We start from the raw sequence: 57,671 nt of genomic DNA on the forward strand, positions 1-57,671 counted from the left end.
GTGAGCAAGCTACCGACACCCGCAATCGCGCGACGCGCTTTCCTCATTGGCGCCAGCGCAATGACTCTCGCCGGATGCGTTTCCACGAGGCAAACACCGCAAGTCGCGCAGCCGGTCTCGATGCCTCCTCCGCCGCCGACGCCCCCGATGTACTACGCACTGCCGAACGAGCGCTTCCCGATCCCGGAAGTCGACGTTTCCAAGGTCGATCCGAAATGGTGGCGGACGGAAGTCGACTATCCAACCGATGAACGAGCCGGAATCGTCATCGTCGATACGCCAAACCGTTACCTCTACCACGTTCAGCCTCACGGCCGCGCAACCCGATACGGTGTGGGTGTCGGCAGGGACGGTTTTTCGTGGGCTGGTCGAGGGCGTCATATCGCATACAAGCGGGAATGGCCGCGCTGGACACCTCCCGATGAAATGGTTGCGCGCCAACCCGAGTTAGAGCCCTACTCAATCGCCAATGGCGGCATGGACCCGGGGCTGAAAAATCCACTTGGAGCACGCGCCCTCTACATTCATGAAGGAAACCGGGACACGATCTATCGCATCCACGGAAACCCGGAATTCTGGACCATCGGCCAGGCCGTTTCATCAGGATGCATCCGGATGATCAATCAGGATGTCATCCACCTCGCCGACAACGTTCGCGACGGGAGCCCGCTGGTTGTGATAGCAGATCCGGCTATGGGGCATCTTTTGGTGGGATAGCTTCGTCGCGCGGCGAGAAGATCACTCCCTGCGTTGGCGCATCCTGCTGGCACTCCATCTTCTTGAAGATGAGTTGGCTGCGCCCCGCACCATGTATGTGCAACGGGTCACGCGGCGTTCGCCATCACCGCTTGCAGCCCTCCGCAATCGCGATTCTGAAGTCGTAGGTGCCAACCACTCCGCCCGAGCGCCAGTTCGACGATCGCGAGACCGAGACCGCTGCCGACCGGTACTTTGTTGCGGCCGCGAAAGAAGCGTTCGGTGACGCGGGCCAACTCCTCCTCGGGGATACCGGGACCATCATCCTCGATGATCATCTGGCCCTCTTCGGCGGGGCCGGCCACACGACACCTGACGACGCCTCCGGGCGGCGAATGGTTCACAGCGTTCTCCATCAGATTCCGGGCAGCAAGAGCGAACAGATCCGGCTCGATGTCCAGCTCGATGCGGTCAAGATCAGGGGAAACCTCGACCGCAACGCCCCTGGTCGGATCTGCTAATTCGTCCGCGAGCGCTCTCAGTATACTCCCGGGCCATACCTTCCCACTACGCTCGCCCTGGTCGAGCGCCTCAACCGCCGACATATCCAGCAATTGCCGAACGAGCCGGCCGGTGCGGTCTACGCCAACCATGATCTGACGCAATGCCTGCTCGCGGATCGTGCCATCGCCGCTTGCAAGCGCGACCTGCGCCTGCGTCTTGAGGCCGGCCAACGGCGTGCGCAGTTCGTGGGCGGCAAAGGCGGTGAAGTTGCGCTCGCGTTCCCGAAGCCCGGCCACGCGTGCAAACAATCCGTTGAGCGACTGCAAGACCGGCGCAATCTCCTTCGCGGTCTGCACGTCCTCGATCGGGCTGAGGTCGGAGGCGGGTCGTGCTTCCAGGTCGCCTGCGATCTTCCTTAGCGGCTCAAGGCCGCGCCTGACGCTGAGCCAGATCAGGACAGCAAGAACCGGCAACATCAGCAGGACCGGCAGGAGAAGACCGCGGATGACGTCGTTCACCAACCCGTTACGGATACTCAGATTGTCGCCGACCAGAACGCGAACACCGCGCTCGGTATTGGTGATTGCATAAACCCGCCACCGCTCACCATTTATCACGGTTTCGGAGATCCCGTCGGTGTGCTCCGACATTGCTTGATCGGGCGCCGCATCCGATCGCCCGATCAATGTCCCCTGCAGCGACCAGATCTGGCACGAAAGCTGGCGGTCATAGGCGCTGTGGCCGCGCACCGGCAGATCGGACGTGATCGTTTGCGTCGGATCGATGGCGATCTCCTGGCTGACGATCAATGAGGAAACCATCCGGCCGGCTTCCATCAGCCGCGCGTCGAGAACCCGTTCCACCTCCGCGCGCGTGGAAAGGAAAATCCAGACGACCGCCGACAGCCAGACGAGACCGGTGGTCAGGGCGAGGATCAGGAACAGCCGTTTGGAGATCGACGGCATCACGGTTCGTCTCCGAGGCGATAGCCGATCCCACGGACGGTCTGGATCATGCCCGGTCCCAGCTTGCCGCGAAGATGATGGATGTGGACCTCGACAGCATTGCTCTCGACCTCCTCCTGCCAGCCGTAAAGCTTCTCCTCGATCTGGCTCCGCGACAGGATCCGGCCGGGATGGATCATGAGGGCATGCAAAATCGAGTATTCGCGCCGCGACAGGCGGATGGGTTCGCCTTGGTGTTCGACATTCTGGTTTGCAGGATCGAGCCGCAGGCCGCGCCATTCGATAAGCGCCTGCGGCCGGCCAGCGGCACGGCGGACGAGCGCGCGCAGCCGCGCCGCGACCTCGTCGAGGTCGAACGGCTTGCCGAGATAGTCGTCGGCCCCCGCATCCAGTCCGTGAATCCGGTCGGCGACCTGATCACGCGCAGTCAGGAGGAGGACGGGCGTGGCGTCCTGCCGTTCCCGCAGGGATTTCAGCACGTCGAGGCCGGAACCGTCGGGAAGCATCAGGTCAAGCACCAGCGCATCGAACTCATGGTTCGTGAGAGCTGCGCCGGCTTCTTCGCAGGTTTTGACCGCATCGGCGGTGAAGCCGCCAATCGAAAGGCCCACCGTCAATCCGTCTCTGAGGACGGCATCATCTTCGACTATCAGCACGCGCATGGTTATCACCCGAGGTTCCAGGTCGCATTTCTATACGAGGCTTAAGGCAGCCTTAAGGATCGAACTTGAGCGCGCTCGATATCGTTCGGGGATTGGGCGCCTGTGATGTACCTCATCTTACCTGAGCCAAGAGTCGGACGTCTTCGAGACTTGGAATCGCGCCGGCAAAAACGCCGTTCTCGCCCTGATCCTTATGGGCATCTCCAGCCCAGCGCCGAAACAAAACGCTGGCATGGCGGCAGTGTACCCGTCATTCCGGCCCTCCTGTCCATCGGGCTGTTGCTGGTCGCGGTGAAGGAACTCGCCCGGCCTGAAACGATACGCGGGTCCACTTGTCTGCCCGAGCCAGTTGGGCAATGCGCATTGGAGACGGACTCGAATCAGTTCGGCTCGCCGAGGCATCGTCCGGCTGGTGTTCAGGCGATCATCCCGTCCTGCCTGCTCAGGCGTCATTCGTGTTGACCAGGTGTTGGCCAAGCCCAAAAAGGGAAGGGCCACCCGAAGATGGCCCTTACTCAATCCTTTGATTTCCTTTAGAAATCTGAAGAGAGCGAAGGGATTCGAACCCTTGACTCCAACCTTGGCAAGGTTGCTATGCGGCGGCCCGAAACAGCAAGTTATGATGGGTGCGCCCTCCCGCAACCATCTTTACCGGCGTCGATCGCAAGTTATGATCGACGCCGGTCCCCGCAACCATCTTTACTTGCTCGGGGCGCAAGTGAAGATTAGATCCTGCCCCCGCAACCAAATTCCCACGAAAATACATAAATCTCTCGATCATATCCGATGTTCGTATCTTTGCGAGCTGGCTCCTTCTTCTCGCAGAAGACCGTTCGACCTAATATCGATGCACGGAAGCGAGTTCTATACGCACGCACCGCAGCGCGCTCATAACCCCAAGGGTGGGCAGCAAAAAGAAACGATCCAGCGTAACAATCCCCCGACAACGCAACCAGGCACCAGCCAAAAACCAAATCAAAACCCGCCGCAACGCGGGCTTCGTTGCTCCTGGGCGCGTGGTGTCTTGAACAGCTCAGATTTTCTGCTGCTTCTCGAACTCGGCGAGTGACATGACAGAACAGGTAAAAGTTGCTCTGATCACGGGTGAAAGTTGTGGCATTTGTTACTGGCCAGAGCCTCAATGCCGATGGTGGCATCGTTCTGAGCTAGATGCCTGGCGTAATTCTCAATCCACCGGAGTAACATGGTGTACCCCGGTGGATGTGTTGGCGCGGGTTAGGCTGATGAGTGTGGCTTCAAGATATTCCGGATACCGAGCGGTTCAAATCAAGGTTGCCTGACGTCCAGCGGAAAGCGGTATCGGGAAATTCCAGATCGAAATGTGCCCGTTTTAGAAGCGCATTCGTGATGACAGCGCTTCTCCAGGCCATCAGGCTCAATTGTGGTTCTGCGATGCCATGGCAAAGCCTGCCTGCGTTGAGTACAAAGATCCGGCGGTCGACTGGCCCATTCCAGTCGAGAGCAAAATCTGCACCGACACGCAAAGACCTGCCTTCGACAATTGACAGCCGATCCTGGATTGCAGAGAGGCATTCAGGTAGTGAAAATTTGTAGCCTGTGGCAAAGATCAGATGATCGGCGCTGAGCATCTCGATCGTGCCATCGAAACCGTTGCGCATCACGATCGACAGGCTCGCGCCATCCTGCTTAAGGTCAAGAACTTCGCGGTATGGAAGCAATGTGGCCTGCAGGGTATCGTGGTCCAGATGGCGCTGTTCATAAAGGCGTCGATATATGGCTCTGATCGTCGAAGCGGAAATGCCATCGCTTGCGAGCTTTTGATGCTCAACGATCGCGTGCCGTCGCGGTTCGGCAAGCTGATGGAACTCGGCCACGTATTGCGGGGTGAAATGCTCGTCGGTGAATGGTGAGTCGTCGAGTGGCTGGAAGTTCGGCCGTCTGCTGATCCAGCTGATCTCGTTATCGGAATCTCTGCGTTCCAGCAGATGCTGGAATATCTCCGCACCGCTTTGCCCTCCGCCGATAACCACAATCCTCTTGCCTTTCAGCGTGTCCAGTTTCTGTACGGCTTCGCTTGAATGGAATGCACGATCGCCAATCACCGATCTGGCCCATTCAGGTACATAAGGTTTCAACCCCACACCGAGGGACAAATTGCGGGCCGTTCGGACCTCATTATCGAAGGCCAGCTGGAAATGATTGCCGCTAAAAGTGATCTCGCGGATATTCTGACCAAAGTTCAGGCTCGGAATATTCCCCGCAGCCCAAGACAGATACCGCGCAAATTCCTTGCGGGGGATGGCGTCGTAGTCAGCGTTGAGAAACTCATAGAACCGTTTATGGGCGACCAGATAGGCTGCAAATGTCCACGGGCTCGTCGGATTAGTGGCTGTAACCAGATCCTTCATGAAGGAGGTCTGGAGTTCGGCACCGGGCAGCATCATGCCCGGGTGCCAGTCGAATTTGGGTTTGCTATCAAAAAATTGGATATTTACGCCGTTGATTGAATCCAGCTGCGCCGCCAGGCTGAGATTGAATGGACCAACGCCAATTCCGCACAGATCAAGAATGGAATGTGTCATACTGAAACTCCTTCATTGATATTGGTTTGCGTCTTCCGGGAGGAGAGGGACGCCATTTCCGCGAGGTAAAGAGGATTGTTCAGTTCGGTGCCAAGAGCGGGAACAGGTCGTTCATTGGCGTCGCCATAGCCGATCGCCAGACGAACACGATTAATGGCTATGCGCGGTATTTTCGGAAGAAATAGATCAAAAATTGTATATCGTTCGGTCAGTCCCGGGTGGCGTTGCTGATAAAGCCTCAACCGAGCCGAGAGGTGCATGTAGAACGATAATTCGGGATAGCTATCATGAGCGACCAGTGCTTCGGAAAGAAACCGCAGCACGCTCGCAAAATGTCCGGTCTGGAGATGTTGCTGCAGATGGGCCGCCGGTCGGCGCTTCAACGTCGACTTTACATCTGCGGGGAGTGTTGCCAGCTCCGGAAATTCTTGGTCAATCAGATCGGTGTCACCTTGGAAATCCTTGATCGCCACACCGGCAGGAATGTCGCCGTCCAGAAGAAGCGTGATATTCTGGCCATGCGCAATGAACCCAACCCCATAACAACACAAGAAATGGTAGAGCGGGACTGCGACTGCATCGAAGAGACGTTCGAGCCATTGATCATGGGACAGGCCGGATCGTTCGATCAGGGCGCTTATAATGGGACGCCCCGCATTATCAGACTGCGCCAATGCTCCCATCATCATGGGGCGCCAACCGTGCGGCAAGTGCTTTTCCGGACTCTCCCGCCAGATGGCCCCCAGCATCTCGCAAAACTGATAGGGTGCGCCTTTCAGTGCTGCGAAGTGCGGATGAGGGTAAAACGCACCGGCGACTTCCTGCAGAATCCGGACATTTTTCAGCGCCGGATCCCTCTTGGCTGTTTCCGCGAGCCAGTGAGACAGCTTTGGTCCGATCCGCATATATTTTCCGGGGACGCCGCGCCAGGCAGACGTATTCAGGATGGTAAGCGGCAGTTTGACATGAAGGGCTCGTCCGCGAACCTGATTGGCGAGTGTCCGTAGGGACTGTTGCGCAATATAGGCATCGCCGAAATAACCAAGCGGTACCAGTCGTCCGGCAGCGATCTCACTGGCATATAGGCTGACAATCATCGATTGCCATTGCCAGGGATGGACGGGCAGCAGCATATGCGTGTCGAGGCTGACACCCGCGTCACTCATCGCAGCAAGCAGATTGTCTCGTTCTCCTGTGCCGAGGCATTCGGCTAGCAACTCAGACTCTGCAAGGTCTTGTGCAAGTGCGAACTGGCAATGACTGCGTGCGGCGGCGAGCCAGAAAAGCTGGATCGGCGCGTCGAATTCCGGCGCATAGGCTTCGGTATCCTGCAATCCCCAGCCCAGCCGTCCCTTGTTTGCCGGTGCCTTGGGATGGCCGTCAAGAAGCGTCTGCAACTCCATATCGGACAGGCTTGCCAGCTTTTCAGAATTAAAGGTGGAACGGCGTGCCACGATACGGGCGTCCGCCATAAGCGTGTTGTAGAGCTCCTTTGCATATGTGCAGAACGTGGCAGGCGAAATCTCCAGAACATCACGCGCATCGGCCAGAAAGCCGACTACGTCATTTGCCGGGGCTTCTTCTGCCGATGTCGCCCGCACGAGGCTTTTCGGATTGATATGCAGCTGTCCCCAGATGCGACGGCGTGCTTCAAAACGATAGGAAACAGCATCGCCAAGCGTCAGCGTCCACATCGTTTCAGCCTTGTTCAAGGCGACAGGCGCAAAGCCTTCCTCATACGACAGTTCCGAGATGGCTTTGGCAATGGCTGTTCGGTTCACTATTCCCCATATCTCGTCATCAACCGCTTTGCGGCCCGGAAGCGGGCCAAGAAGAGCCCCGGAGACTGGTTGACGATTCATAACGGCACCTCCTTGAAAAAGCGGTCCCGTTCACAACACACCAGGGCGGCGCGCTTGTGAGGAAAATCAAATTCCTTCACCTTGTCATAGGCCACGTCTGCGCAATAGCTGAGCATCTTCTGGTGGGATGCCCGTGGCTCACCAACGATGCGTTGGGTTCGAGGCTCGTCAAGGAACAGATAGTGGGTAACCGAGCGGAAAAGTGCGAGCGTCTTGGGGCGGCCAAGGTGCCGGGGATTGCCGATCAGGCCATGCCAGCCGCGATCGAAATCCTCGCTCTCATAATGCGGACCGAGACGATCCTCACGCGCCCAGTAGAATTCGAAATAGCCAGTCGGCTCGTTATCAAAATTCGCGATAACACCAAAGATATGCGGGTCACGCTCCTGGTCCAGAAGATAGGTCTCGAGCGCCTCCGGGCTTTGTGCAAGCTCCCAGAAAAAGGAGACGCGTCCTTGGTTCATCCAGCCATAGAACAGGTCCATATCCGTACGGCGATCGATGGGACGGAAGGAAACGGTCTTGTTCAATTCCGGTATCCAGCGTTCGTAAAACACACCGGATGGACGAGGAGGACGAAGTAATGGCAGCCGGTCAGCGGGACCGAGTGCCGATCGGATGCTGGGATAAGGCATATGGGCAGCCTGTTTGCGCCACAGCAACGGCAACTGGCGTAACACACAGCGATCCACTACGGTCAAACCTTCGACTTCCCGCAGAGCCAAGGTGCTGACTGGAGCAAGTTCGCTGGCTGGTGGTAGTGTCAAAGCCGCAATGTCGGGAAAACGCAGAAACACCGCATCCAACAGGGCAGCAAGCAGCACGGTCGCATCGCTATGCAAAGGGTCGAGTCTGACATCTCGCAGCATGATTGTCTGCCGGTCGAAGATGAGGCTTGCTTCGGCGCGAAACGCTCCGGCTTCTCCGAACAGGAATATACGTTCACTCTTGTCCAGCCTTGCCGCAAGCCGCTCGGAATTCGTCGCGCAATAATGCCAGGATAATTCACCACCTATTTCCGCGTGTGGTGGAAGGCGTTGATAGTCACTACTCTTCGTTTGAACATTCATGGCTTCACCGTGTCGAAAGGGGGTTGGGAAACTGGATGTAAGAGGCGAGGGGATCGGTCACGTCGGTGTTTTCATTGACGTTTCCAGCTGAGATCATGAAATTTCCCTTGGCAACCAGCGTGGGGCTGTGAAGGAGATAATCCAGCGCGGTCTTGTCCCGCATAGGATGCTTGTGTAGCCGTTCCAGAAAGCGTTGCAGGGCCGCAAAAAGTTCATTTTCATCAATGAAACGCGCCGAGCCCAGCGCGGCGATAAGTGCGAAAACGCCGTTGATAAACAGATAATATCCAATCAGTTGAGCAGCTTCGTCACTGCCGAAGACATGGTCGGTAGCAGCACCTGCTTCAGGCAGATGTTCGCGCAGAAACGGCAAGAACGAGCGGACGTAACCTGTACCCTGGCAATCACGGAAATAGAGCGCATTCGGCCAACCGTCCTGGAGGCCAAGAACGAGATTCTGCTGATGAGCGCCAAAAAGCAGGCCGTAATCGCCTTGGGCAATCATGAAAGGCGCAATGGCAACATCCAGAAAGCGTTCGAACCAGCGCTTCGCTACATCGGTCTCTGGAGTTCCGTCCGACGCGGCGATCCGGTGTATGAGGTCTGCGACATGGCTGCCATTTCCATCCGGGTGACGTTCGCAAAGCGCTGCAAGAACGGCCGCGTGCGGTTGCTGCTCACCGCGAAACGGGTTTTCCCGGAAAACTGTAATCGTTTCATTGTTGATGGAGCCGTCCGGCAAACGCAGGGATATCCAGCCGGGTTCACCCATAATGTGAAAATCCGGAAAACGTTCTTTCAGGGCCTTGCCGATTGTTCCCGTTACGAGCCGATGGACGTTAATGCCCCGCAGGCATTCGCTTGGTTCTACGATGCGGCGCGAATTGGTAAGCCGGAGGCTGAGCGAAAATTTGAGCATCCAGTCGCTCTCGCGAGAATATATCGCGCGCAACGAGCTTGTCGCGCGCCAGTCAGGGCCGCTGCTGCCAAGATCGATCAACTTGCCCTGACGTTCCAGTTGCTGGATATCCGGGCGTAGCGACAGGCGAGATGCCTGCCATGGGTGCAACGGAATGAGCGGTCGCCCGGCCGCTTTTTCAATCAGTCGAGAATCCGACGCAATGGATACGATAGCTTCGGCAACGTCGAAGCCATCAGCCGCTCCCTGTGCCAGCAGTTCCGGTTCGACAGCCCACCACCGCAAAGCAAAGGCATTGCCATATTCCGGGCCGAACCGGCGGTTGTCTTCATCGGTGAATTCATCCCGGCTGCGTGGAAACGGATGTACCGCATGACCGAACCGCAACGCTTTTTCGGCCGTGATGAAATCAGGGTCTGCTTCAACAAAAGGTCGTTCATCGGCGGTTTCCCGGAGGAGGTCGGTAATTGAGCGCGTGCTGTCCAGCACTCTTTGCTGGAAGAGTAGTTTCGCATTGGGTGAAACGCTGCCGCCGATCTCATTTTCTTTGAGAAGCAGGAGCGCGAGTTCTGGCAAACTTATAGGTTCCAACCGGTCGCCATTGGATTTCCACATAGGCGCGCCGAAGCAATGATATCCGGCGAGCGACCAGAAAGTCACAGGCACCCTGACCTCAATATCTGATGCCGCAAGCTTCAGAAGTAAGTATTTTTTTGTTGTGCCTCCTGCAGGTGATGGGGGTCCATCCACTATTTCCCAATTTTTCCATTCTCGTTTCAGAGAATTTATGAATATACTTTCCGATACAGCGAAGTAATTTGTATTAATTACTCTGTTCATTTCGCTTCTCCGAAATAGTTATGATTTTTTGTTTACATACTATGCAGACATTGCTACCGATATCGAAAATTAAACATGCGGTGATTTCCATGGGTTTCGATGATACGGCGCTTAAAATGTCTTCTCGTCTTTCGGTTGCCGTTTCGACTATCGGTTTTAATCAGACAGCATTCATTGCGCTCGTCCCTCTCATCGCGACTGCGACGGGTCTGCAAACAGGTGAGATCGGTCTTACAGCGGGGCTTGGTGCCGTGGCCTTCGTTGCCAGCGCTCCCTTGTGTGGAATGCTCGGCGCTCGAATTGGAGCGCGTCGCGCTCTGTATTGGCTGGGGGGCGTACTTCTGCTGGCGCAACTCATCTTTCTGGCGCTGATGGTGGCGGGTCCACTGCCCTATGTGCCGGCTCTCGGTTTGCTCGTAGTATCGCGCCTCGTCTATGGGGCGGCATCCGCTGGAATTATGCCGATTGCTCAAGCCTGGATTTCCGGATTGTTGCCGCAAAAGGAGCGCACCGTTGCCTTGGCACGGCTCAGCGCCGGGCTCAGCATTGGCCGCATTCTGGGTTCGGCTGCGGCGGTGACCGCCAGTGTCATGCCGCTTCTGCCACTTATGCTGCTCGTTGCAAGTCCGCTCAGTCTCCTGCTGGCGCCTGCTGCAAACGACACTGTCGGCAAAGCTGGTCCGCGTTCCGATAGTCGGGCATATCTTTCTCCACTCGACGGACGCCTGCTGCCATTCCTCGGACTTGGATTTCTGGTCACGATGTCCTTCGGACATGTTCAGATGATCCTCGGACCGCTGCTGCAACTGCATCTTGCCGTCGGTCCGGCCGAGGCGACCGCTGCTGCGGGGATCACGCTGATCGTCGTGGCGCTTGCGATGATCGCGACGCAGATACTGGTCATTCCCCGGTTGCGGCTCGACAATAGAACCTGCGTTATCCTCGGTACAGTTCTGCTGGCTGCTGGTGTCCTGCTCGTGGCGGTACCCCTCGCATATGTGAATCTCTGCGGACTGGTGATGGCCGGGGTAGGAATGGCGATTGCCACGCCCAACTATCTTGGATGGCTCACCGGACGGATGAAACAGGGAGAACAGGGGGCTGCGGCTGGTTGGCTTGCAAGTGCTCACGTACTTGGCCAGGGAGCGGGCGCGATCTCCGGCGGCTATCTTTTCACAGTCTCTGCGCAGGCACCGCTTTTTGTCAGCGCGATCCTTGCTGGCATGGCAGCGCTTCTCGCCTTCTCGATGAAGGTCCGAAATACATGAAGAACAAGAGCGATGCTGGATCATGACGACCGCCTGCCAATGGCATCAACGTCTGCCCTCGGTAGTGTCTTGAGCATCCTAATCGTGGCGAGAACGGCCAGCCCCGAAAGCGCTGCTGCCAGAGCGAAGAGAGGGCCGTAGCCCAGACGATCTGCAAGGATGCCTGAAACCATAGAACCAGCCAGATAGACAACAATCTGTGCGCAGGCGAGGATCGTAAAATCAGTTCCAGGCTGATCAGGTGAGGTGACGCTCATGAAAAGGCTGTAGAGCGCAACGATCTCCATGTACCGGATGATCGTCTGAAATGCCGATGCCCCGTAAAGCGGCCAAATTCCGCCCAGTGCGCCGAAAGCATGCAGGGTGAACAGTAGAAAGCAGATTGTTCTCAAGCTCCCCAGAAGCCCAAGCACTGCGGCGACACCGTTGCGACGAAGAAGAACGGCGGCGATGGCAGAACCGGCAATGCCTGCGGTTGCGGCGGCGGCACCTGACAGATAGCCGATCACGTTGAGTGGAACGCCGGCATCCACCAGATAGGGTCCCTCCATGGCTTTCATCAGCCCTTCGCTTGCTCGATAGATCAGTGCAATCCACAGGATCTGCCGTGCTTCGGCGCGGCGTAGGAAATGCATGATCGAGGGACGTGAAAGAGCCCGCCCGTCGAGCAAAGGTGCGGGGTCGTTTTCCCGCATCGATAAGGCGGCGATCAAAGGAATGAGCGAAAGAAATGCAATCGTGCCAAGCATGATCGCCCAGCCTGCGTGGTGATAAAGAACCAGTCCCAGCGTTCCGCCGATCAGAACGCCGAAAGCGACCGCACCGCCCTGGATGGCGTTGCCGAGAGGTCTGTCTGCCTCGTCGAGATATTTTGCAGCATAGCCATCGGTCGCTATGTCCTGAGTGGCAAGCAAAAGAGAGGCAATGAAACCGACAATGAAAATTCCGATGACGTTATCTGGTCCCAGCGGGATGAGGCACAATATGGCTGCGATGATCCCGCTTTGCGTAAGCACAACCCAGCCAGCCCGGTGAGAACGTGCCCATGGCCTGAAACGGTCGACCAAAGGCGCCCATGCAAACTTCAGGACCATGGGCAGAAGCAGAATGGAAAACATGCCGATAGCGGTGCGTGACACATCCTGTTCCCGCAAGATGGGAGGCAGGGCGGCAGCAAACAGATAGGTCGGAATGCCCTGAGCCAGATAGAGCCCTGCAAGGACACAGAACAACCGTGTCCGTGATGAGGGGCGGGCGATGGAAGAGGGGGCAATCGTCATCATCGATTGCCCTTGTGAGAGTGTTGGCCTGCTAGGCAGGCCGTGGTGCTGAAAAGCATCTTCATCGCCCGGCTCTGCCCTAGAACGTCACTTTATAGGAAAGGAAAACGCTGCGCCCCAGCCCTGCGACAGGTGCGTTACGCGTGGCTGTTGCCGTGGGGTTGATATAATAGGTGTCGAAGACGTTGCGGACGGCGAGGCTTGCTTCGCTGCCGTTCTCGAAGGTTTTCGAGAACGCCATATTCACCAATGTAGCGTCGTCTATCTGCTGACCCTTGATACGGTCGCGACCCGAGAAATATTCAACTTCCCCCCGGACCTTGTACCCGCCTTCGAACGACACCGTGGTATAGGCAAGCCCCTTCCATGTGGTTGGAATACGGTTATTGGGAAGGTATTCGTCCGAACCGATGCTGCCATCCCGGTTGGCGTCATATTTGCCTTCCTGATAGGCAACCAGACCGCCGATGGTGAACATCGAATTGATGTCGTAGTCGGCTCGTGCCTCCACGCCCCAGATGCGTTCCTTCTGCTGGCTTACGCGGTTTGCCGCGATATCATAGTTCACACCATCCTTGGAGGTGGAAATATAGCTGCTCACAGTGCTGCGAAGATCGCCCCAATCGCCGCGCAGACCCACTTCATAAGTGTTGACCAGCTGAGGCTTTGGCGCGATGTCGGCATAGCTGATCGTGTAGTCAGGCGTGCCGCGGCAGCCATAGATGGCAGCTATCGAGCCGTAGGCATCACAGATTTCTGCAAGTGAATTGACACCCGCGCGGCGTGTAAATGCGCCAATATCCGTTAGGCTGTAGCCTTGCGAGAAATTACCGAAGGCCTGCACCTCTTCCGTAACGTCGTACACGGCTCCAGCGTTGAAGGTCCATGCGTTGTAGTCAAACGAACCACCAAGAACGCTGATCGCCGGATAGATATTCGCCAGTGACCGCGCAGGCCAGGCAACTGCTGTAGGCCGCGTGAAATCATTCACATCGAGGTAGAACTGATCGAAACGCGCGCCGCCCTGCAAACGGAACCGTTCCGTGACGGGAACTTCGGCCTGCGCAAAAGCTGCGATGGAATTCTGCGTCATCGGGGCGATAGCATCTTCGTCGTTCAGCAGTGTCTGCGCCACCTTGTCGTAAGCGTAGTCGACGCCCCAGGTCAGCTTGCTGCCATTGGTGATGAAATCCATCGGTGTCGTGATGGTCATGTTCACGCCTGTCCGGTCGAAGTCATATTTCGACTGGTTGAACCATGCGGTCGGCTGTCGGGGATTTCCCGAATAATAGACCTGAGTGTTCACAGCCGAAAGTTCGGTGAACGGGGACTGTTTGAAGATCTTGTTATAGAAAGCCTTCACTTCGAGATTGCCGAGCGCAAAATCCTGATCGGTATATTTTGCAGTCAGATACTTGGAATCCTCGCGAAGCGGTTCGCCGGTGTAGGCTGAACCGAATCTCGGTGAAACCGGGTTCGTCGTGTAGTTGGTGAACCATTCCGGCTTCTGCTTGGCGTAGGTCCAGTCAAAGCTGACTTCAAACCGGCGCGGACCGCTTTCATAGCCTACGATACCGAAGAAATTGCCGTTGACCGTCCTGTCGCCGCCACCTTGTCCAAGCATGGCGTCGGATGGCATTTCATTGCCATGTCCGTCATAGGTGCGGCGGGTCCAGTCGCCGGTTCCGGAGAAGTAATAGTCGAGTTTGTCTTTTCGACCCTCAATGGAGATGCTCGTTTCAGGCGCGGTCGATTTGCCAAGGTTTTCCGTGTAGCCGGAAAGGCCGGTGCGTACCGTGACGGTCGGCTTATCGCTGGTGCCCCGCTTGGTGATGAAATTGATCGTTCCGCCTGTCCCGCCGGCACCGTAGAGGCTTGAAGCTCCGTTCACGACCTCAATGCGTTCAACAGAATTGAGATCGATCATCGACAGGATGCGTGACAGGTCGCGCAGTGGTGTGTTGCGGGGCACGCCGTCCACCATGATCAGAACGCTGCGACCACGAAATGTTTCCGACGCGCCGGATATGGTCTGGTTGCTTGGTGCGAAACCGGGAACCAGGCGCGAAATCAAGTCGCTGGCATTCGGCGAGATTCGCATCGCTTCTTCGACTTGTTCCCGATCAATCACCTGAACGGATTGAGCAACGGCGGCAATTGAGCTCTCATTGCGTCCGGCGGTGATGATAATCTGGTCCAGTCGCGTAACCCCTGCGTCGTTGCCTGTAGTTTCCTGTGCAAACGCTGCCGTCGTAAATCCGCAGCCTGAGAGCAGCAGAACTATGAATTGCCTGTTCATGTTTTTCCCCGAGTGAGAATAGTCAATGGAATCCGATGGATGGCCAATCCTTGGCGTCGGTTTTCCATCAGTCCGTTACAGTCGCCCCTGGACGCAAAGGACATGGTGCCCGGTCATGAGGGTGATCCATGAAGGTCTCCTTTTGTCGTCCCGCCTTCATTCGACGGAGACAGGACTGGCCGTCTCCGCGAAAGTCGTTTAAACTAGATTATTATTGTCAACTTTATAGGGTGGCCTGTGCGTTCGGCTTGGTTTCTGGCGAAAATTGATAGGACCAGGACGAACTGACCGTTGGTCATTTACCCGTGTTGCAAGGATGCATCATGATTCCGTCTAAGCAGATCGAAACGATAGTTCCGCAGCACTTTCATATTGCCGATATCGGGAATGAAACCGACTGCAAACTCTGTGCTTCGGCGCTCACTGAGATTGTGGGAGATGTCTCGCTGGTCGTAGGCGCAACTGCACAGGGTGCTGTCCGGGGTATTTACTGCTCGGTAGATCCGCTCCGGATCATGACCTGCTATTTTCCGAGTTGCGAGATATTGATCCGGGGTAAAGGCGGATGCTCGGCCGATCAATTGCTTATGGTGCGAAGCATGGAAGGACCGCTTCGCATCCGACAATCCGGTGAGACATTGAACCTGTTGCCGGGTGACGTAGTTTTTCTGTCGCCGGACAAGGCGTATGAATGGTGGCTCCCTGAAGGCGGACGTGTCGATTGTGGACGTTTGCCTGTGAGCTATTTTCCTGTCTCAAAACAGGCCGTGAAAAACTTTTTGATGCGCCCAATACCGAAGGCCTATCCACCATTAAAGCTCCTTATTACGCATGGTGCCTATCTGCTCATGCGAGGCGCGCACGCGCCCGGCGAAGCCGAGATGATCGCGGCGCACTTCCGACAGGTGTTGCCAATGGTTCTGGAGTTTCTCCGGGACGATCACCGTAAACATCGCTCAGGTCGAAACCTTTCGCAGATCAAAGCTTTCATCGAGACTGGTCTGTCGGATGCAACCTTCGATCTTGGTACGGTTACCGCAAGGTTTGGCGTTACTGCCCGTCAGGTCCAAAAGCTTTTTCAGGCTGAGAATACGACGTTCTCCCGTTACGTGCTTGAGCGTCGACTGGATATGGCCCGACTGCGTGTTTCACGACAGAACAATCGCTCTATCAGTTCAATTGCCTATGAGGTCGGCTTTGGCGATCTTTCCTATTTCAATCGGGTGTTTCGCCAGCACTTCGGCATGACACCATCGGCGATGCGAGACCAATCGCATGCCATGGTGAGTCAGATTCAAGCTCTTGGTTCGTCCAGACTAAAGGTCACAGGAGCCACCCGTTGATAGCTGCTGTTTAACGGTCCGAACGCCTGCGCCGTTACACCTGTTCGAGCCTCGCCTATCAACAGAACGCTGGCCGACCGGATGGGTCTTTATCGATACATATCCATATTTTCCGGGGCCTGTGCGCCAAAATTACGGGCGTAATAATGGCCGCTGTAGACCGCAGCCGCGATGATAGATGGTGCGTAACAGTCGCCAATCGCCGTGACGGATATCACGCCCGCATCTTGCCAGTCATTTTTGCGGGCTTCCAAAGCAGCTTGCAGCGTGTTGTTGGGATGGCGGCTGGTCACTGGTACCAGTGTGCTGCATGGAATCTCGGTTTCCCTGCCGGAATAGACACATGCGACCGACAGACTGTCCGATGTTTGTCTTGCGAGCTTATGCAGCGGGATTATCCTGACACCCAGCTCAATCAATCTTGTTTGAATTTTTGATTGTTCAAGCGTGTGTTCCGTCCAGGGAGCCACGATCGGCGCTGGCGTAACCAATGTCGTATCAATACCGCGGCTCACGGCCAGCTCGGCCAGAACTGATCCGAGGTAGTAGCGATCATCATCAAATATCACCAGAGGTCCGCGGCACGCATCGAGTGATGTTTTGTCTTTCAGGATAGCGTCGACGCTCAGCGTGCGTCCTTCCAGTGTTTCCGGAGGTTGCCGATGCGAGCGACCGACTGCATCCGCGCGCCAGTGCGCTCCGGTGGCCAGCACCACATGCGGGATTCCGTAAGTCAGAATCTCGTCTGCATCGAGTTGGCTGTCGAGATACATCTCCACATTGGTCGCGCGCTGCAATTGCATCATGCGCCAATCGCGAACACGCGCCCAGCTTGCCAGCCCGGGGAGGGCAGATTCCTCCGTGACGCGCCCACCCCAATGGGTATGCTTTTCGGCTACGATGACTTCTGCACCGCGCTCGGCCATGGCGCGAGCGGCTTCCAGACCGGCTGGTCCTCCGCCGACCACCAAAACTTTCTCGGTGGTCTGCAGCCTGCCGATTTTCTCTGGGTGCCAGCCCTTGCGTGCTTCTTCGCCAATTGTCGGGTTTTGCGTGCATCGCAATGGTGCAACGGTGTTGTCGCTGGCCGTGCATATATTGCAGCCAATGCATTCGCGAATGTCATCGATGCGACCGCTCCGAATTTTCTCGGGCAGAAATGGATCGGCGATTGACGGACGGGCTGCGCCGATGAGGTCCAAAACACCGGAGCGGATTGCCTGCACCATAGTATCCGGCGAGGTATAGCGACCAACGCCCACAACTGGTTTGCTGGTGAGTGATTTTACAAATGAGATGTAAGGCTCCTGAAAGCCCTCCTGTGAAAAGCGCGACGTCTGGCTGTCGTTGGACCAGCCGGACAGGTTTACATCCCAAAGATCGGGTTCATCGGCAAGAGCGGCAATGACGTCCCGACCTTCGCCATTGTGCTGGATGCCCTGGTCGCCCAGAAACTCCTCGACCGCAAAGCGGACTGCAATCGCGCATTTGTCGCCGACAGCATCGCGCGTATCGGCCAGAACCTCGCGGAACAATCGCAAGCGGTTTTCGAACGACCCGCCATATTCATCCGTGCGGGTATTGTAGCGTTGCAGCAGAAAATGCTGCAGTAAGGTCATGTCGTGACCCGCATAGACATAGATAATATCGAAACCGGCCCGTTTGGCGCGAAGTGCGGCATCGCGATGCCATTTGCGAAACCGGGCGATGTCAGCCTTGTCCATGGCTCTTGCCTGAACTGGGTCCTCCACATCGACAATCATGTCCATGGGACCGAGCGGCGCCAGTCTGGTCAAACGGTTGGAGACGTGGATACCATTATGCACAAGCTGGATTGCAGCGAGACTACCATGCTGGTGGACGGCCTCAGTCAGCTTCTGGAGACGGTCGGCGTCTTTCTCGTCCCATATGCGGCCCTGATTGGATGGCGTGATATCTGACGTCGGATGGATTTCGGTTTCCTGTGTGGAAACGACACCCCAGCCGCCCTCCGCTTTCATTTCACGCAGCCGCAGATCGTGCTCGGGATAACGATGACCCATGCCGCTACAATGCGGAACCTGATAAAAGCGGTTCTTCGTCGTAACGGGGCCAATCTTGATCGGCTCGAACAGAATTTCGTGACGCTTGTCCATGGTCGCTCTGCTTGTCATTTATCAGCATGTCCCCCTTATCGGGCGACTGAATGAGAAGTGGATTTCCATCGCGCTTAACGCGCGATGGAACGCTTGAAGCGAGCTTCGAGTTTGGCCTGACCGTATTCCAGAACGATGGACAGGGCCCAATAGATCATCGATGCGGTGATGAGCATTTCGATGTGCCGGAACTCGGTCTGACCTTGGGTGCGGGCAAGATACATGAGTTCCCAAACGCCGATGACGGAGACTAGAGACGAGTCCTTGAGCATCGCGATGAACTGGTTGCCGGTTGGGGGAATAATGATGCGCATTGCTTGAGGAAGGGTGACCAGCCACATGGTTTGCGAGGGCCCAAGGCCCAACGCATATGCGCCCTCCTGCTGCCCGCGGGGAATGCTCTCGATGCCTGCGCGGAAGATTTCCGTCATATAGGCGCCGTAGCATAGGGACAGCGCCAGAATGCCGGCGGGAATAGGTCCGATGACATAGCCCACCTGCGGCAGTCCAAGGTAGATAATGTAGATCTGCATCAACAATGGCAGGCCACGAAAAAGCGAAGTGTAGAACGTCGCCAGGCCGTAGATGAGGCCATTCTTAGAAAGCTTGGCCACCGCACCGATCAGCGCCAGAATGGTTGCGAAGAATATCGAGGCTGCGGAAATATAAAGCGTCGTGACGACACCCTGGCTGATCAGAAATCCGATCTTTCTTGCGATAAAATCAAATGAGAGATCGAATGAATAGAAGAAGATCATCAGCAGCAGGAACAGTTCCAGCCATATTGCCGTGATCTGCGCCCAACGCGGAAAAAGTCTCAGGAAGCTCCAATTCGCGAAGATGACGATACTAAGCAGTATCGAGGAGATTAGCGTCGCCTTGGTGAAACCGGCTTTTGCGGCTTTCGGGTCGATGCCAAGCCAGTTTGTTATGCCGGAGAACCGGATATTCATGAAACAGAAGAGTGCTGTCAGGATAACAAAGAACGCTATCTGGACAGTACGTTTAGCGGCCTCGGGCCGCGTTAGAAAAAACCTCCCGAGCATGTTCTCTCCCCTGTCAGCTTGCCTTTCGCTCCGCAAGCCAATCCTGCATCTGCAGTTTCCAATAGGTTAGCTGGGCGGCTGCAAGACCTGCAGCGCCTCCGGCCCAGACCAGCCCGAATTTTTCGAAGAGTTTGTAGCGGTCACTCTGTCCGCAAATGGCTTCGGCCACGATCTTTCCGCCGATCGCGGTTGTGTTCAGCCCGTGCCCCCCGAAGGCTGTGCAGTACCATGTAGCGCGGTCCAATTGACCGATCTGGGGCATCAAGTGTCTGGCGTAGGACATCAGGCCCGACCATGCCAACTCTGTCTTCAGTGAAGCAAGCTGAGGATAGGTTCCAACCATTTCGTTGCGCAATTCACGGACTACACCGGGCGTATCGGCTGCTCTCGTCGTAATGCGTCCGCCCCATAAAAGCCTGCGACCACCGTCGATTACACGGTAGTAGTCACCGGCACGACGGTTATCACCAATCGCGGCCGTGGTACGGATCGCCGACGCGATCAATTCGGGCGCTTCTTCGCTCACCATCACATAGGTGGCAATGGGCAGATAGGCCCGTCTGATCTGGCTGACGAGCCCGTCGGTGTAGCCACCAGTGGTGATCAGTACTTTGCCCGCTTTGACCTGTCCCTGGGCTGTTTTTATAAGCTTGCCATCATTGTGGTGGAGCAATTGGAGCACGCGGCTGTGCTCGAATATCCGCCCCTCGAGCCGCTCTATCTCGCGACCGAGCGCCCGTAAATAGTTCAGCGGATGGATATGAAACGCATTGGGATCATAGACCGATTGGAAATAGCGTTTGGAATTCAGAATATTGCGCGTTTCAGCCGTTGAGTGAAAATCTATTCTGTAGCCATAATCACGTTGAAGCGCTTCGGCATAATGTTTCAGGCTTTCACCGTCGTCATACCGGCGCACGCTCATAATGCCGGGAATGAGTTGGGCTTCTTCAATCTTCAGCGTGTCAATGTTCTGTCGAACAAAACCGACGCCTTCGATCGATAGTTCATGAAGTGTTTTGGCAACCGTCTTGCCCGTGCGGGCAGCAATGTCATCGCCACCGGACGCGAAGCCGGGGCTGACAAATCCACCATTGCGTCCGGATGCGCCAAAGCCGATGCTTTCAGCTTCCAGGACAACGACTTTCTTGCCAGCTCGCGACATCTGCAACGCGGCCGACAAGCCTGCAAGTCCGCCGCCAATCACTGCGACATCTGCTGTTGTTTCGCGTTCAAGCGTTGGACGCGCGAAATCGTCCGCCTTTGTTTGGCTGTAGTAAGTGGCCGGATAAGTCATCGCAACACCAGGAAAAGCATATCGGATGAGCCATCGTCACGATGGCTCATTTCAATATTGATGTAAGGGTAATATCAGTCGGCGCTGTAGTCTTTGCCGTACCACTTTGCAGTGAGTGTCGCCAAAGTACCGTCAGACTTCATCTGCTTGATGATTTCGCCAATCTTGGCTGTCCAGTCTGGATCGTTTTTTTCGGCAATAACCACCAACGGCTCACGGAAAGCGTATTCACCTTCGATAATCTTTACGGGATAGCCATTCTTGATGGCGTTCTGTGCCGTTTGCTCTGGAGCGATGATTGCATCGATGCGGACGCCATCACCCAGTCTCAGATCGTCGAATGGCAGCATGGAATCTGCGAAAGTGCGAATTTCGCCTGGTTCGAGCTTGTATTCAATCGGGGGAAGGCCGGGGGCGTCGATTTCCAACTGCCGACGAGCGTAATCTTCGGAAGTCGTTGCAGTCTCGACACCGATGATTTTGCCTTTGAGGTCGGCGACAGATTTTGCCGCGCTGTCCTTATGAACGACATAGACATAGGGGCTGTAGTAGTAGATGCCAGCAAAATCGATGACGTTAGCGCGGGCTTTGGTTGGCGTGACCGATCCGACGCCAACGTCATAACGACCCTGCCAACGACCACCTGTCAATGTTGCCCAGTCTGGCGTTTCGAAGGAAACGGTGACGCCAAGACGCTTGCCGATCTCGTTGGCCACGTCCACGTCGAAGCCTACCAACTTGTTGGAATCATCCAGAAAGCTCTGGGGCGGCCAGCCAGCATTGGTCGCGACAACCATGGCCTTTTTTTCCATGACGCGATCCAGCGTCTCTCCCGCATAGGCAGAGAATCCGGTAGCCAGAATAGCGCCTGCGATACCCATTATTGTTATGATTTTTTTCATTTTATCGAACCCCTCCTCTGGTTTGATGCATGAGCATTGCATAAACCCGGAAGCAACGGCTAGGCAGCCCAAAGAAGTAGGTTATGAAATTAGCGCATGATGATATGCAATTCTTGCAGAATGTGCGCTGAAGCCTGCTTGAGCTCGGGGTCGCTCGTGCGCGACGCCCGGATATGCTGAACGAAACCGTCTGATCGTCCGCTCCGTAACTTATTGATTGCGCACGGCCATTGCCGTGACTTCGACCCGCATTTCAGGCGTGGCGAGCCCGGCGACGCCGACCGCGCAACGAACCGGAAAAGGCTTTTTGAAAAAGCGCAGATAAACTTCGTTGAAGGCGGGGCGTTCATTGATGTCAGTCAGATAGATCGTCAGGTGAATGACATTCGCCAGACTGCTGCCTGCCTTTTCGAGCGATGCTTTGAGGCTGTTCAGCGTGCATTCGCTTTGGACGGTTATGTCGCCGGTTTCCATGGAGCCGTCTGCCCGGATGGGGATATGGGTGGTTACCAGAAGATTGCCGATGCCTGCGACATCGGAAGAGATTTCGCTTTCGTCCGTATCCTCCAGAAAATAGGGCGGTGTGCTGTTTGTCATGGTCATTCTCCAAGAGGTTAGGCGTTTCTGCAAAGTGTGAAGCGGTTTTCCGATAAGTTGTGCGCTAAAACAAGCAGCCTGATCATTTCCGTCGATTGAGTGAGCCCGATGGTCTTGAGGTAGCAACAATGTGTACTCGCCGGGACGGGCAACCTATTGCGATGGTGATCGGGCAGGTCTAAGAAACACGTCGGAGGCGAGGAGGCTTCCCTCAACGACGACCGGTTCTGGTCTGAAGGCAATCCATGACAGAAAAACATTCTCATCGCGGGCTTGTTGTTGCCGCGATTATGGCAAGCATGGCCATGATCGCCGTCGAGGCAACGATTGTGTCGACCGCAATGCCGCAGATCGCGGCGCAGCTGGGCCAGCTCAATCTCTACTCCTGGGTTTTCTCGTCATTTCTTTTGACACAGACAGCAACGACAGTCGTGTTTGGCAAACTGGCCGACATTTACGGGCGCAAGCCGGTGCTTGTTTTTGGTATTGCACTGTTCCTGACGGCTTCGGTGCTGGCCGGCTTTGCGTGGTCTATGCCTTCGATGATTGTTTTCCGGCTATTGCAGGGCATTGGGGCAGGGGCGATCCAGCCTGCGGCGATGACCGTGGTGGCAGATCTCTTCCCCGGAGTGCAGCGCAGCAAGGTTCAGGGATATCTTGCCAGCGTCTGGGCATTGTCAGCCGTTGTCGGTCCGTTGCTTGGCAGTCTCATCATTCACAATTTGAGCTGGGCCTGGGTATTCTGGATTAATGTGCCGGTCGGTATTCTGGCGGCATCGGGCTTTCTTCTCTTTCTTCATGAGGAGAAGCGGACAAAGCCGGTATCGATCGATGTGCTTGGCGCAGCACTTTTCGCCGTCTCCATCTCCTCCCTGATGATTGCGCTCACCCTGATGGAGAGCGCGGTTTCGCTCGAGGGAATTCTGGCGTTCATTCTCTTTGCTCTTTCGCTGATTGCCTTCATCTGGCAGGAACGTCGCACGAAGGAGCCTATGGTCGCACCGGACCTGTGGCTGAAACGTCCTATCGCTTTCTCCAATCTGGCGGTTTTTCTGGCCAGTATGTCGATCATGGGGCTGACGACATTCCTGCCGATGTATGTACAGACAGTTCTCGACCGTTCTCCTGTGGTCGCGGGCTTTGCCCTGACCATGTTGTTGCTGGGCTGGCCGTGCGGTGCCACGATCGCATCACGGCAGTTCACGCGGTTCGGATTACGCCCGATCATGATCGCCGGAAGCATCTGCATTCCGATTGGCACCTTCCTGCTTGTCATGCTGACTCCATCAAGTTCAGCCACACTGGCTGGAACCGGTTCTCTGATCATGGGTTTCGGCATGGGGCTGCTCAACATTGGGGCGCTCATCCTGACACAGGATAGTGTGAGTTGGTCGGAGCGCGGCAGCGCCACGGCATCAAACGTCTTCTCGCGCAATTTGGGCAGTACGCTCGGAGCAGCCATTCTCGGTGCGGTGCTGACCTATGGTCTTGCCAACGCCAATCATGGCGAAGCGATTACGTCAGACCAACTTCGGGATCTGTTGAATGGCGCGGAGATGTTGATAGATCAGCAGGAGCTTCGGCTAGCGCTTCAACATGCCCTGCACGCAACTTTTGTAGCGATGATGCTTATCGCCGTTCTGATCGTGCCAGCCTGCCTTTGTGTGCCGGGGGTGAAAAAGACTTACGAAGAAAACGTGGTGACCTGACACGCTGCACTTTTAGCAAGTTAAGGGTTCAGCCGGCGATTGGTTCCAAGTCGGCTGAACTCGTGATCCTGCGGTAATCCGCACTGGCAAACCGTGGAACTTAGCTGATGCAAAATACGCCTTAAAAGCAAAAATCCCGGGCAAAGCCGGGATTTTGTTGCCTATCTGATCGGAAAACTGGAGCGGGCGAAGGACTCCATTTTGGTTTCTATATTCTGTAAGCTATTGAAAAAGCTTATTCGGTTTTCCCTATCGAACCGGCATTTTGTACCACGGCTTGTATCGCCAAGCCAGCCTCTCCAATGAGTTTTCTGGCTTTTAAAGTTCTCAGTATGATCGAACGGTATTCCCGAAGGCGGCGGAAATTATTCTTTGATGTCGGTTTGGCCTCTGCGTCCCGGTCGCAGGTTGTTTCTTAACAATGCCTCTTCATCCGGCTCTGCAAAAAAATCCGCAACACTGCATTCCAACGCTGTTGCCAACTTGGCAAGCGTTTTAACTGTTGGGTTCATCGCTCCTCTTTCAAGACGACCCGTGTAGGCGCGTTCTACGCCTGAAATCAATGCAAGGTCGTCCTGCGATATGCCGCGAGCAACGCGAATGCGCCTCAGATTAATTGCTAATAATTCTAGAATCTCCATTGGCAGACGAAACACCGTTGCCATTAGATCGGCCACGTTATAGGAATACCCGTAATTTACGACCTGAAAATATTCAGAATCGGGTTTTGCTAAGGCGGAGGGCAACATGGCGGAAACGGTAAATACACTGGTGAAAATCCGGAATGCTGAGCGGGAAGGGGTGAATGAATTCCTTCAGGAGCGGTTTGCGGAAGTTTTCTCGAAAGTGAGGGCGAAACAGAAAGACGCGACCCGCACGAATTATTCGGGTGGATCGATCATTCGACCGTGGGGGTTCAAAGCTGTTTCGACAGTTCAATCATCCTCGGATGACGCTTTGATCGTTAAGCTATGGGGAAGGCCGAAATTCCAGCTGATGGGCTATGTGGCCATGCTCTTGATGATTGGCGGCTTTCTTTGCCTTGTCGTGAACCCGATTGAATATTGGTTCTGTGCGGTCTTGATCGTGTTTTTCTATATCGCTCTGATTTCAGAACGAAAATCGACAGCGAAGAAGATCAATCAGCTGATGGAAGAAGTGAAAATCCGCTTCTCTTAAGGTCCACGTTAAATCTGCAAGAATCTGGAGTTTGGAATGCGTTTGGTTCGATCCGTATCGTTCTTGGGCGGCTTTGTTCTGGCCAATCTCATCGGTGCATCAGCATTTGCTGCTGAAAGGCAGGTCTATATGAATGAGGCTGGCTGGGAAGTATATCTCGACCGGTCGGCATCAGACCCGAATGAGCATGTCTGCAAGATGATAACGACGGACGTTTTTAAGAAGGTGGGCTTGTTTTACAACGTTGGAATGCGGATCGATAATGGGCGCATTTCCCAATATTCCACGTTGGCACTGCACTTCAATCGAGTTGACGGGCGTATCGGGCAAGAGTTGTCAGAGCCGAGCCAGAGCCTGAATTTCAGCTTCAGAATGGGCAATGGCGATTACACCACGACTTCTGCTGTCGCCAAGACTGTAAATTCGGAAACCGACCCCGTGGCAGCTGTGATTTACTCTGTTGACGAGCGTTTCAACGGCGACACGGCGGTTAATTTGCGTTTTGCCGGACGTGGAACCGCTGAAGCTGAAATCCTTGAAATGGATAATGGCACCCGTTTGACCGCATCATTTGACACGAAAGACAGCATCTATCCCGCCAATGCGATGAATAAATGCGTCAATGAGTTGAGGCAGTCGGTAACTGAAAGAAGCGGGTTGGCGCGCAGGAAGCGCACGATCTGGACCAGAGCAAGAAGAAGTCTGGTCTCGGTGCCGGTTCAGGTGGCGGGTTCTTCTCCATCTGGGGCAAGGAGGAAAAGAGTAGCGATACCGATGTCGTGGCCAATGTCGGTTCTTCGCTTTCAGCTGGCAATGATGTTTCGATCAAGGCCCGTGAGAGTGATGTCAATATCATCGGCAGCCATGTTGCAGCTGGCAAGTCCTGCGAGGACTGCGGCGATATCGCGCTTGAAGCGGCGCGTGATGTCAACATCCTGCCGGGCGCTGAAAGCTATGCTTCCGAAGACAAGGAAAAGCGCTCAGGCATCGGCATTCAGTTCAGTTCCGGCAACGGTTCAGCCTCCATCGGCATCGGTTACGGTTCTTCCAAAACCGAGACACGTCAGGGTGCAGAGACCAACGCCACCTCGTCGCTAAGTGCAGGCCGCGATGTGATTATCACGGCAGGCCGTGATGCCAATCTTCAGGCTGCACAGGTCGAGGCAGGCTCCACGGTCGATATTCTGGCGGAACGTGATGTCAATCTGCTCTCGGCACAGGACAAGACCAACTACGAGACCATGCATGAGGAACTATTTGCTGGTATAACTGCAACGGTTTCGTCTCAGGCAGCAAAAGCTGTTGGAAATGCCTATGACGCGGCAAAGAAGGTTGGCGATGGCAATGCAGCCAATTCTATTGCCATGGCGACAATTGCCGGGGTCAACGGCAAATATGCCTACGATGCACTGACGGATGGTCAGAAGTGGAACGATGGATTTCAGCAGAGTGGCCCACTCCTGCAGACGTCCATCGGTATCGGTTTCCAGTATCAGAAGAACAGCGCTGAAGGATCGTCCTCCACACCGGTTCCAACGACAATTCGTGCGGGCGATACGGTCATTGTTGAAGCCGGGCGCGATATCAATGCCGTTGGCGCTCAGATCAGTGCCGGTTACAATGCAGATGGCACGCTGTCCGGTGGTCGCGGTGATATTGCGCTCATTGCAGGCAATGATATCAATCTGGAAAGCGCCAAGGCCACAACGGAAAATTCAAGCAAGAATGTTTCTGGCGGACTATCCATTGACTTCCTAAGCCCCGGCATCAGCGCGAGCTTTGGTCAGGGCAAGGGCAACGACAAGACCGTCACCAACGTCAATACACATGTCGCAGGTAGCGGTACGGTCTATGTAAACTCCGGGAACGATACCAATCTTCGCGGTGCGACAGTCTCGGGCGAAACCGTGATTGCCGATATCGGCGGCGATCTCAATATCGAAAGCCAGCTTGATACGGCTACAGCCAACGCCAAACAGGTTGGTGCCAGCCTTGGTGTCGGGTCCAATCCATCCGGGCTTATGGGCGGACTGTCCGGCTCTTATCAGACAGCGAAGGGTGATGCAGCAATCGTCTCCGAACAATCCGGCATTCATGCAGGTGAGGGCGGTTTCGACATCAAGGTCGATGGCAATACGAAGCTGAAAGGTGGTCTCATCACCAGTGAGGCCGACCCGAAAGACAATCGTCTTGAAACCGGAACGCTGGAGTTCGAAGACCTTGATACGCATTCGAAATGGAAAGCTGATACCTATGGCGGTGGCATAACCGGTAGCGGCCCTATTGTCTCTCCACCGATCAAGGAAGGTGAAAGCGAAACCGGAAAGGCGCTGTCAGCGATTTCTCCGGGTGAGATCGTCATCACTGATCCGGACAATCAGAAGCAGAATATCGACGATCTGCGTCGTGACACCACCGACACCAACACGTCGCTGCCCGGTATTCCTGATCTGCAGAAAATCCTCAGTGAGCAACTGAAGACCCAGCAGCTCTATGATGACGCTGCCGCAAAAGCCGCCAAGATGATCGGTGATTATGCGTCGGAGCGATATACTGAAGCTTATAAGAACGACAATAAAGCCGAGATGGAGTTCTGGAAGGAAGGCGGCAATGGACCTGCCATCCTGCACGCCATCGCGGGCGGTCTTCTTGGGGGCGTCACTGACTTCAGCGGAATGCTCTCTGGCATGGCAGGTGGTGCGATGTCCGCAAAACTCGCGCCGGAAATCCACAAACTCGTCGAGCAGTTTGTAAAGGATGCTGGGCTCACCGGTTCAGCGGCCGACCTCATGGTCAATTCTATCACGGGGGCTATCCTGCAGGGCCTTGGCGCGGCAACAGGCGGAACCGGTGCTGCCTATGCGGGGAATGCATTCCAGTATAACTATCTCGGGCTTCATGACCTTGAGGCTTACAAGAAAGCGCTCGCTAAGTGTGAAACCTCATCCGACTATAAAAGCTGTGCACAACAGGTCTGGACCGAAGGCGGCTTTGACGAGATCTATCGTTCTAACCAGGCCGAATTCCTCGAATGTCTTGATACGAATAGTTACGCCTGCGTTGACCAGCATGTGAACGCCATTCTTGAAGCCCGTACTGCTGCGAGCAGTTTGCGTCAGGATATGGTCGAGCGGATGCCTCCGAACACGATCAACCAGTCGAATGCGTATGCTTTGGATGCCCTACGGTCATATTATGGCTTGGATAACGTCTCCGAAATCGCAACCTTCCGGGACGTGTTCTGCGGTGGAGTGACGAGTGATGCATGCCGTGCGCAGAGCAAACAGATTGCAGAGCTGCGCAATCAGGATGCGTTGCGCAATCTGGGCGTATTCACACTGGCTTCAATGATAGGGTTGACGGTCACTACCGAAGTGGCGGCAGCTTGTCTGGCAAGCACAGCTTGTGTTGCTGCATTTACCATGGCGGATACCGCCGTTGCATTGCAAGATTGCGCGGGTGGGGATGTCACAAGTTGCAATTTCTTGAATAAAGCGCCCCCTAACTCGGGAGGGACAGGTCGATTTAACAGCGTTCAACCGAGAGATGCCGACGAGGCTCAGTTTCTCGCAAATGCCGAGGCAACGTTTGGTAATAGTACCACATGGAATGGGGTGACACGGCATCGCAATGAACTGGTCATTCAGCGGTCAGACATTGAACTCACCCCTCAAAATATCACTCGAATGAGAAATGGTCAGGCTCCTTTTGTTAGAACTGCGAACGGTAGTTGGGAGCCTATTCAGCTACATCACGTAGGCCGTGAGACTGGCAAAATGATTGAAGTTACGCGATCACAAAATCGGTATAACTCTGCGACGGGGGGACCCTTACACATTCCGGGGCAGGGAGGTCCTGTGCGCCAGCCCGGGTACTCTCAGTCATATTGGCAGCAGAGATACCAAGATTTTGTAAACTCAGGGCAGATTATGCCGTAGGAGAACATTATGACTACAGAACGTGAAGAATTTGATAGATTGTGTCAGGCAGGAGAGGTTTCCGGGCCTGTAGGAGATTTGGCAATTGCGCAGGCTGAAGCTGATCTGGGGGTTCAGTTTCCGTTGGAGTATCGTGAGCTGTTGCAGAAATATGGCGCTGTGTTGGCAGGCGGACTCGAAGTTTACGGACTTCCCAAAATGGAAAGGAACGATCCCCCGCTATGGCAAGACGTTGTTGCTGTGACCAAACAACTTCGGGAGTGGAAACAGATTGGAGCTGACCGCCAGAGCTTTATCCCCATTTGTGATGACGGCAGTGGGGTTTATTTCTATCTCGATACGTTGGCCTCCCCAGCTACCAAAATTTATGCAGTTGGACCGGGAAAAGAGCAAGCGTTTGAAACTAGTCTGTTCAGGTTTTTGCTTGACCTCTCAGGTGGAAAAGTAATTGTCTGAATCCCGGCAAAAGCGATGCAAAGAAGGTTGGCGATGGCAATGCAGCCAATTCGATTGCCATGGCGACCATTGCCGGGATCAACGGCAAATATGCTTATGACAGCCTGACAACGAACGAAAACGGCCCACTTCTATCCACATCGCTTGGTATCGGTTTCCAGTATCAGAAGAACAGCGCTGAAGGATCGTCCTCCACACCGGTTCCAACGACAATTCGTGCTGGCGATACGGTCATTGTTGAAGCCGGGCGTGATATCAATGCCGTTGGCGCACAGATCAGTGCCGGTTACAACGCAGATGGCACGCTGTCCGGTGGTCGCGGTGATATTGCGCTCATTGCAGGCAATGATATCAATCTGGAAAGCGCCAAGGCCACAACGGAAAATTCAAGCAAGAATGTTTCCGGCGGACTATCCATTGACTTCCTAAGTCCCGGCATTAGCGCGAGCTTCGGTCAGGGCAAGGGTAACGACAAGACCGTCACCAACGTCAATACACATGTCGCAGGTAGCGGTACGGTCTATGTAAACTCCGGCAACGACACCAATCTTCGCGGTGCGACAGTCTCGGGCGAAACCGTGATTGCCGATATCGGCGGCGATCTCAATATCGAAAGCCAGCTTGATACGGCTACAGCCAACGCCAAACAGGTTGGTGCCAGCCTTGGTGTCGGGTCCAATCCATCCGGGCTTACCGGTGGGTTGTCCGGTTCTTATCAGACAGCCAAGGGCAATGCCGCAATCGTCTCCGAACAGTCCGGCATTCATGCAGGCGAGGGCGGTTTCGACATCAAGGTTGACGGCAATACGAAGCTGAAAGGTGGTCTCATCACCAGTGAAGCCGCCCCGAAAAACAATCGTCTTGAAACCGGAACGCTGGAGTTCGAGGACCTTGATACGCATTCGAAATGGAAAGCTGACACCTATGGCGGTGGCATAACCGGTAGCGGCCCTATTGTCTCTCCACCGATCAAGGAAGGCGAAAGCGAGACCGGGAAGGCTTTGTCAGCGATTTCTCCGGGTGAGATCGTCATCACTGATCCGGACAATCAGAAGCAGAATATCGATGATCTGCGTCGTGACACCACCGACACCAACACGTCGCTGCCCGGTATTCCTGATCTGCAGAAAATCCTCAGTGAGCAACTGAAGACCCAGCAGCTCTACGATGACGCTGCCGCAAAAGCCGCCAAGATGATCGGTGATTATGCGTCGGAGCGATATACTGAAGCTTATAAGAACGACAATAAAGCCGAGATGGAGTTCTGGAAGGAAGGCGGCAATGGACCTGCCATCCTGCACGCCATCGCGGGCGGTCTTCTTGGGGGCCTCACTGACTTCAGCGGAATGCTCTCTGGCATGGCAGGCGGTGCGATGTCCGCAAAACTCGCACCGGAAATCCACAAACTCGTCGAGCAGTTTGTTAAGGATGCAGGTGTCACCGGTTCAGCAGCGGACCTCATGGTCAACACCATCACCGGGTCCATCCTTCAGGGTCTCGGCGCGGTAACAGGCGGAACAGGTGCTGCGTATGCCGGGAATGCGTATCAGAACAATTATCTCAACCATCAACAATTAGATGAGTTGAAAAAAGAGCTCATAGATTGTGGTGCAAACGATAACGTCGAAGCATGCAAGGCGGAAGTCTCAAAACGTTATTCTGATCTGGATTTCAAGCAGGAAAAGGAACTAGATGCATGCAGGACGACTGAATGCGTTCGGAACACATTGGGCGATTTGTATGGTGATCCTCAGGTCGCTTATCTCCAGATAATGGAACTACAAGAGCTGGGTTTGAGTGAAGCAGTGGCGCAACGACTGCTTACTTATCAGGTCCAAGAGCGTTGGCTGACTGGTGGTGCGAGCGTATTTGAGCAACGGGTGATGGACGTTGCCGCAGGTGCAGGCTATTGCGAGGATCATGGAGGAGGAGATGGGTGTTTCCTCAAAGGACAAGCACTGAAATATGTTTCCGATAGTGTGACCGCGATAGCATTTGGTTTGATCGGAACAACCCAATTGAAGGCAGGTACCTCATCGGTTGATCTGAACAGATCTGTAGACGATATTGTCATTAGGACGACGTCTGCTGGGGAGTCAGTGATTGTCATTCAAGGCAAAGAAATGAGTATTCATTCAGCCCAGCAGGCCACAAACCGCAATATTTCAACAGACAATATAAATAATGCTATGAAGCAGCAACCTTTCCAGTACAAGCAAAATGGTCAGACCTTGGATGGATATTATGATCCAACCACAAATGTTTTTGTGGGTGTTGGTAACAGAATTACCACTGTTGTTCGCCCGCGAAATCCCAGTACATACATCGATAACTTGAAGGCGAGGCAATGAAGATTTCGTATGATGACAGCGTCGATGCGGCTTATATAAATCTCAACGATGAATTTAGTCCAACGTTGGTTGACTATACCTATTGTTGTGATCCGAATCTTGTCGACGGTCAGATTCACCTTGATTTTGACAATGATGGACGACTGGTCGGCATAGAGATTTTGCAGGCCAGTAAAAAACTCCATTCATCGTTATTAACGAAAAATAATGATAGTCGACTGGATTAATGGCTCTGAAACCGCATTCAGACAGTTTTTCAGGGGGGGATAAGCTGTGTGACGCCAGTAACTAGTTGAGTTCAACAGGTTTGGAGCACTTCATGTTTCTTTCAGATGCAGCACTATAGCCGAATAATAGTGTAACTCGGTACAGGAAAATCTCTAAGCGGTGCGACCGTTTCCGGCGAGACGGTGATTGCCGACATTGGCGGCGATCTGAACATTGAAAGCCAGCTCGATACGTCGACTGCCAAGGCCAAGCAGGTCAATGTCAGCGGCAGCGTGGGCAAAACGCTCAGGGACAAACAAGCGGCGGCATCTCCGGCTCTTATCAGACAGCCAAGGGCGATGCCGCAATCGTCTCCGAACAGTCCGGCATTCATGCAGGCGAGGGCGGTTTCGACATCAAGGTTGATGGCAATACGAAGCTGAAAGGTGGTCTTGTCACCAGTGAAGCCGATCAAGAAAACAACCGTCTGGAAACCGGCACGCTGGAGTTCGAAGACCTTGATACGCATTCGAAATGGAAAGCTGATACCTATGGCGGTGGTATAACCGGTAGCGGCCCTATTGTCTCTCCACCGATCAAGGAAGGTGAAAGCGAGACCGGGAAGGCTTTGTCAGCCATCTCGCCCGGCGAGATAGTCATCACTGATCCGGATAATCAGAAGCAGAATATCGACGATCTGCGTCGTGACACCACCGACACCAACACGTCGCTGCCCGGCATTCCCGATCTGCAGAAGCTTCTTGATGAGCAGCTGAAGACCCAGCAGCTCTACGATGACGCTGCCGCCAAAGCTGCCAAGATGATTGGTGATTATGCTTCAGAGCGATTTGCTGAGGCAAATAGGAATCAAAACACAGAAGAGATGGAGTTCTGGAAGGAGGGTGGAACTGGCCCGGCCATCCTGCACGCCATCGCGGGCGGTCTTCTTGGGGGCCTCACTGACTTCAGCGGAATGCTCTCTGGCATGGCTGGCGGTGCTATGTCGGCAAAACTCGCACCGGAAATCCACAAACTCGTCGAGCAGTTTGTTAAGGATGCAGGTGTCACCGGTTCAGCAGCGGACCTCATGGTCAACACCATCACCGGGTCCATCCTTCAGGGTCTCGGCGCGGTAACAGGCGGAACTGGTGCTGCGTATGCCGGGAATGCGTATCAGAATAACTATCTGAAGCATGCTGAGCGAGAGGAGTTTGACAAAGCTCGTTTTGACTGTTCGCAAGGGAATCAGGAAGCTTGCAAGATTGCAGACGACCTTAGACAGAAATCGTACGAAAGAGACGAATTGCTCGACAGGTGTCGAGGCGACTACAGTAATGAGTGTCAACAAGCTCGCGCTGAGTTGCGCTATGCAGCGGCTGAATACATAGATTTGGCGCGTAAAGGTTTGGGCGATCCGAGCAGCCCGCTCTACTATAGCGAACGCCATATGGTGTTTGTGGGTGCGGCAAAATATGCAGACGAAAAAGATACGTATGTTCTGCCGCAGGAGTTACTCTCGAGTTTAAGTGACCCAAAATCATTACAAATTGCTACTGGGAATCCTCAGGAGGTTTCACAGGCTTTGAGGGGGCCAATTTCGCTGGGCCTCATTGCTGGCGCTGCGTTAATTGAAGGTGGCTTAAGACCAAGAGGGACGATAAAGCGGGAAGGTGGAAATGTTGACGAAATCGTACCTTCAAGTAGGAAAGCCACCTCAGCTGATGTCGAAAGCTATTTTCAGCAGAACAGGCAGTATTGGTCGAACGATCCAATTGTCGTCAGCGGAAATAAAGTCTATCAACGTAATGACTTAATCGATCCGAAATATGTCGATCCGAGAACAGGAAAGACCAATCTTGAATTAATGCAGTCTGGCCGAGCCCCTATCGGTCCCGATGGAAATCCAATAAATCTCCATCATATGACGCAGTCTCAAACAGGACCGATTGCAGAGTTGACGCAAACTTTCCATCAGAAAAACTCGAGTACGATACATATTAACGGAAGCGATATACCGTCGGGTATTAATCGTGCAGAGTTTAGTATATGGAGGCGGGATTACTGGAAAAATAGGGCAAACGATTTTTAGGAGACTATAATGGCGAAAGAAATTGCAAGCATTATTGAGGAGATAAACAGAATTGATGATCCGACCGGGAGAAAGCTTACATTGCCAGACGATGCTCTTATTCATAAGTATGAGAGTGCGACTGGGTTTCAATTTTCTGAGGACTATAAGGAATTTCTAAAGAACGTTAGTAATGCGTTTGTAGGATATTTATCTCCGCTTATTTTAAACGAGGAAATGGGTGGAGTGTATGGAGAGTTATTAACCACGATACAACAAGCTCGGTCGGTCGGGCTACCAGATAATTGGTTGCCCATCTGTGAGGATAACGGCGATTATTACTGTATTGCACCGGACGGACTTATTCGCTTCTGGAGCCATGATGGTCCCTCGGATGAATCTTGGCCAAACTTGGCAACGTGGGCGGATGAGGTTTGGATACAAGGCAAGTGATACAGGACCAGTCTCGCGTAGTGACGAAGGTCTTTAAACTGGATAGGGGTTTATGATTTTCTACGGTCCTTAAGACGTGGCGAGTTGCTGTGCCTATCCGCCTGATTTGGAAGCTGCCCATAAGAGGCAAGGAGCAAAGTTAGCTGATCGCCTTGAGGAGCTCGGTGACTATTATTCCGTGGAATACAAGCCTTGAGCTTAGTCTCTATTCGCAATTTTCAGATCGGTCTAAAGCCTTTTCTGACAGCTTTGTTCCCAATGCTCATGGCGGCATTATGGGGAACGGTGGAGGTCTTAGCAGTTCAGGAATGCGGCTCATTCTGACACCAATCTGAAGTGGGCAGTTGTTGAAGGTGGGGCGATACACGCCTAAAGTGGTTGGAGATATTGCTCTGGAAATGGCGAAACTCCTCGATTCTGCAAATATATTAGAATGACTTCCTTGGCGGCTTCATCTGGGCCGTTCTAATACGGCTGGCTGCTGCTTTGCTGGGAGCGGCTGCAAAGGGAGGAAATTTCCATTAGCGGTAATGCTTCTGATAGCGTTCAGTAATCCGGGCGTTGATGATACGCGTCAAGAAGTGCGCCCCACGGTTAGAGCGGGCGAGATCATTGCCCGTTACTCAATTGCATCGATTGAGAATCTAAACTGGTAAACCTTAACGCCTCGGGAGATGTTCCGAGGCATTTTTATGTGTTTTTAAAAACCATTCTACACCGAATTGAAATTTCCATATTACTACGGACAGTATATTATACGGCTACAATCATTATAGGAGACAGAAAGAGCTAATCACTTCGCCTTTGATTGAAAGATTCTTGCCTTTGAAATCGTGGAAGAGACAGTTTCTGGGTGACTTGCTCTCGTACGAATTCGGCCATTCCATCACCATTAAACCAGTATATAAAGTCAACAGAGTTGCGATCTGGGTCCTCATCGCTAAAGGCGGTGAAACCTTGTAGTAGAATATCTTTGACGTTATCGTCACCATTGAAATCAAACCATTCTCCCGAATACCAATATCTGGCAAAACCAGTATGGAAACAACGTTCGTGGTGAGACATCCCCCAAAAAGGCTTATGCCCAACCAGCTTCATGTCAGGCAGCCATGTCTTCGCAGCACTGAGCCGGATTCGAGCACGTTTTGATTTGCCTATTTTGTATTTTCCATGGTTTTCGACGATATAGATGAAGCCGGGGTCCACCCGATGCAGATTCCAGACTGGCATGACAGTACCAACGTTCTTGAAAATCATCTAAGCCCTCTTTTTTGGAGCGAATGTTACCTTTATGGAATTAAATACGAGAGAAATCGCAGTGCTCGCCCGGTCCCGTAGTTTTATACTAACTTGTCTGCTTAGTAGTTGCCTACCGGCTTAGCTAGAACTACGGAATGCAATGATGAAATATCGGATCATTTGAGGATTGCTTTTGCACCTACTGCATGGGAATGGGACATGCTCGATTACTTTTCCATAAGCGGCATCAAGCTTGGATGGGATACACTTTGCGGCTTGTGGCGGTTGGCGCGCCGAAATCGGCGTAACCTCAACCCGGTGAAGCGACTTGAGCTGCGGCAAAAATGGAAGCCCAAGTTCGATGACTTCTTCCTTGTTAACACCCACAAAGAACTCAGCACTGAAGTCATCATTCGAAATATCAACCGCCTAGATGAATACCCGAACAACGCTGAACCGCAGAGAAAGAACGGCATTAGCCCGTGGTTTAAAGTTTCTGTGGTTCAAACCTACGAGCGCGGATTTATGGTCTGTCTCAGTATAGGGGAACTAGTGTCTATCGGTGAGGACAAGTGGCGTTATCGGGATTGGTTAAAGGGTGAGAAAGGCGAGAAATTTTGGTGCATCGGTTTTATCCCTTACGAAAATATCTTCGACGTGGATTGGGATGGCGACAAGTATTATAATTATCCGCATATTTTTTGTTATTTTGATCAGATACGCAAACAGCCCTACGAGCGCATCATGCTTTGCCGCGAATGGAAGTTCGACAAGACGTCGCACTTTACCGAAATAGCAAACATTGAGACTGTGCGAAAAGCCAGCAAAAAGTATGGTCTAAAGTACTTTGGCTGAAGCTGCGGCAACAGTTCTACACGACATCCACCAGCGCTCATGCAAGCACCATTGCCTTGTTCTCATCTTGACATTTAGCTTGCTGAATTAACGATTGTCGATTTTCGTAGTTTCGAAAGGGTCGAGCGGCTGCAGCCAGTTGCGGCAATTATGCTATTCCAGCTTTGGCCACTCTCCAGCATTTTAAGAAGTGCTGCATTCCGTGATTTGTTTTCTGGCCTGCCTTTATATTTTCCATCAGCCTTAGCTTTATCAATTCCCTGCTTTTGTCGCCGTCTGCGATCATCGTAATCTTTCCGAGCGATGGCAGCGATCATATCCAGAAGCATGCTATTGATCGCCTCAAACATTCGAAGCGTGAACTCATCCGTATTTTCCGAAGCCATTGACCATGAAGTCGGAAGGTCAAGCGCAACGACGCGAATTTGTTTTATTCTAATTTCTGCCTTCAGCTGTTCCCAGTCGGCAGAGTTCAAACGGCTCAACCGGTCCACCTGCTCAATTAAGAGTACATCGCCGGGTTGGCTATCGGAAAGCAGACGGAATAATTCCGGGCGATCAAGGGAAGCGCCGCTTTCGTTTTCGACATAGAAGGCCGCGATCTTTAAACCACGCTCTTTGGCAAATGCAATCAGATCGTCTTTCGCTCGATTGGCATCTTGATCCTTTGTAGAGGCTCGAAGATAGGCACGTAAAAACATAGAACCACTCAAATGTTCGTTTTAAGTGGTTCTTTTATAATCGGTTCGTTTTGACTTGTAAATCGGAATTATCGAACCAGCGCAGGGCCAGTTCGCCAGAGGTATACCATTCGGCTCTACGGTATTGACTATCGAAATCGTTTTGCCCGATAGCGCTGCTCTCCCCAACCAGTACAGAGATGCTTTGACGACGGTCGAAGATCGAAGCATCTTAAATACCGACGACTTCTCGGGTTACGTTCGAGAGCTAATGCCCGAGTGGGTTAAAGATGTAATTCGCGAAGCCCATCCGCCGAGTGACGAGAATTTGGATGATTTGCAAAGCGATCTCCAAAAGCTTCTCGATGAGTTTAGATTGCCCACGCCAACTTATTCGAAGTCGCTAAAGTCCACAGAGCGTACGGATCAAAGTGACGAAGGTCTCGATGAGGCAGAGAAAGCAGACCTCGACCCACTGGCAAACGAAGAGGATCGCTTTCTTAGAGGCGAAGGCCATTCAGGAAACCGAGCCACTTCGAAGAAAATTAGAAAAGCGCCCGAAGGCGCGAAATTATCTAAAGAAGCGCAAGCTCTTGAACGCGCGCCCACAATAGAAATCCTCAGAGAATTATCAGAGATTGAAGCCAAGGGAATTAAAGGGCGCGCTGGCAAATATTATAGAGATGCTCAAACGCTCTTCGTGAATGGCCTGTATTCTGCCGTGGATAGAATGACTTCCGAGCTAGAGTTACACTTTGCGGGGCAGGCCGAACCAGAAGCCCTTAGAGGCATTATTCTCTCAGCGGCACAGCGGTCAACGGCCTACCGTGTTGGTAAAGCCACCTGTTATGCAATCAGCAAACGATTGGCGGATGATTGGCCACTTGAAGATTTGGAAAGAGCAACTTCTCCCGAATCTCTTTCCTTGGCCGCAGATGATTATCATCAGAGCCTGAACGCTGCTCGCAAATGGATACGTTCAGAGCTCAAGGTAAAGGGCTTCTTGGAAGATGAAACAGAAATGCTTTGAACAGTTTTAGGTAACATGCTGACTGAATGATGCGCAAATTACGCATTTGTCGTTCATCACTTCATTGAATCGAAGCAGATAGTCTCTCTTCGAGCGATCACGAAACATCAATATTTTAATTAAATGGAGAATTTATTGGTCAGCGCAAAAGAGATTATAAAAAAAGACGTCGCGGGGCTGAGTACCGGGAGTTCATCGGAAGACATTGTGATATCGATGCCATATCAAGGTACAAGATTATCGATGGTAGCTTCGTAGAGGGATTTTACGAAAAACTGAAGGATGAGGTTTTCGTTCTTAAGTTGACGTCCAAGGCGGACAGGGAAGACCATGGTATAATTTATATTGGAAATGGTGGTGGACCTGACCTGTTGAATCTTGCAGGGAAAGCCATTCCTCCATGCGTTAATCCGCTGAAGTGAATGTTTGAGTATTCGGAAGAAACCGGTACTCGAAATCCGGGTAGCCCACATTCCAATCAAATGACGCCGTTCAATAGGGAATTGTATGTTTTGGCAACCCTTTGCCATCTTGTGTTGAAACTGGAGCACAAGCCGGGTCTCCCAGTCGATGACTGCCTTGCTGAAGTCGTCAAACAGAAAGGCACGAATCTCCCAGATTTCTGGGCAAAAAGTCTGAACAATACGCTTGCTAGGTTGTCTGCGTCGGTTGATATCATCAATGAGCGGTTGATGATGTTGGATAAGGATGCAAAGACCTATTCGTTTCCTGAAATGCGAAAGCGATTGACGGACAGGTACGAGTATAATCCAGAGATGATTTTCGTATAAAAATAATTATATCGTTGCCACCGATAAAAAGGCGGACCAGAACGCAATCTGATCCACCGAGTTTAGAGGTTAGGCGGCAGTTCGCCTTGTTCGGTACACGCAATAGCGACGTCGGGGAGCTGAACTTCGTTTTAATTTCCCTCTAAATTGCTTTTGATAAGGAAAGGTCTTTAAGCCACTTACCTGTGGTACGGTTTTCTTGAGGTCGTACCATGAAGGTTTTCGATACCGGGCTGCGAGTTCCGGATGCCTTTTAGCCCACTTATGGCGATCTCTCGAGGCTTTGAATGCTGCCTTCCGGCGAGCCTTTAGACTTAGAGCGTGACTGACCATCGAGCGTCTACCACGAAACCATCCTTGATATGCGGCGTATTTTTGGAGATTGAAGTAATCGATAGACTTAGGAGTAACGCCTTTAACCAGATAATTTGCGAGGACCTTATCAGTATAGATATTGACCTGACGTATATCTATCGAATGCTTAAAGACGTTGTCTTTTCGCTTTTTTACCCATTTTGGAACTTTACGTTTGAATTCCTTTTCCAACTCAATTGGAACATGAACCAGCCAATGGACATGGGTAAATCCATGAGGGTTTTCAAAGACAAATAACCAATATGGTTTGCATTTAGGAAGATTTTTTCTTGAACAGGCATTGGTAAGCCAACGCCTGTAAGATTCTCTTATTTTAATGAATATCTCATCTGCATTTAATTTGAAGCATTTGTCGAATGTTATCGTTACAAATGTGTTCAGATTGTAGCCAATGTATTTTGCATAATCAATGGCATGTAGTATATTTTCTGTACCCTTATGGGTTAAATACTCAGTTCGCACTTAATAAATATTATTACTTTCCTTATCCTTTCAAAATTGACGATATCTAGCCTACATAAACTAAAAATCGCACCGAGGGTTTCTCGGGCTTTTGAGGATTTCCGTATTTGAAATTTTGGATTAAAAAATTGGGCAGATCAGATCGAATTAGATAAACTGTTCGCCTTCAGAAACAGCCCAACATCGACATCGCTTAAAGGACTACCAAGGAGCTGAATTCCGATCCTTGTAATCTTTGGCAAATTCCCATGCTTCTTTGAAGAGATCGAACCCTCTTTTAAGATCATGTTGTCGGGCAAATTCACCGAGTTCTTTTACGGTGTTGAGATATTCATCGATATCTACGTTACTGAAGTCTATCCTTATCAATCATGAGGAACCCTGCACCCTTAACGAATGCGACCTGTTGAAATTAATTAAAAAATATAGATCGACAAGAAAAACCTTATCGATCTATATTTTCAACAATACATGAATTACATCCAGAAGTCAAGCGTTATTTGAAGTCATTCTCGAGGTTTTTCAAGAATTTCTGGGTGGTTTGCAAATAATGGCCTTTCCCATAACGGGCGGTCATTGTTTTGAACTTATGACCCATGAGTCTGCTCTGCAATTCTTCTGGAACGTTGTGTTCCCGCATTCTATCGGCAAACAGATGTCTCAAGCCACGCGGTGAATGATCATCGCTTTCATTCAGATTATTCTCATTCAGGAATTTGCGAATGGCGTTCGAAGCGTTATCCGGCCCGTTAGGGTCTGCATAGCGCGTGAAACCTTTTGGGAATTCCTGAAAGGCTTTCAACGCCAGTCCGACGAGGGGAATAATGCGTTTGCGAAACTTGGTCTTGGTTCCCCGCGTTTTGTTAACCCGTATGATTATGTGCGGGACTGCATGATTGAGCTTGATGTCGGTATTTGGATCAAGCCCGCATAGCTCTTTGTATCCACATCCTGTATCGATCATCGCGAAGAGCAAAGCGCGTGCGCAGTCATTCATGCTTTCAAAGGGATTGCCAGTGAGCCAGCGCCTTTTGATGAATTCTGTTGAATAGACGCTCGTATTCGATTCATCATCGTCCTCGTCAAAGTTCAATTTGTCGAAGACTGTCCCATCATTGAGGTCATGCTCCTTGTTAAAGCCGGATAACAGCGTGCGAATATGCATGACGTATTTGTTCGCTGTGTTTTCGACAGTTTTCCCATCACTTATTTTCTTTTTCAAGAATGCATGAAAGCTTTTGGCATCGTCACGTGTGAGCTCAGACACCAGTTTATCGGTCCCGATATGATCGATCAAAGTTTTGATCGCCAGCCTTCGTGGATTAAGATGCTTGCGGCGTGAGTTGTCGTCGAGCTTGTTTAGTCGGTAGTCTTCCCGAGCTTCATAGAGCTCAACAAGCTTGGACAGATGAGTATCGCGTTCCGAGGCATTGAAGAATGACTTGAAAAGGAACGGGTCCTTGCTCTTGGTTTTGCGCCATTCAGATGCAGTTTTGAAGAGAAGGTTGGGCTTTGCGATGACTTTGCTCAAATCAATGAGTTGATGGCCTCTTGAGCCGCAAAAGCCTCGAACAAAATCGCTTCTTTTGTTGAGACGCCGTCCTGCAACATCTTCAATCGCTGTTCAGCGGCAATATCAGCTTCACCATAGAGCTGAAGTGCTTCGCTTTTTGAAGATGTTCGAAGGGAGGATTTTATTTCTCTTTTTCCAGCAGCTTTGCGCAGGAATGGCGGGACTGCCCGTCGGTAGAGATAGAAACCGTTATGTTCGTAAAGATATGGAATATCAGCAGAAACTTTTTTCAATTGTACCTTTCCTTGTACCACCAGCGCATACAGCCAATGGGAAAACCTATTAAAATCAAGAACTTAAAATATAAAAAGCCTGACTGACTGGAGCGGGCGAAGGGATTCGAACCCTCGACCCCAACCTTGGCAAGGTTGTGCTCTACCCCTGAGCTACACCCGCTCGCGCCAGTCGTTTCCGTCAGGCAGGCGCTATATGAACTAACGCCCCGGAGATTGCAACAGGGAAATTACAGGAAAATGTCGTTTCAACGAAATTAGCTGCCGGTTAATTGATAAGTATCTGTAAATATTATGCTTTCCAGAATGCATGTTGTGTTCTCTGCTGCGTTTTCTCGTCAAAGCAAGAAAAATGAGTCTCCACGGATAATGGAATCGGCTGTCAGAGGCGCGAGCGAGGCTGGTGCGTTTTGCGCGAACAATCCAATTTGCTTTGCATGGTTTCTAAGCCTGTATCCATGGTCTATAAGCGCTGTTGCAAGTCGTCGAAGCGTGAGGAGCGTGATGACATGCTCAATATATCCAATGCAGAACAGAATGGGGTGGAATCATGCCTTTGTCGCCGAGCGAACTTCACGATTATTTTCAGAAACTCGGTATCGAAGTGAAAACTGTCGAACATCCTCCCTTGTTCACGGTCGCGGATTCCCAAAGCCTGCGTGGTGAAATCCCGGGCGGCCATACGAAAAATCTCTTCCTGAAAGACAAGAAAGACAATTTCTTTCTCGTGACAGTCGAGGAGGACGCGGTGGTCGATCTGAAGTCGATCCATCAGCTGATTGGCGCGGCGAGCCGTGTTTCGTTCGGCAAGTCGGAAAAGCTGATGGAATACCTGGGTGTGATTCCGGGTGCAGTTACGGTGTTTGGTGCGGTCAACGATACTGCACATAATGTGCAGGTCATTCTTGATGCCGATCTGATGAAATATGACGTCATCAACGGCCATCCGCTGACCAACGAAGCCACGACTTCCATCAAGCGCGAAGACCTCGTCGCTTTCCTCACTTCCACCGGACATGAACCGCGCATTCTCGCCGTTTCCGAAGGTGCGAAAGCGGACACTTCGGTATAAACTGATTTTCAAAACGGGCGGCTTTCTTGCACACGGCAATTGGCAATTGAAGTGAGAGGCAGGAGCGCTAAGTTACAGCGCAACTTGCTGAAACGACCGTCTTGAAATTGGCTTTTGAAGATACGAACTGAAAGAACGACACCGGCTTGTATGCGGACCGTCGCATCGGTCGGAAAATACGAAGGAATTTCTTATGACCAGCCAGAACAATCCTTATGCCGGTGCAGGTGGCCAGATGACGGCAAATGTTTCTTTCGGTTCGGCACCAGCCGCTGCCGGAGGAACTGATCTCGTCAAGGACACGACGACGGCAGGTTTCCAGGCGGATGTAATTACCGAATCCCGCAATCAGCCCGTGCTGGTGGATTTCTGGGCGCCATGGTGCGGACCTTGCAAGCAGCTGACACCGATCATTGAAAAGGCCGTGCGGGACGCTGGTGGCGCCGTCAAACTGGTCAAGATGAATATCGACGATCATCCGGCCATTGCTGGTCAGCTTGGTATTCAGTCCATTCCGGCGGTCATTGCTTTCGTCAATGGCCAGCCGGTCGATGGTTTCATGGGGGCCGTCCCTGAATCGAAGGTGAAGGAATTCATCGCCAAAATCGGTGGGCCGAGCGACGCGGAAGCGGCGCTTGCCGAAGCCATCACAGCCGCGAATGAGCTGATCGAAGCCGGTGATTTCGTTCAGGCGTCGGAGATTTTCTCGTCCATCCTTCATGCCGTTCCAGATAATGTCGATGCGATTGTCGGTCTTGCGACCTGCCTTCTGGAATCCGGCGATGCGGAAAAGGCGCGGGAAATTCTGGCCCAGCTTCCGGCTGACAAACAGAATGCGCCTGCCGTTCGAGCGCTGGAAGCGCGCCTTGCACTGGCTGATCAGGTCAAGCTCATCGGTGATCCGATTGCGCTTGAGAAGCGAATTCAGGCTGATCCGAAGGATTATCACGCCCGGTTTGATCTTGCGCAGGTGCGTAATGCACAGGGGCGGCGTGAAGATGCGGCTAGTGAGCTGCTTTTCATCATGAAGTCCGACCGCGAATGGAATGAAGACGGCGCACGCAAGCAGCTGCTCCAGTTTTTCGAGGCATGGGGCAATGCCGATCCGGCGACGCTCGGCGCGCGGCGCAAGCTTTCGTCGCTTCTGTTCTCCTGATCGCGAGCGGTCGGGAGCATGGCGGGCAAATTATGCATTGTGCGCCATGCGGATTCCAACTGTTAGGACACATGTTTCGTGAGTCCTAATGCATGTCTCCCAAAAGTGGGAACCGGTTTTGGGATAAAGACATGCATGAAAACAAAAGCTTAAAGCGTATTGTAAGAGTACGATAAAACGCGATACGCTTTTGAGGAGGTTGTAATGCAGGTGGGCAATGCCCGTTACAGAACGGGCGCCGATATACCCGAGACCGTGCCGGTTTTCCCGTTGAAAGGGGCGCTGCTTCTGCCCGGAGGCCAGCTTCCGCTCAATATTTTCGAACCGCGCTATCTGGCGATGATCGAAAATGCCCTGGCGGGCAAGCGCATCATCGGCATGATCCAGCCGAAAATCGATGGCGACGATGACGAGACGATCGATGAGCTGGATGAAAGCCTCCGTCCGCAATTGAGTAATGTCGGCTGTCTTGGCCGTATCACGACCTTTGCCGAAACGGGTGACGGTCGCCTGCTGATTACCTTGCAGGGTATCTGCCGATTTCGCGTGCGTGAAGAAGTACATTGCCGTCAGCCTTACCGGCAATGCCGGATCATGCCGTTTCTGGCCGATCTGGAGGAGGCGCGGGATTCGTCGGAAATCGACCGGGATGCTTTGCTGGGTGCTTTCCGCGATTATCTCGAAGCGCACAATCTGGAAGCCGACTGGGACAGTATTGCACGGGCAAACAATGAAACCCTCGTCAACGCGCTCTCCATCATGTCGCCTTTTGGCCCTGCAGAAAAACAGGCCCTTCTGGAAGCGCCCGATTTGAAGACGCGTGCAGCAACTTTGATTGCCATTACCGAAATGGTATTGGCCAGAGTAAAGGACGACGATTTCGGATCGCGGCTGCAATAAACTTCGGGAATAAGATAATGGACGACAAGACGCAAACCGGCAATATCGACGTACGTCTGCTGGAACTTCTCGTATGCCCGCTTACCAAAGGGCCGTTGGAATATGACGCGGAACATGGCGAGTTGATCTCGCGCAAGGCAAAGCTTGCCTATCCGGTCCGGGGTGGAATCCCGATCATGCTGCCATCCGAAGCGCGCAGTTTGACGGAGTGACCGCAGGCCGATTTGCAGATTGTGGGAACTCTGAAACGTCGAACTGTGTCTGCTTTATCGGCTGTTATATAATTTCTGCATAAGCCTCTATCTTTTTCATAAGTTTCAGCCATGCGCATTATTGCTTGTCGGACAACAGGGCTCTATAACCCTCGCGGAACTAGATAAAGATGGTTTCGGACGGCGTCATGCCATTCGTTACTGTCGTGAATTTGAACGCAATATTCTCGGCGAAACGGCTCCCTATTCTCCCGAATATGCGAAACAAAACAGAGGCTTGGCATTATGGCATCCAGAAAACTCCTTCTCCTGCCCGGCGACGGCATCGGTCCAGAGGCGATGGCGGAAGTCCGCAAGATCATCGCTTTCCTCAACTCAGGCCTCAATCTCGGCTTTGAAACTGAAGAAGGTCTGGTTGGCGGCTGCGCTTACGACGCGCACGGTCAGGCGATTTCCGATGCTGATATGGAGAAGGCGCTGGCCGCTGATGCCACGCTGTTCGGCGCTGTCGGCGGTCCGAAGTGGGATAGCGTACCTTACGAAGTGCGCCCGGAAGCTGGTCTTCTGCGTCTGCGCAAGGACATGCAGCTTTATGCAAATCTGCGTCCGGCCATCTGCTACCCGGCGCTGGCTCATTCTTCGTCGCTGAAGCCGGAAGTGATCGAGGGTCTCGACATCCTTATCCTGCGTGAGCTGACCGGCGGCGTTTACTTCGGGGAGCCGAAGGAAATCATCGACCTCGGCAATGGCCAGAAGCGCGGTATCGATACGCAGGTCTATGACACCTACGAGATTGAGCGCATCGCCGATGTCGCCTTTGAGCTGGCGCGCACGCGCCGCAACAAGGTTACGTCGATGGAAAAGCGCAATGTGATGAAGTCGGGCGTCCTGTGGAATCAGGTCGTCACCGCGCGTCACAAGGAAAAGCACGCCGACGTTGAACTTGAGCATATGCTGGCTGACGCTGGCGGCATGCAGCTTGTGCGTTGGCCGAAGCAGTTCGACGTTATTGTGACGGACAATCTTTTCGGCGACATGCTGTCTGACGTTGCCGCAATGCTGACCGGTTCGCTCGGAATGCTGCCGTCCGCTTCGCTCGGTGCGGTCGATTCCAAAACCGGCAAGCGCAAGGCGCTTTATGAGCCGGTACACGGTTCCGCGCCGGACATCGCTGGCAAGGGCGTTGCCAATCCGATTGCAATGATTGCTTCGCTTGCCATGTGCCTGCGTTATTCGTTCAACCTCGTTGAAGAAGCGGATCGCCTGGAAGCGGCAATCGCACAGGTTCTGGATGATGGTCTGCGCACTGCCGACATCTGGTCGGAAGGTAAGACCAAGATTGGCACCGTCGAAATGGGCGATGCCATCCTCGACAAGTTTTCGAAGCTTTCCGCTCAATAAGCGTGACAAGACCGCTTGCTGAAAGCCCGCCATGCACTTCGCATGGCGGGCTTTTCTTTTTTGAATAAGTGCCCGATTTGAGGCTGTAAATTCATGCTGTGCTGCATAAGAATAGCGGCATGTTGTTCACGCTCCCAGATCAAAACAAACTCTACGACGCACTTGTCGCCCGTGATGCCGCTTATGAGGGCAGGGCCTATGTCGGTGTTGTCTCAACCGGAATTTTCTGCCGCCTGACTTGTCCGGCGCGGAAACCGAAACAGGAAAACTGCCGCTTCTTCGCATCGGTCGCCGAATGCATGGCCGACGGTTTCCGGCCCTGCAAAAGATGCCATCCGCTACAGCCCGCTGCGGAGGCGGAGCCTTCCGTCAAGAAGCTTCTCGACGCGCTTGAGGCCGATCCGGAACGGCGCTGGAGCGAAGAGGATGTTGCCCGGATGGGGCTTGATGTCTCGACTGTCCGTCGCAGTTTCCGCCGTCATTTCGGAATGACATTTCTGGAAATGGCGCGGCAGGAACGTTTGCGGCATGGTTTTCAGGCGCTTGCCGATGGTGGGCGCGTGATCGATGCCCAGATTGATGCGGGTTTTGAATCTCCCGAAGCTTTTCGCAATGCCTTTGCGCGCATTCTTGGACTTCCACCCGGCAAATTGCGGGGTGATGGCTTGTTGCGTGCCGACTGGATAAAGACACCACTTGGCACGATGATTGCGATCTGCGATGCACGAAGCCTGCATCTTCTCGAATTCGCTGATCGCAAGGCGCTATCTGCGGAACTGAAGAAGCTTTATGCTACCTGTCGCGGTGATCTGGTGATCGGTCGTTTCATTACCCATGATCTTGTCGAGCAGCAGTTGAATGCCTTCTTCGACGGCAATTCTCCGACGTTCGATTTGCCGCTGGTGCTGCATGGCAGTGCATTTACGCAAGGGGTCTGGCGTGAACTTCAGAACATCCGGGCAGGGGAGACGCGTAGCTATAGTGAACTCGCGCAGGCCATGGAAAAACCGCTTGCCGTGCGTGCAGTCGCGCGGGCCAACGGAGCGAACCAGATTGCCATCATCATTCCGTGCCATCGTGTGATCGGTGCGGACGGATCGCTGACCGGTTATGGCGGCGGTCTTTGGCGGAAGCAGAAGCTGATCGAAATCGAAGCGCAATATCGAAACAAGTAACGCTTTCTCCAGGAGTACGTGTTGGAAATGAAAACGCCGCCCTTTCGGGCGGCGTTTTGTTTCGATTAACAGGCGATTACTCAACCTTGTGCAGATCGACATCCTTGGTGTCGCGAACAAAGATCAGGCCGATAATCAGCGTCATGAGCGCGATGATGATCGGATACCAAAGACCATAGTAAATATCTCCCTTCGCCGCGCTCATTGCAAAGACGGTTGCCGGTAGCAGGCCACCGAACCAGCCATTGCCGATGTGATAAGGCAGCGACATGCCCGTGTAACGGATACGGGTCGGGAACATTTCCACCAGAATAGCAGCAATTGGACCGTAAACCATCGTCACATAGATCACGAGGATCGTCAGAATGAGGATGGTGAAAGGCCAGTTGATTTCATCCGGATGGGCAATCATCTTGAACGCACCCGCATCAGGAATGGTGAAAACCTGCTGGTCGCCAATGGTGGCGGCCTCTGCTGCGGGAATGATCTTTGCGGCAACCATTTCATCTGCTGTCATGGATGTCGCGGCACCGGCACGAACTGCAGCTGCATCCAGAGCCAGTTCCGGGTTGGCGGCGATGAATGCATCAAGTTTCGCGTCCGGAACTTTTGCCGGGCTGCGAACCAGCGGGAAACCAGCCTTTTGTAAGGCGAGATTTACATCGTGAGCAAAGGCTGGTGTGCGTACCGCAGCATCCGCCGCGGTTGCGTCATACGATGTGATGACGGAATCACCCAGCGTAATGGTTGCAGTTGAACCAGCAGGGCCTTCAACGACCGTATAAGGCACGGACGAACGCGACAGGAACGACGTTGCCACATCGCAAGACGTGGTGAACTTCGCAGTGCCGACAGGGTTGAACTGGAACGTGCAGTCACCCGGTGCAGCGGTCACGGTTGCGTTGACGGTTGCTTCGGCGCGGGCAAGCGCTGGATTGGCACTATGCGTGAGCGCTTTGAACAACGGGAAGTATGTCACGATGGCAAGGGCAAGACCCGCCATGATGATTGGCTTGCGGCCGACTTTGTCGGAGAGCCAGCCCCAGAACAGGAAGAACGGGGTGGCGATCAGAAGTGCTATCGCAATCATAATGTTCGCGGAGATGCTTTCGACCTTCAGAACGTTTTGAAGGAAGAAGAGGGTGTAGAACTGACCGGAATACCAGACAACAGCCTGACCCGCAGTAAGACCGAACAGTGCGATCAATGCGATCTTCGCATTTTTCCATTGGCCGAAAGCTTCCTTGAGTGGCGCCTTGGACTGTTTGCCTTCTTCCTTCATCCGCTTGAATGCAGGCGATTCACTCATCTGCATACGGATCCAGACGGAAATACCGAGCAGGAACACGGAAATAAGGAAAGGAATACGCCAACCCCAGCGCGCAAAATCCTCAGCCGTCATCGAATTCTGGATCAGGAGAATTACGATCAGGGACAGAAACAGACCGAAGGTAGCGGTAGTCTGAATCCACGACGTATAGAAACCACGACGACCGTTGGGCGCATGTTCCGCCACATAAGTAGCCGCGCCGCCATATTCGCCACCAAGAGCCAGACCCTGGAGCATGCGCAGGCCAACCAGAATGATCGGGGCCGCGATGCCGATGGAGGCCGAGCCGGGAAGAACACCAACGAGGAACGTCGAAAGGCCCATCACCACGATTGTGACGAGGAACGTATATTTACGACCGACAAGGTCACCGATACGCCCGAAGAAGAGTGCTCCGAACGGGCGCACAAGGAAACCGGCAGCAAAGGCCAAAAGGGCGAAGATGTTGCGGGTCGTTTCCGGATATTCGCTGAAGAAAACAGCGCCGATATAGATAGCCAGTGAACCGTAGAGATAGAAATCGTACCATTCAAAGACGGTACCCAGCGAAGATGCAAAGATAACCTTGCGCTCCTCACTCGTCATTTTAGGCGCGCGCACATCGGCGCTCGACGAAACTGCCATGAATCTGTCCTCCCAAACAGAGCTATATAGGGACGGTCATCTTTCACCGGGAAAGTGAAAACCATCCGTTGCACCTCGACAGGTTCCTCTCAACCTTCAAGGCGCTCTCCTCACACTTGTATGATGAACTGAAAAAGGGGATTCGTGCAGTAGTCTTTAGTATGAGATAGAATTGTCAGCTTGAAATACTATCAAAGACGGCAAGAGCCTTAAAAAATGCGCTTCTTGAAGAGGTAGAGAATTGACTCCATCTATAAACCGCGTAAAAGCAGTGGCGAACGAAGGAGAACCCGCGTGGATCGCGTCAACGTAGCGTCAGTTTCGCTTGGAACTGCCGGCATTTTTGCCGGGGCAGCGCGCATGCCTTCGATTTCCAAAACACTCACGGCCATTACTAAAACGACCACGAAAACGGTCTGATTCCCTTGGCCTGCTCGCCCTCTCCCCGGGTCTGGCCCGGGGGCGGAAGTCCCGCGTGGCCTGCGGGGTTCCGAATCTGGAAGCGGAGAGGGACAGGAGACGAAAAATGGGTTTCAAGGTTGCAGTTGTCGGCGCCACCGGAAATGTCGGGCGCGAAATGCTCAATATCCTCGAAGAACGCGGCTTTCCGGCTGACGAAGTTGTTGCGCTTGCATCGCGCCGCAGCCAGGGCACGGAAGTGTCCTATGGCGACCGGACGCTGAAGGTCAAGGCGCTCGACACGTATGATTTCTCCGATACGGACATCTGCCTGATGTCTGCTGGCGGCGAGATTTCCAAGGAATGGTCGCCGAAGATCGGCAAGCAGGGCTGCGTCGTCATCGATAATTCCTCGGCCTGGCGTTATGACTCGGAAGTGCCGCTGATCGTGCCGGAAGTGAACCCGGATGCAGTCGAAGGCTTCCGCAAGAAGAACATCATTGCCAATCCGAACTGCTCGACGGCTCAGCTCGTCGTGGCTCTGAAGCCTTTGCACGATGTTGCCAAGATCAAGCGCGTCGTCGTCTCGACCTATCAGTCGGTTTCGGGTGCAGGCAAGGAAGGTATGGATGAGCTGTTCGAACAGTCGCGCGCTGTTTTCGTCGCCGACCCTGTCTCAGCGAAGAAGTTCACCAAGCGCATCGCGTTCAACGTGATCCCGCATATCGATGTCTTCATGGAAGACGGCTACACCAAGGAAGAATGGAAGATGGTGGCCGAAACCAAGAAGATGCTTGATCCTAAGATCAAGCTGACGGCAACTGCCGTTCGCGTTCCGGTCTTCATCGGTCACTCCGAAGCGGTCAATATCGAGTTCGAAAACCCGATCACGCCGGAAGAAGCACGCGAGATTCTGCGCGAAGCTCCAGGCTGCCAGGTTGTCGACAAGCATGAGAACGGCGGCTACATCACGCCTTACGAATCCGCTGGCGAAGATGCGACTTATATCAGCCGTATCCGTGAAGACATCACCGTCGAGAACGGTCTGGCTCTGTGGGTTGTTTCCGACAATCTGCGCAAGGGCGCTGCTCTCAACACGATCCAGATCGCTGAATTGCTGGTCGCGCGCGGCCTTATCAAGCCAAAGGCGCTTGCTGCCTGATCTACTGTACTCAATACTGATATTAAAAAGCGCCGGTCACCCGGCGCTTTTTTGTTAGCGGGAAATGCTATCTGAAAGATTGCCGCGTATATTGAGCAATCGCGTGCGTAAATCCTGCAACTCATCGATTGGCTGACCAAGTGCGCAGAACACCTGTTCGGGGATGCTCTCGGCTTCCATGCGCAGTGCCTTGCCTTCGTCAGTCAGTGTGATGCGGACTTGTCGCTCGTCCTGCGGGTCACGCCGCCGCGTAATGCGTCCGGCGGCTTCAAGGCGCTTCAGCAGTGGGGTCAGGGTTCCTGAATCGAGATTGAGCTTTGCGCCGATCTCCGAGACCGTCCGGTCGTCTTGTTCCCAGAGCACGATCATCACCAGAAACTGCGGATAGGTCAGATCAAGTTTGCTCAGAATTGGCTGGTAGGCGCGCGTCAGTGCATTCGCGGTCGAGTAGATCGCAAAGCAGACCATGTTGGAAAGACCGAGATTGGAATCCTGATCGTCGCGCTTCATCATGATAACTCCTTGGCGAATATATACATCATGCGCAATTGGATTGCGCGTCACATAATTGTGAAATTAAATTTTGCAAAATTATATTGTGCACAATTTAATTATCTGCAAGTTTGGCTACGGAGATAAACCAAAGGAGAAGCCCAAATGCCAATTCTGTACACAACCCAATCCTCAGCAACCGGCGGCCGCACCGGCAGCGCCAAGACTGCCGACGGACGGCTCAGTGTCGTTCTCGATACGCCGAAGGAACTCGGCGGTTCGGGCGGCGAAGGCACCAATCCTGAGCAGCTTTTCGCTTCTGGCTATGCGGCATGCTTCCTGGGCGCGTTGAAATTCGTTGCCGCCAAGGAAAAGGTTGCCATTTCGGCTGATAGCACCGTGACTGCGACGGTTGGCATAGGTCCGCGTGAAGATGGCACTGGCTTCGGGCTTGATGTGGCGCTGCAAGTGGCACTTCCGGGCGTGGACAAGGCGAAGGCCGAAAAGCTTGTTCAGGCTGCACATATCGTCTGCCCATACTCGCATGCAACACGCGGCAATATCGATGTTCGTCTGAGCGTCGCTTGACAAAGAAATGCAAAAGGCGCCCGATGAGGGCGCCTTTGTTTTATGGGTGCGCCGAGCATGGCGCGTGGTGCGCAAGCATCGCTCGACCGGGATGGTATCCGTTCGATGACTTGGAGGTGAAAGTCCTCTACGGGCCCTGGTGATGGGAACCGTTAGCCGAACAGCAAGGGCGTTGTCGTAAGGCGGGGTCTGAAGGAAGCTGTAAGCAAAGTGCCGGCCTGACGAACAGGAAGCGCATAAGAGGCAGTCGCATCAGGGCAAGGGGGCCCATTTACCCAAAGCCCGATATCACCCGGATGATGCGGCTGTAGATGCGACAGGTATATGGCATGAAGGTCACGCGTCTTACCTCGGGAGATCTGTCGCCTCGCCACCGGCAACGGTGTGCTACCGCCGCTGAGAAGCGACGGAATAGGGCGGCAGAAGTCAGCAGATGCCGTAGTAGCCGTACCGGACGGCGAAGGGCTGAACATGAAGTGTCGGATGGAGAACGATCTTTCGATGACGACAGCAGATGCAGATAATGGAGCTGAAACGCCCCATGCCCATGCGGAAGGTAGTGGCCGGAAGCTGCGAGAGGATGCCTTGGGCGCATCAAACGTCACGGCAGGATCGTCCAACTCACAACCGAAGGACGCGATGCAACTGATGGAAATGATCGTCAGTCGCGATAACATGATAGCGGCCTTACACCGCGTGGTGTCGAACAAGGGAGCGGCGGGCATCGACAAGATGAGCGTTGGCGACCTGAAGCAGCATCTCGTATCGCATTGGCCGCGCATCAGGGAAGACCTGCTGGCGGGTCGGTATGAGCCAGCGCCGGTGCGCGGGGTGGAAATCCCCAAGCCCGGCGGCGGGAAACGCCTTCTTGGCATTCCCACGGTTCTCGACCGCCTCATCCAGCAGGCGATACATCAGGTGCTGATGCCGATCTTCGACCCAGGCTTCTCCAATTCCTCTTTCGGCTTTAGGCCGGAGCGGAGTGCCCATGATGCGATCCTTGCCGCACGGTCCTATGTGGCCGACGGTTACCGCGTTGTGGTTGATCTTGATCTGGAGAAGTTCTTCGACCGGGTAAACCACGATGTGCTGATGGCACGAGTGGCACGCAAGGTCTACGACAAACGGGTGCTGCGGTTGATCCGCCGTTATCTGCAAGCCGGGTTGATGATGGGCGGGATGACGACAATGCGAAGCGAGGGAACGCCGCAGGGCGGTCCCCTGTCTCCGCTATTATCGAACGTCCTGCTCGACGATCTGGACAAGGAACTGGAACAGCGCGGACATCGCTTCTGCCGCTACGCCGACGACTGTAATATCTATGTGCGGTCAATACGTGCCGGTCAACGGGTGATGGCTTCGCTCACCGCCTTCCTTGGAAGGAGACTGAAGCTGAAGGTCAACGCCACCAAAAGTGCTGTTGACCATCCATGGAACCGGGTCTTTTTGGGTTATACGATGACGTTCCACCGTATGCCCCGCCTCAAGGTGGCGGTACAAAGTGTGAAGCGTCTTCGTGGCAAACTGAAAGCCCAGTTCCGGGCTGGGCGTGGCCGGGCCATTGACGCCACCATCAAGGACCTAGCGCCGATCCTGCGCGGCTGGACAGCTTACTTTAAGCTGGCTGACGTGAAGGGGACGTTCGAGGAAATGGATGGATGGGTTCACCGCAAGCTGCGGGCTACCCTGTGGCGGCAATGGACGAAACCAGCCGCGCGCGCAAGAAACCTGATGCAACGAGGCATAAAGAAGGAGCGTGCATGGATAAGTGCCAGCAATGGCCGGGGACCATGGTGGAATGCCAGAACCTCACACATGCACGAAGCCCTACCGAATGCCTACTTCACCAAAATCGGGCTGATCTCGTTCCTGAAGGAACACCGACGCCTATACTACGCTTCATGAACCGCCGTATACGGAACCGTACGTACGGTGGTGTGGGAGGAGGGCCTAAAATGCCCTCCTACCCGATTATCTTCCGAATTTTAGTAGGAAGTCATACGATGACTATAATGCCTGATACTCGTGAGCTTCGCTCCACTTGCGAGCAAATGGAGGAGCGCTACCTTATAAATCCGACTATAGACGCCTCGTATCGTCGACTTGCTGATCGTTTTGCTGCGGACCTTACAGTCGAACGAGACATCTTGCTCAGTCGTTGTGCCGCGCTTATGGCGATCAAATTCTTGAGCGAGGATGGGGCGCTTTAAGTCAGTTCTCTATTTCCCTCAGGTGCTCAAGTGCAGCCTCAACCTGCCCGTATGCTTCGGTTCCTAACGGCAGGATCGGACGTGGTGGCTCGATTTTCGCGAGACCGAGAAGGTCGGCAATGGCATACATGACGCGGAAACTGCTGTGGGTTTTGAACAGGTCCCAAAGCGGTGTGAAAGCTGCATTTATGCGTTCCACCTCAGTATTGTTTCCGCTTTGCGCAGCGCGCGTCAACGCCAGAGCGGGGTCGGGAAGAAGTCCCGCAACCACGCTGTACCAGGCATCGGCACCAGCCAGCAGTGCATCCGCAGCACCCCAGTCACCACTATAGCCGATCGCGAAGCTTGGCGGAGTTTCGGCACGCAGCTTTGACATTGCGCCTTCGTAATCGCCATTTGCGGGCAGAGGCATCTTGATCGCGCTGATATTCTTCACACTGGCAAGCCGTGCAATCAGTTCGTCGTTGAAGATGAACTTTGTCGTGCCGGGATTATTGTAGATGCACAGGGGAAGATCGGTCGTCTCGGCAACGGTCTTGAAGTGCTGGAAAACCTCGTCTTGCGTCAGCGGTGTATAGGAAACAGGCGCCAGCAACAGCCCGTCTGCACCGGCATCTGCGGCATCCCGCGCCAGTGCCTGCGCGTCATCCGTCCGCAACGCGCCGACGCCGACGATGATCGGTATTCTGCCGCCGATAGATCTGACGGCGGTATTGATCGTATGCAACCGCTGTTCCCGCGTGAGAAAGGCATAGCCGCCAGTGCTTCCCAGAAGACCGATAGAATCCGCTCCCGCCTCGTGAATGCGCTCAAGAAAAACGCAGAGCGTATCCTCCATGAGTTTGCCATCGGTGTCGTTTGGTGTCAGCGGAAAGGCTGAAAGACCTTTGAAGAGTTCCATTGTGCTCTTTCTCAATCAGGTTAGCGCGACAGAAGCAGGCGGATACCGGCAAGGCCGAAGACAGCCGCGAGGACGCCTTCGATCCAGCGACGCGCACGACGATAGAGGCGCACCATTGGCATAGTGGAAAATATGATGGCATAGCCGCAGAAAATGGTGATGCTGAGCACGATGCAGCCACCCAGAAACGCTGCCAGATGTGGCCATGAAGAGTTGGCGCCAAGTCCCAGCGTAACCAATGCGATCCAGGACAGGATGGATTTCGGGTTTGACAGATGCATCAGAAGACCACGGCGATAAAGCTCGCCATGGGACAGAATTGCTTTGCTGCTGGAAGCTCGCGTGGCCAATGCTTTGTCTGATGTCATGGCCGCGCGTCCGGCCTTGAAGGCAAGATAAAGCAGATAAAGTCCACCGAAGATTTTCAGGATGAACAGAGCTTCGGCAAATCGTGTGAGGATGGCCGAAACGCCGGTCGCGGCCATCACGCCCCAAAAGATGGAGCCCGTAACGACACCGGCAGCAAAGGCAAGCCCTGATTTGCGACCTTGGTCCATGGCTACGCCCATGATCCGCATCGTACTCGGACCGGGGCTGCCAGCTGCAATGATGTAAGTCACATATACGAGGAGGAGCTGGTAGATGGCGGGGGAAATGCTCATATCGCTACTCTAGTGGATTGAATTTGACGTTTGATACCCGTCCGATATAGATATCGTTTCAAACGTCAAATTCGAAAAATCCACTAGATTCATAGGGTTACTAGTGGTCTTTTTGATTTCGACATTTGCTCGGCGCTCATATCCCAAGGATGCAATGTCGGAATCAGACCGCTAGTTGCATCAAGAGAAACCATAGCATTCTCTCCATGCAATATCTGTAAGCGATTGTGCCAGAATCCGAGGAAGAACTGCCAGAACTGCCGATGGTTTTGTCGAAAACGACAAATTCGGACAGTCATCTCGGCTGTGCGGCTTTACTCTGCCTGCGCCTCGATATTTTCCATATCGTCATCGGACAAGCCGAAATGATGACCGATCTCGTGGATCAGAACATGGGTGATGATATCGCCCAGCGTTTCTTCATGTTCGGACCAATAGTCAAGGATCGCACGGCGGTAGAGCGTGATGCGGTTGGGACCTTCGCCGGTCTGCAGGCTGAAACGTTCGCCGATGCCACGACCTTCGAAAAGGCCGAGCAGATCAAAAGGCGTTTCCAGCCCCATATCCTCGATGATCTGATCGTCAGGAAAGTCGGCGATCTGGATGATGATGTCGCCGCACAACGCACGAAACTCCTGTGGCAGATGCGCAAGAGCTTCAATCGCGATGGATTCGATTTCGTCCAGCGAGGGCGAGAGACGTCCCGCCCAGTCGCCGCTTTGATCTTCTCGGGCCATTCCAGCCAATCGTGTCCTATTCACTTGTGAAGGCCACCAAACCTGCGACCGAGCATTCTGGCCGAGTATATATAGTGCATACCGACATTATGCCCAGGGACGCAATTCGGCGCGCTTGGCCTCGAATGTGTCGATGCTGCCAGCCTTTTCCATGGTCAGGCCGATATCGTCGAGACCGTTAAGCAGGCAATGGCGCTTGAAATCATCGACATCAAAGGAGATAGAGCCGCCATCCGGCCCGTGAATTTCCTTGGCTTCGAGGTCGACGGTGAGCGTCGCATTGGCGCCGCGTGAGGCGTCGTCCATCAGCTTGTCCAGATCTTCTTGGGCGACCTTGATCGGCAGAATGCCGTTCTTGAAGCAGTTATTGTAGAAGATATCGGCAAACGAGGTCGAGATCACACAACGGATGCCGAAATCGAGCAGGGCCCATGGCGCATGTTCGCGCGAGGAGCCGCAGCCGAAATTGTCGCCTGCAACGAGAATCTGTGCGTTGCGATAGCCCGGCTTGTTCAGAACGAAATCCGGGTTCTCCGTGCCGTCTTCGTTGAAGCGCATTTCGGCGAAAAGACCCTTGCTCAGACCCGTGCGCTTGATCGTCTTCAGGTAATCCTTCGGAATGATCATGTCCGTATCGATATTGACGATCGGCAGGGGGGCGGCAACGCCCGTGAGCTTGGTGAACTTATCCATGTCCTGAACCTGTCGGTTGGGAATTTGCAATTTGCAAACTGGTTTACATCAGCTTGACCGAGAGTCAACGTTTGAGGCCGAAACTGCCCAATAGGTCGCAACTCCCGAC

47 protein-coding genes, 2 tRNA genes and 2 pseudogenes are annotated in these 57,671 nt (G+C 53.4%); 23 read left to right on the forward strand and 28 right to left on the reverse strand.

Annotation, left to right across the window (positions count from 1 at the left end):
- Positions 1-60: 60 nt before the first annotated feature.
- Positions 61-717, forward strand: a complete 657-nt coding sequence (locus tag OANT_RS16825) for a L,D-transpeptidase (RefSeq protein ID WP_109707754.1) — start codon at positions 61-63, stop codon at positions 715-717.
- Positions 718-824: 107 nt separating this feature from the next.
- Here OANT_RS16825 and OANT_RS16830 read toward each other — a convergent pair whose 3' ends face one another.
- The 7 genes from OANT_RS16830 to OANT_RS16860 form a co-directional block, all read right to left on the reverse strand.
- Positions 825-2,165 (reverse strand): ATP-binding protein, encoded by a 1,341-nt coding sequence (locus OANT_RS16830; RefSeq protein ID WP_012092694.1) that lies wholly within the window; start codon positions 2,163-2,165, stop codon positions 825-827.
- Complete coding sequence (locus OANT_RS16835) at positions 2,165-2,827, reverse strand: response regulator (RefSeq protein WP_012092695.1); 663 nt, start codon at positions 2,825-2,827, stop codon at positions 2,165-2,167. Before OANT_RS16835 ends, OANT_RS16830 begins: the two co-directional genes overlap by 1 nt.
- 545 nt (positions 2,828-3,372) lie before the next feature.
- Positions 3,373-3,463, reverse strand: a tRNA-OTHER gene (locus OANT_RS26495).
- Positions 3,464-4,083: 620 nt separating this feature from the next.
- Positions 4,084-5,391 (reverse strand): lysine N(6)-hydroxylase/L-ornithine N(5)-oxygenase family protein, encoded by a 1,308-nt coding sequence (locus OANT_RS16845; protein ID WP_012092697.1) that lies wholly within the window; start codon positions 5,389-5,391, stop codon positions 4,084-4,086.
- Positions 5,388-7,253: an IucA/IucC family protein gene (locus tag OANT_RS16850; RefSeq protein ID WP_012092698.1), complete on the reverse strand. Its 1,866-nt coding sequence runs from the start codon at positions 7,251-7,253 to the stop codon at positions 5,388-5,390. The genes OANT_RS16845 and OANT_RS16850 overlap by 4 nt, the downstream gene beginning before the upstream one ends.
- A complete protein-coding gene (locus OANT_RS16855; protein ID WP_012092699.1) occupies positions 7,250-8,323 on the reverse strand; it encodes a GNAT family N-acetyltransferase in 1,074 nt (357 codons plus the stop codon). Before OANT_RS16855 ends, OANT_RS16850 begins: the two co-directional genes overlap by 4 nt.
- Positions 8,324-8,327: 4 nt before the next feature.
- Positions 8,328-10,082 carry an IucA/IucC family protein gene (locus tag OANT_RS16860; RefSeq protein ID WP_012092700.1) on the reverse strand — a complete coding sequence of 585 codons (1,755 nt, stop codon included), beginning with the start codon at positions 10,080-10,082 and terminating at the stop codon, positions 8,328-8,330.
- A gap of 89 nt (positions 10,083-10,171) precedes the next feature.
- Here OANT_RS16860 and OANT_RS16865 point away from each other — a divergent pair, with 89 nt between their 5' ends.
- A complete protein-coding gene (locus OANT_RS16865) occupies positions 10,172-11,350 on the forward strand; it encodes an MFS transporter (RefSeq protein ID WP_012092701.1) in 1,179 nt (392 codons plus the stop codon).
- Between the two features lie 20 nt (positions 11,351-11,370).
- On the opposite strand, the gene OANT_RS16870 is transcribed toward OANT_RS16865, so the two are convergent.
- Together OANT_RS16870 and OANT_RS16875 are read right to left on the reverse strand one after the other, a co-directional pair.
- A complete protein-coding gene (locus OANT_RS16870; protein ID WP_012092702.1) occupies positions 11,371-12,633 on the reverse strand; it encodes an MFS transporter in 1,263 nt (420 codons plus the stop codon).
- Positions 12,634-12,709: 76 nt separating this feature from the next.
- Complete coding sequence (locus OANT_RS16875; protein ID WP_012092703.1) at positions 12,710-14,929, reverse strand: TonB-dependent receptor; 2,220 nt, start codon at positions 14,927-14,929, stop codon at positions 12,710-12,712.
- A 308-nt stretch (positions 14,930-15,237) separates the two neighbouring features.
- Between OANT_RS16875 and OANT_RS16880 the strand changes: the two genes are divergently transcribed.
- Positions 15,238-16,272, forward strand: coding sequence for a helix-turn-helix transcriptional regulator (locus OANT_RS16880; protein WP_246750204.1), 1,035 nt, complete (start codon positions 15,238-15,240; stop codon positions 16,270-16,272).
- 89 nt (positions 16,273-16,361) lie between these two features.
- Here the strand turns inward: OANT_RS16880 and OANT_RS16885 are convergent, their stop codons facing one another.
- The 5 genes from OANT_RS16885 to OANT_RS16905 form a co-directional block, all read right to left on the reverse strand.
- Positions 16,362-18,425: an oxidoreductase gene (locus tag OANT_RS16885; protein ID WP_012092705.1), complete on the reverse strand. Its 2,064-nt coding sequence runs from the start codon at positions 18,423-18,425 to the stop codon at positions 16,362-16,364.
- A 56-nt stretch (positions 18,426-18,481) separates the two neighbouring features.
- Positions 18,482-19,453, reverse strand: coding sequence for an amino acid ABC transporter permease (locus OANT_RS16890; RefSeq protein WP_012092706.1), 972 nt, complete (start codon positions 19,451-19,453; stop codon positions 18,482-18,484).
- 13 nt (positions 19,454-19,466) lie between these two features.
- On the reverse strand, positions 19,467-20,750 hold the full coding sequence (locus tag OANT_RS16895) for an NAD(P)/FAD-dependent oxidoreductase (protein WP_012092707.1): 1,284 nt from the start codon (positions 20,748-20,750) through the stop codon (positions 19,467-19,469).
- 74 nt (positions 20,751-20,824) lie between these two features.
- The gene (locus OANT_RS16900; RefSeq protein WP_012092708.1) at positions 20,825-21,652 is read right to left on the reverse strand and encodes a transporter substrate-binding domain-containing protein; all 828 of its coding nucleotides are present in this window, start codon (positions 21,650-21,652) and stop codon (positions 20,825-20,827) included.
- A 210-nt stretch (positions 21,653-21,862) separates the two neighbouring features.
- On the reverse strand, positions 21,863-22,249 hold the full coding sequence (locus OANT_RS16905) for a RidA family protein (protein WP_012092709.1): 387 nt from the start codon (positions 22,247-22,249) through the stop codon (positions 21,863-21,865).
- A gap of 245 nt (positions 22,250-22,494) precedes the next feature.
- Between OANT_RS16905 and OANT_RS16910 the strand changes: the two genes are divergently transcribed.
- Positions 22,495-23,958 carry an MDR family MFS transporter gene (locus tag OANT_RS16910; RefSeq protein WP_012092710.1) on the forward strand — a complete coding sequence of 488 codons (1,464 nt, stop codon included), beginning with the start codon at positions 22,495-22,497 and terminating at the stop codon, positions 23,956-23,958.
- Positions 23,959-24,323: 365 nt separating this feature from the next.
- Here OANT_RS16910 and OANT_RS16915 read toward each other — a convergent pair whose 3' ends face one another.
- Entirely contained in the window at positions 24,324-24,707 is a 384-nt protein-coding gene (locus tag OANT_RS16915; protein ID WP_235823027.1) for a helix-turn-helix domain-containing protein, read from the reverse strand.
- On the opposite strand from OANT_RS16915, the gene OANT_RS16920 reads away from it, so the two are divergent.
- The 5 genes from OANT_RS16920 (at position 24,706) to OANT_RS16940 (ending at position 32,109) form a co-directional block, all read left to right on the forward strand.
- On the forward strand, positions 24,706-25,137 hold the full coding sequence (locus tag OANT_RS16920) for a hypothetical protein (RefSeq protein WP_012092712.1): 432 nt from the start codon (positions 24,706-24,708) through the stop codon (positions 25,135-25,137). The genes OANT_RS16915 and OANT_RS16920 overlap by 2 nt on opposite strands.
- Positions 25,138-25,916: 779 nt before the next feature.
- Positions 25,917-29,075 (forward strand): hemagglutinin repeat-containing protein, encoded by a 3,159-nt coding sequence (locus OANT_RS16925; protein ID WP_012092713.1) that lies wholly within the window; start codon positions 25,917-25,919, stop codon positions 29,073-29,075.
- A gap of 9 nt (positions 29,076-29,084) precedes the next feature.
- Positions 29,085-29,531: an SMI1/KNR4 family protein gene (locus OANT_RS16930; RefSeq protein WP_012092714.1), complete on the forward strand. Its 447-nt coding sequence runs from the start codon at positions 29,085-29,087 to the stop codon at positions 29,529-29,531.
- A 59-nt stretch (positions 29,532-29,590) separates the two neighbouring features.
- On the forward strand, positions 29,591-31,882 hold the full coding sequence (locus OANT_RS16935; RefSeq protein ID WP_012092715.1) for a hemagglutinin repeat-containing protein: 2,292 nt from the start codon (positions 29,591-29,593) through the stop codon (positions 31,880-31,882).
- On the forward strand, positions 31,879-32,109 hold the full coding sequence (locus OANT_RS16940; protein ID WP_012092716.1) for a DUF2283 domain-containing protein: 231 nt from the start codon (positions 31,879-31,881) through the stop codon (positions 32,107-32,109). Before OANT_RS16935 ends, OANT_RS16940 begins: the two co-directional genes overlap by 4 nt.
- Before the next feature lie 113 nt (positions 32,110-32,222).
- Here the strand turns inward: OANT_RS16940 and OANT_RS27500 are convergent, their stop codons facing one another.
- A complete protein-coding gene (locus tag OANT_RS27500) occupies positions 32,223-32,564 on the reverse strand; it encodes a hypothetical protein (protein ID WP_235823026.1) in 342 nt (113 codons plus the stop codon).
- 153 nt (positions 32,565-32,717) lie between these two features.
- Between OANT_RS27500 and OANT_RS26985 the strand changes: the two genes are divergently transcribed.
- Both OANT_RS26985 and OANT_RS16955 read left to right on the forward strand, forming a co-directional pair.
- Positions 32,718-34,178, forward strand: a complete 1,461-nt coding sequence (locus tag OANT_RS26985; RefSeq protein ID WP_049768432.1) for an HNH/ENDO VII family nuclease — start codon at positions 32,718-32,720, stop codon at positions 34,176-34,178.
- A 9-nt stretch (positions 34,179-34,187) separates the two neighbouring features.
- Positions 34,188-34,610, forward strand: coding sequence for an SMI1/KNR4 family protein (locus tag OANT_RS16955; RefSeq protein WP_012092717.1), 423 nt, complete (start codon positions 34,188-34,190; stop codon positions 34,608-34,610).
- Positions 34,611-35,399: 789 nt separating this feature from the next.
- Here OANT_RS16955 and OANT_RS16960 read toward each other — a convergent pair.
- Complete coding sequence (locus OANT_RS16960; protein WP_012092718.1) at positions 35,400-35,867, reverse strand: GIY-YIG nuclease family protein; 468 nt, start codon at positions 35,865-35,867, stop codon at positions 35,400-35,402.
- Between the two features lie 201 nt (positions 35,868-36,068).
- Here OANT_RS16960 and OANT_RS16965 point away from each other — a divergent pair, with 201 nt between their 5' ends.
- Complete coding sequence (locus OANT_RS16965; protein ID WP_012092719.1) at positions 36,069-36,704, forward strand: hypothetical protein; 636 nt, start codon at positions 36,069-36,071, stop codon at positions 36,702-36,704.
- A 74-nt stretch (positions 36,705-36,778) separates the two neighbouring features.
- Here OANT_RS16965 and OANT_RS16970 read toward each other — a convergent pair whose 3' ends face one another.
- The gene (locus tag OANT_RS16970) at positions 36,779-37,405 is read right to left on the reverse strand and encodes a recombinase family protein (protein ID WP_012092720.1); all 627 of its coding nucleotides are present in this window, start codon (positions 37,403-37,405) and stop codon (positions 36,779-36,781) included.
- Positions 37,406-37,529: 124 nt separating this feature from the next.
- Between OANT_RS16970 and OANT_RS16975 the strand changes: the two genes are divergently transcribed.
- Positions 37,530-38,414 (forward strand): hypothetical protein, encoded by an 885-nt coding sequence (locus OANT_RS16975; RefSeq protein WP_012092721.1) that lies wholly within the window; start codon positions 37,530-37,532, stop codon positions 38,412-38,414.
- A 422-nt stretch (positions 38,415-38,836) separates the two neighbouring features.
- Positions 38,837-39,205, forward strand: a complete 369-nt coding sequence (locus tag OANT_RS26770) for a hypothetical protein (RefSeq protein ID WP_012092722.1) — start codon at positions 38,837-38,839, stop codon at positions 39,203-39,205.
- A 1,333-nt stretch (positions 39,206-40,538) separates the two neighbouring features.
- Here OANT_RS26770 and OANT_RS16990 read toward each other — a convergent pair.
- From OANT_RS16990 to OANT_RS17000, 3 genes are all read right to left on the reverse strand, one after another.
- Positions 40,539-41,573 carry a tyrosine-type recombinase/integrase gene (locus OANT_RS16990; RefSeq protein WP_040128384.1) on the reverse strand — a complete coding sequence of 345 codons (1,035 nt, stop codon included), beginning with the start codon at positions 41,571-41,573 and terminating at the stop codon, positions 40,539-40,541.
- Positions 41,570-41,848, reverse strand: coding sequence for a DUF6538 domain-containing protein (locus OANT_RS16995; protein WP_040128382.1), 279 nt, complete (start codon positions 41,846-41,848; stop codon positions 41,570-41,572). Before OANT_RS16995 ends, OANT_RS16990 begins: the two co-directional genes overlap by 4 nt.
- A gap of 88 nt (positions 41,849-41,936) precedes the next feature.
- A tRNA-Gly gene (locus tag OANT_RS17000) sits at positions 41,937-42,011 on the reverse strand.
- A 387-nt stretch (positions 42,012-42,398) separates the two neighbouring features.
- Here OANT_RS17000 and OANT_RS17005 point away from each other — a divergent pair.
- The 6 genes from OANT_RS17005 to OANT_RS17030 all read left to right on the forward strand — a co-directional run bounded on the left by OANT_RS17005 (position 42,399) and on the right by OANT_RS17030 (position 47,764).
- Positions 42,399-42,920, forward strand: a complete 522-nt coding sequence (locus tag OANT_RS17005; RefSeq protein ID WP_012092724.1) for a prolyl-tRNA synthetase associated domain-containing protein — start codon at positions 42,399-42,401, stop codon at positions 42,918-42,920.
- A 193-nt stretch (positions 42,921-43,113) separates the two neighbouring features.
- Positions 43,114-44,076, forward strand: coding sequence for a thioredoxin (gene trxA, locus OANT_RS17010; RefSeq protein ID WP_012092725.1), 963 nt, complete (start codon positions 43,114-43,116; stop codon positions 44,074-44,076).
- A 204-nt stretch (positions 44,077-44,280) separates the two neighbouring features.
- Positions 44,281-44,976 carry an LON peptidase substrate-binding domain-containing protein gene (locus OANT_RS17015; protein WP_012092726.1) on the forward strand — a complete coding sequence of 232 codons (696 nt, stop codon included), beginning with the start codon at positions 44,281-44,283 and terminating at the stop codon, positions 44,974-44,976.
- Between the two features lie 17 nt (positions 44,977-44,993).
- Positions 44,994-45,188, forward strand: a complete 195-nt coding sequence (locus OANT_RS17020; RefSeq protein ID WP_010658483.1) for a Trm112 family protein — start codon at positions 44,994-44,996, stop codon at positions 45,186-45,188.
- 285 nt (positions 45,189-45,473) lie between these two features.
- On the forward strand, positions 45,474-46,589 hold the full coding sequence (gene leuB, locus OANT_RS17025; protein WP_012092727.1) for a 3-isopropylmalate dehydrogenase: 1,116 nt from the start codon (positions 45,474-45,476) through the stop codon (positions 46,587-46,589).
- Between the two features lie 119 nt (positions 46,590-46,708).
- Positions 46,709-47,764 (forward strand): bifunctional transcriptional activator/DNA repair enzyme AdaA, encoded by a 1,056-nt coding sequence (locus OANT_RS17030; RefSeq protein ID WP_012092728.1) that lies wholly within the window; start codon positions 46,709-46,711, stop codon positions 47,762-47,764.
- A gap of 76 nt (positions 47,765-47,840) precedes the next feature.
- Here OANT_RS17030 and OANT_RS27440 read toward each other — a convergent pair.
- Positions 47,841-48,209 (reverse strand): annotated as a pseudogene (locus OANT_RS27440) (MFS transporter); the annotation flags it as partial.
- A 74-nt stretch (positions 48,210-48,283) separates the two neighbouring features.
- Positions 48,284-49,718, reverse strand: a pseudogene (locus OANT_RS17035) (MFS transporter); the annotation flags it as partial.
- A gap of 526 nt (positions 49,719-50,244) precedes the next feature.
- Between OANT_RS17035 and OANT_RS17040 the strand changes: the two are divergent.
- Positions 50,245-51,279 (forward strand): aspartate-semialdehyde dehydrogenase, encoded by a 1,035-nt coding sequence (locus OANT_RS17040; protein WP_010658488.1) that lies wholly within the window; start codon positions 50,245-50,247, stop codon positions 51,277-51,279.
- Positions 51,280-51,333: 54 nt separating this feature from the next.
- Here OANT_RS17040 and ohrR read toward each other — a convergent pair whose 3' ends face one another.
- On the reverse strand, positions 51,334-51,789 hold the full coding sequence (gene ohrR / locus OANT_RS17045; RefSeq protein ID WP_040128728.1) for a transcriptional regulator OhrR: 456 nt from the start codon (positions 51,787-51,789) through the stop codon (positions 51,334-51,336).
- Between the two features lie 147 nt (positions 51,790-51,936).
- On the opposite strand from ohrR, the gene OANT_RS17050 reads away from it, so the two are divergent.
- Both OANT_RS17050 and ltrA read left to right on the forward strand, forming a co-directional pair.
- Positions 51,937-52,359, forward strand: coding sequence for an organic hydroperoxide resistance protein (locus OANT_RS17050; protein WP_012092731.1), 423 nt, complete (start codon positions 51,937-51,939; stop codon positions 52,357-52,359).
- Between the two features lie 501 nt (positions 52,360-52,860).
- Positions 52,861-54,264 carry a group II intron reverse transcriptase/maturase gene (gene ltrA / locus OANT_RS17055; RefSeq protein WP_011982869.1) on the forward strand — a complete coding sequence of 468 codons (1,404 nt, stop codon included), beginning with the start codon at positions 52,861-52,863 and terminating at the stop codon, positions 54,262-54,264.
- 306 nt (positions 54,265-54,570) lie between these two features.
- Here ltrA and OANT_RS17065 read toward each other — a convergent pair whose 3' ends face one another.
- From OANT_RS17065 to leuD, 4 genes are all read right to left on the reverse strand, one after another.
- A complete protein-coding gene (locus OANT_RS17065; RefSeq protein WP_012092732.1) occupies positions 54,571-55,470 on the reverse strand; it encodes a dihydrodipicolinate synthase family protein in 900 nt (299 codons plus the stop codon).
- 20 nt (positions 55,471-55,490) lie between these two features.
- A complete protein-coding gene (locus tag OANT_RS17070; RefSeq protein WP_012092733.1) occupies positions 55,491-56,132 on the reverse strand; it encodes a LysE family translocator in 642 nt (213 codons plus the stop codon).
- A 314-nt stretch (positions 56,133-56,446) separates the two neighbouring features.
- A complete protein-coding gene (locus OANT_RS17075; RefSeq protein WP_012092734.1) occupies positions 56,447-56,869 on the reverse strand; it encodes a metallopeptidase family protein in 423 nt (140 codons plus the stop codon).
- Between the two features lie 87 nt (positions 56,870-56,956).
- The gene (gene leuD / locus OANT_RS17080) at positions 56,957-57,562 is read right to left on the reverse strand and encodes a 3-isopropylmalate dehydratase small subunit (RefSeq protein WP_012092735.1); all 606 of its coding nucleotides are present in this window, start codon (positions 57,560-57,562) and stop codon (positions 56,957-56,959) included.
- Positions 57,563-57,671: the final 109 nt, after the last annotated feature.

The organism is Brucella anthropi ATCC 49188, assembly GCF_000017405.1.
Lineage (GTDB): Bacteria > Pseudomonadota > Alphaproteobacteria > Rhizobiales > Rhizobiaceae > Brucella > Brucella anthropi.

Coding starts and splice junctions, on each gene's coding strand:
- OANT_RS16825 (WP_109707754.1), top strand. CDS start 61: ATGACTCTCGCCGGATGCGTTTCCACGAGGCAAACACCGCAAGTCGCG.
- OANT_RS16830 (WP_012092694.1), bottom strand. CDS start 2,165: ATGCCGTCGATCTCCAAACGGCTGTTCCTGATCCTCGCCCTGACCACC.
- OANT_RS16835 (WP_012092695.1), bottom strand. CDS start 2,827: ATGCGCGTGCTGATAGTCGAAGATGATGCCGTCCTCAGAGACGGATTG.
- OANT_RS16845 (WP_012092697.1), bottom strand. CDS start 5,391: ATGACACATTCCATTCTTGATCTGTGCGGAATTGGCGTTGGTCCATTC.
- OANT_RS16850 (WP_012092698.1), bottom strand. CDS start 7,253: ATGAATCGTCAACCAGTCTCCGGGGCTCTTCTTGGCCCGCTTCCGGGC.
- OANT_RS16855 (WP_012092699.1), bottom strand. CDS start 8,323: ATGAATGTTCAAACGAAGAGTAGTGACTATCAACGCCTTCCACCACAC.
- OANT_RS16860 (WP_012092700.1), bottom strand. CDS start 10,082: ATGAACAGAGTAATTAATACAAATTACTTCGCTGTATCGGAAAGTATA.
- OANT_RS16865 (WP_012092701.1), top strand. CDS start 10,172: ATGGGTTTCGATGATACGGCGCTTAAAATGTCTTCTCGTCTTTCGGTT.
- OANT_RS16870 (WP_012092702.1), bottom strand. CDS start 12,633: ATGATGACGATTGCCCCCTCTTCCATCGCCCGCCCCTCATCACGGACA.
- OANT_RS16875 (WP_012092703.1), bottom strand. CDS start 14,929: ATGAACAGGCAATTCATAGTTCTGCTGCTCTCAGGCTGCGGATTTACG.
- OANT_RS16885 (WP_012092705.1), bottom strand. CDS start 18,425: ATGACAAGCAGAGCGACCATGGACAAGCGTCACGAAATTCTGTTCGAG.
- OANT_RS16890 (WP_012092706.1), bottom strand. CDS start 19,453: ATGCTCGGGAGGTTTTTTCTAACGCGGCCCGAGGCCGCTAAACGTACT.
- OANT_RS16895 (WP_012092707.1), bottom strand. CDS start 20,750: ATGACTTATCCGGCCACTTACTACAGCCAAACAAAGGCGGACGATTTC.
- OANT_RS16900 (WP_012092708.1), bottom strand. CDS start 21,652: ATGAAAAAAATCATAACAATAATGGGTATCGCAGGCGCTATTCTGGCT.
- OANT_RS16905 (WP_012092709.1), bottom strand. CDS start 22,249: ATGACAAACAGCACACCGCCCTATTTTCTGGAGGATACGGACGAAAGC.
- OANT_RS16910 (WP_012092710.1), top strand. CDS start 22,495: ATGACAGAAAAACATTCTCATCGCGGGCTTGTTGTTGCCGCGATTATG.
- OANT_RS16920 (WP_012092712.1), top strand. CDS start 24,706: ATGGCGGAAACGGTAAATACACTGGTGAAAATCCGGAATGCTGAGCGG.
- OANT_RS16915 (WP_235823027.1), bottom strand. CDS start 24,707: ATGTTGCCCTCCGCCTTAGCAAAACCCGATTCTGAATATTTTCAGGTC.
- OANT_RS16930 (WP_012092714.1), top strand. CDS start 29,085: ATGACTACAGAACGTGAAGAATTTGATAGATTGTGTCAGGCAGGAGAG.
- OANT_RS16935 (WP_012092715.1), top strand. CDS start 29,591: ATGGCGACCATTGCCGGGATCAACGGCAAATATGCTTATGACAGCCTG.
- OANT_RS16940 (WP_012092716.1), top strand. CDS start 31,879: ATGAAGATTTCGTATGATGACAGCGTCGATGCGGCTTATATAAATCTC.
- OANT_RS16955 (WP_012092717.1), top strand. CDS start 34,188: ATGGCGAAAGAAATTGCAAGCATTATTGAGGAGATAAACAGAATTGAT.
- OANT_RS16960 (WP_012092718.1), bottom strand. CDS start 35,867: ATGATTTTCAAGAACGTTGGTACTGTCATGCCAGTCTGGAATCTGCAT.
- OANT_RS16965 (WP_012092719.1), top strand. CDS start 36,069: ATGCTCGATTACTTTTCCATAAGCGGCATCAAGCTTGGATGGGATACA.
- OANT_RS16970 (WP_012092720.1), bottom strand. CDS start 37,405: ATGTTTTTACGTGCCTATCTTCGAGCCTCTACAAAGGATCAAGATGCC.
- OANT_RS26770 (WP_012092722.1), top strand. CDS start 38,837: ATGTTTGAGTATTCGGAAGAAACCGGTACTCGAAATCCGGGTAGCCCA.
- OANT_RS17005 (WP_012092724.1), top strand. CDS start 42,399: ATGCCTTTGTCGCCGAGCGAACTTCACGATTATTTTCAGAAACTCGGT.
- trxA (WP_012092725.1), top strand. CDS start 43,114: ATGACCAGCCAGAACAATCCTTATGCCGGTGCAGGTGGCCAGATGACG.
- OANT_RS17015 (WP_012092726.1), top strand. CDS start 44,281: ATGCAGGTGGGCAATGCCCGTTACAGAACGGGCGCCGATATACCCGAG.
- OANT_RS17020 (WP_010658483.1), top strand. CDS start 44,994: ATGGACGACAAGACGCAAACCGGCAATATCGACGTACGTCTGCTGGAA.
- leuB (WP_012092727.1), top strand. CDS start 45,474: ATGGCATCCAGAAAACTCCTTCTCCTGCCCGGCGACGGCATCGGTCCA.
- OANT_RS17030 (WP_012092728.1), top strand. CDS start 46,709: ATGTTGTTCACGCTCCCAGATCAAAACAAACTCTACGACGCACTTGTC.
- OANT_RS17040 (WP_010658488.1), top strand. CDS start 50,245: ATGGGTTTCAAGGTTGCAGTTGTCGGCGCCACCGGAAATGTCGGGCGC.
- ohrR (WP_040128728.1), bottom strand. CDS start 51,789: ATGAAGCGCGACGATCAGGATTCCAATCTCGGTCTTTCCAACATGGTC.
- OANT_RS17050 (WP_012092731.1), top strand. CDS start 51,937: ATGCCAATTCTGTACACAACCCAATCCTCAGCAACCGGCGGCCGCACC.
- ltrA (WP_011982869.1), top strand. CDS start 52,861: ATGACGACAGCAGATGCAGATAATGGAGCTGAAACGCCCCATGCCCAT.
- OANT_RS17065 (WP_012092732.1), bottom strand. CDS start 55,470: ATGGAACTCTTCAAAGGTCTTTCAGCCTTTCCGCTGACACCAAACGAC.
- OANT_RS17070 (WP_012092733.1), bottom strand. CDS start 56,132: ATGAGCATTTCCCCCGCCATCTACCAGCTCCTCCTCGTATATGTGACT.
- OANT_RS17075 (WP_012092734.1), bottom strand. CDS start 56,869: ATGGCCCGAGAAGATCAAAGCGGCGACTGGGCGGGACGTCTCTCGCCC.
- leuD (WP_012092735.1), bottom strand. CDS start 57,562: ATGGATAAGTTCACCAAGCTCACGGGCGTTGCCGCCCCCCTGCCGATC.